The organism is Streptomyces sp. NPDC004788, from assembly GCF_053601115.1.
Genome location: NZ_JBSGBF010000074.1, coordinates 1 through 40416 on the forward strand (window position 1 = coordinate 1; position 40416 = coordinate 40416).

The 40416-nt window shown below is 72.6% G+C and carries 30 protein-coding genes; 13 read left to right on the forward strand and 17 right to left on the reverse strand.

Annotated elements, in window-relative coordinates:
* Positions 1 to 351 precede the first annotated feature (351 nt).
* The gene (locus tag ACWEJX_RS27135) at positions 352 to 1359 is read right to left on the reverse strand and encodes a stage II sporulation protein M (protein WP_451610025.1); all 1008 of its coding nucleotides are present in this window, start codon (positions 1357 to 1359) and stop codon (positions 352 to 354) included.
* A gap of 163 nt (positions 1360 to 1522) precedes the next feature.
* Between ACWEJX_RS27135 and ACWEJX_RS27140 the strand changes: the two genes are divergently transcribed.
* A complete protein-coding gene (locus tag ACWEJX_RS27140) occupies positions 1523 to 2458 on the forward strand; it encodes an RDD family protein (protein WP_451610050.1) in 936 nt (311 codons plus the stop codon).
* Between the two features lie 2 nt (positions 2459 to 2460).
* On the opposite strand, the gene ACWEJX_RS27145 is transcribed toward ACWEJX_RS27140, so the two are convergent.
* Both ACWEJX_RS27145 and ahcY read right to left on the reverse strand, forming a co-directional pair.
* Positions 2461 to 3072, reverse strand: a complete 612-nt coding sequence (locus tag ACWEJX_RS27145) for a hypothetical protein (protein ID WP_451610026.1) — start codon at positions 3070 to 3072, stop codon at positions 2461 to 2463.
* Between the two features lie 235 nt (positions 3073 to 3307).
* Complete coding sequence (ahcY, locus tag ACWEJX_RS27150) at positions 3308 to 4762, reverse strand: adenosylhomocysteinase (RefSeq protein WP_451610027.1); 1455 nt, start codon at positions 4760 to 4762, stop codon at positions 3308 to 3310.
* 526 nt (positions 4763 to 5288) lie between these two features.
* Here ahcY and lepB point away from each other — a divergent pair.
* Entirely contained in the window at positions 5289 to 5948 is a 660-nt protein-coding gene (lepB, locus tag ACWEJX_RS27155; RefSeq protein ID WP_451610028.1) for a signal peptidase I, read from the forward strand.
* 61 nt (positions 5949 to 6009) lie between these two features.
* On the opposite strand, the gene ACWEJX_RS27160 is transcribed toward lepB, so the two are convergent.
* The 6 genes from ACWEJX_RS27160 to ACWEJX_RS27185 form a co-directional block, all read right to left on the reverse strand.
* Positions 6010 to 6945, reverse strand: coding sequence for a cation diffusion facilitator family transporter (locus ACWEJX_RS27160; RefSeq protein ID WP_451610029.1), 936 nt, complete (start codon positions 6943 to 6945; stop codon positions 6010 to 6012).
* Between the two features lie 81 nt (positions 6946 to 7026).
* The gene (gene manA / locus ACWEJX_RS27165) at positions 7027 to 8178 is read right to left on the reverse strand and encodes a mannose-6-phosphate isomerase, class I (protein WP_451610030.1); all 1152 of its coding nucleotides are present in this window, start codon (positions 8176 to 8178) and stop codon (positions 7027 to 7029) included.
* 294 nt (positions 8179 to 8472) lie between these two features.
* Positions 8473 to 9627, reverse strand: coding sequence for an SIS domain-containing protein (locus tag ACWEJX_RS27170; protein ID WP_451610031.1), 1155 nt, complete (start codon positions 9625 to 9627; stop codon positions 8473 to 8475).
* Positions 9628 to 9907: 280 nt separating this feature from the next.
* Complete coding sequence (locus tag ACWEJX_RS27175) at positions 9908 to 10090, reverse strand: Trm112 family protein (RefSeq protein ID WP_356077011.1); 183 nt, start codon at positions 10088 to 10090, stop codon at positions 9908 to 9910.
* A 487-nt stretch (positions 10091 to 10577) separates the two neighbouring features.
* The gene (locus tag ACWEJX_RS27180) at positions 10578 to 11945 is read right to left on the reverse strand and encodes a phosphomannomutase/phosphoglucomutase (RefSeq protein WP_451610032.1); all 1368 of its coding nucleotides are present in this window, start codon (positions 11943 to 11945) and stop codon (positions 10578 to 10580) included.
* 102 nt (positions 11946 to 12047) lie between these two features.
* Positions 12048 to 12485: a DUF3499 domain-containing protein gene (locus ACWEJX_RS27185; protein ID WP_451610051.1), complete on the reverse strand. Its 438-nt coding sequence runs from the start codon at positions 12483 to 12485 to the stop codon at positions 12048 to 12050.
* Between the two features lie 326 nt (positions 12486 to 12811).
* On the opposite strand from ACWEJX_RS27185, the gene ACWEJX_RS27190 reads away from it, so the two are divergent.
* On the forward strand, positions 12812 to 13234 hold the full coding sequence (locus ACWEJX_RS27190) for a metallopeptidase family protein (RefSeq protein ID WP_451610052.1): 423 nt from the start codon (positions 12812 to 12814) through the stop codon (positions 13232 to 13234).
* 174 nt (positions 13235 to 13408) lie between these two features.
* On the opposite strand, the gene ACWEJX_RS27195 is transcribed toward ACWEJX_RS27190, so the two are convergent.
* The 3 genes from ACWEJX_RS27195 to ACWEJX_RS27205 form a co-directional block, all read right to left on the reverse strand.
* Positions 13409 to 14983, reverse strand: a complete 1575-nt coding sequence (locus tag ACWEJX_RS27195) for a DUF5719 family protein (protein ID WP_451610033.1) — start codon at positions 14981 to 14983, stop codon at positions 13409 to 13411.
* The gene (locus tag ACWEJX_RS27200) at positions 14980 to 18750 is read right to left on the reverse strand and encodes a glycosyltransferase family 2 protein (RefSeq protein WP_451610034.1); all 3771 of its coding nucleotides are present in this window, start codon (positions 18748 to 18750) and stop codon (positions 14980 to 14982) included. The genes ACWEJX_RS27195 and ACWEJX_RS27200 overlap by 4 nt, the downstream gene beginning before the upstream one ends.
* 321 nt (positions 18751 to 19071) lie before the next feature.
* Positions 19072 to 19335, reverse strand: coding sequence for a WhiB family transcriptional regulator (locus tag ACWEJX_RS27205; RefSeq protein ID WP_389215982.1), 264 nt, complete (start codon positions 19333 to 19335; stop codon positions 19072 to 19074).
* Positions 19336 to 20033: 698 nt separating this feature from the next.
* Between ACWEJX_RS27205 and ACWEJX_RS27210 the strand changes: the two genes are divergently transcribed.
* The 3 genes from ACWEJX_RS27210 (at position 20034) to ACWEJX_RS27220 (ending at position 23030) form a co-directional block, all read left to right on the forward strand.
* Complete coding sequence (locus ACWEJX_RS27210) at positions 20034 to 20621, forward strand: cysteine dioxygenase (RefSeq protein ID WP_451610035.1); 588 nt, start codon at positions 20034 to 20036, stop codon at positions 20619 to 20621.
* A gap of 13 nt (positions 20622 to 20634) precedes the next feature.
* Positions 20635 to 21600, forward strand: a complete 966-nt coding sequence (gene cofD / locus ACWEJX_RS27215; RefSeq protein WP_451610036.1) for a 2-phospho-L-lactate transferase — start codon at positions 20635 to 20637, stop codon at positions 21598 to 21600.
* A 98-nt stretch (positions 21601 to 21698) separates the two neighbouring features.
* Positions 21699 to 23030, forward strand: coding sequence for a coenzyme F420-0:L-glutamate ligase (locus ACWEJX_RS27220; protein WP_451610037.1), 1332 nt, complete (start codon positions 21699 to 21701; stop codon positions 23028 to 23030).
* Positions 23031 to 23127: 97 nt separating this feature from the next.
* Here the strand turns inward: ACWEJX_RS27220 and ACWEJX_RS27225 are convergent, their stop codons facing one another.
* From ACWEJX_RS27225 to ACWEJX_RS27235, 3 genes are all read right to left on the reverse strand, one after another.
* Positions 23128 to 24099, reverse strand: a complete 972-nt coding sequence (locus ACWEJX_RS27225) for a DNA-3-methyladenine glycosylase family protein (RefSeq protein WP_451610038.1) — start codon at positions 24097 to 24099, stop codon at positions 23128 to 23130.
* A 426-nt stretch (positions 24100 to 24525) separates the two neighbouring features.
* Positions 24526 to 25608: a sugar phosphate nucleotidyltransferase gene (locus tag ACWEJX_RS27230; protein WP_451610039.1), complete on the reverse strand. Its 1083-nt coding sequence runs from the start codon at positions 25606 to 25608 to the stop codon at positions 24526 to 24528.
* Positions 25609 to 25723: 115 nt separating this feature from the next.
* Positions 25724 to 27172, reverse strand: a complete 1449-nt coding sequence (locus ACWEJX_RS27235) for a peptidoglycan recognition protein family protein (RefSeq protein WP_451610040.1) — start codon at positions 27170 to 27172, stop codon at positions 25724 to 25726.
* Between the two features lie 136 nt (positions 27173 to 27308).
* Between ACWEJX_RS27235 and ACWEJX_RS27240 the strand changes: the two genes are divergently transcribed.
* The 4 genes from ACWEJX_RS27240 (at position 27309) to ACWEJX_RS27255 (ending at position 33411) form a co-directional block, all read left to right on the forward strand.
* Positions 27309 to 28064 (forward strand): TIGR03089 family protein, encoded by a 756-nt coding sequence (locus ACWEJX_RS27240; protein WP_451610041.1) that lies wholly within the window; start codon positions 27309 to 27311, stop codon positions 28062 to 28064.
* 371 nt (positions 28065 to 28435) lie between these two features.
* Entirely contained in the window at positions 28436 to 29566 is a 1131-nt protein-coding gene (locus tag ACWEJX_RS27245; protein ID WP_451610042.1) for an LCP family protein, read from the forward strand.
* A gap of 274 nt (positions 29567 to 29840) precedes the next feature.
* Positions 29841 to 31601, forward strand: coding sequence for an LCP family glycopolymer transferase (locus tag ACWEJX_RS27250; RefSeq protein WP_451610043.1), 1761 nt, complete (start codon positions 29841 to 29843; stop codon positions 31599 to 31601).
* A 70-nt stretch (positions 31602 to 31671) separates the two neighbouring features.
* On the forward strand, positions 31672 to 33411 hold the full coding sequence (locus tag ACWEJX_RS27255; protein WP_451610044.1) for an LCP family protein: 1740 nt from the start codon (positions 31672 to 31674) through the stop codon (positions 33409 to 33411).
* Between the two features lie 78 nt (positions 33412 to 33489).
* On the opposite strand, the gene ACWEJX_RS27260 is transcribed toward ACWEJX_RS27255, so the two are convergent.
* A complete protein-coding gene (locus ACWEJX_RS27260; protein WP_451610045.1) occupies positions 33490 to 34515 on the reverse strand; it encodes a glycosyltransferase family 2 protein in 1026 nt (341 codons plus the stop codon).
* A 72-nt stretch (positions 34516 to 34587) separates the two neighbouring features.
* Between ACWEJX_RS27260 and ACWEJX_RS27265 the strand changes: the two genes are divergently transcribed.
* Positions 34588 to 36135: an LCP family protein gene (locus ACWEJX_RS27265; RefSeq protein ID WP_451610046.1), complete on the forward strand. Its 1548-nt coding sequence runs from the start codon at positions 34588 to 34590 to the stop codon at positions 36133 to 36135.
* A 109-nt stretch (positions 36136 to 36244) separates the two neighbouring features.
* Here ACWEJX_RS27265 and ACWEJX_RS27270 read toward each other — a convergent pair whose 3' ends face one another.
* Positions 36245 to 36778, reverse strand: a complete 534-nt coding sequence (locus tag ACWEJX_RS27270; protein ID WP_451610047.1) for an acyl-CoA thioesterase — start codon at positions 36776 to 36778, stop codon at positions 36245 to 36247.
* Positions 36779 to 36908: 130 nt separating this feature from the next.
* Here ACWEJX_RS27270 and ACWEJX_RS27275 point away from each other — a divergent pair, with 130 nt between their 5' ends.
* Entirely contained in the window at positions 36909 to 38192 is a 1284-nt protein-coding gene (locus ACWEJX_RS27275; protein WP_451610048.1) for an LCP family protein, read from the forward strand.
* 190 nt (positions 38193 to 38382) lie between these two features.
* Positions 38383 to 40272: an Ig-like domain-containing protein gene (locus ACWEJX_RS27280; RefSeq protein ID WP_451610049.1), complete on the forward strand. Its 1890-nt coding sequence runs from the start codon at positions 38383 to 38385 to the stop codon at positions 40270 to 40272.
* Positions 40273 to 40416: the final 144 nt, after the last annotated feature.

The window sequence follows — 40416 nt, forward strand, 5'->3', positions numbered from 1 at the left end:
ACTCACCCTCGCGGGCTTTCCTCCGGGCGCTTCCTTCGTTTCCGACTCTATCAGATCTTTCCGATCCGATTTCCTCGGTGCTTTCCGGTCCCTTTTCGACTTTCGTCTTTCCGGGCCCTTCCGGCGCTTTCCGACTTTATCAGATTCATTTCCGTCGACCTAATCGGCGACTTCGTGATTCGGATAAGGAATCGGGATGGCTCCGACTGGAGCGAGAGAGATTCTATCTCCGCCGCCAGGAGCTTGTCCAGCTCCCCGGGCAACCGTTTGAATCTACCTCCCCACGCGACCCGTGTCAACAGGTTTTGTGGGCGAAGAGGAGACTAGCAGGTCAGCGGTGTGCTCCGCACATCAGGCGGCGGTGGGCAGCTCGGCCGCGCGGTCGGGCTCATCGACGTCGCCCGTGTCGCCGGCGCGTGCCGCGCGGCCGCCGAGGACATAGACGTACGCGAGAAATGCCAGCTCAGCGGCGATGCCGATGCCGATGCGCGCCCAGGTGGGCAGGTCGGAGGGGGTGACGAAGCCTTCGATCAGGCCGGAGACGAAGAGGACCAGGGCGAGGCCGATGGCCATGCCGATGGCGGCGCGGCCCTGCTGGGCGAGGGCGGCGCGGCGGGTGGTGGGGCCCGGGTCGATGAGGGTCCAGCCGAGGCGGAGGCCGGTGCCGGCGGCGACGAAGACCGCGGTGAGTTCGAGGAGGCCGTGCGGCAGGACGAGGCCGAGGAAGACGTCGAGGCGGCCGGCGGAGGTCATCAGTCCTATGCCGATGCCCAGGTTCAGCATGTTGGCGAAGAGGATCATCAGCACCGGGATGCCGAGGAAGGCGCCGAGGACCAGGCAGGTGGCGGCGGCCCGGGCGTTGTTCGTCCAGACCTGGGCGGAGAAGGACGCCGCCGGGTGGCTGGAGTAGTAGGTCTCGTACTGGCCGCCGGGACGGGTCATCTCGCGCAACGAGGCGGAGGCGCCGAGGGCGGACTGGACCTCCGGGTGGGTGCCGATCCACCAGCCGATCAGGGCCGCGAGGAGCGTGGAGAGGACGGCGGTCGGGATCCACCAGTGGCGCGAGCGGTAGACGGCGGCCGGGAAACCGGCGGTCAGGAAGGTGACCGCGTCCCGCCAGGAGGCGCGGCGGGTGCCGGTGACCGTGGCACGGGCACGGGCGACGAGCTGGGTGAGCCGGGCCGTGAGCATCGGGTCGGGCGCGCTGGACTGGATGAGGGAGAGGTGGGTGGCGGTGCGCTGGTAGAGGGCGACGAGCTCGTCGGCCTCGGCGCCGGTGAGCCGGCGGCCGCGGCGGAGCAGGTGGTCGAGGCGGTCCCACTCGGCTCGGTGGGCGGTGACGAAGACGTCCAGGTCCATGATCGGCTGCTGCTCCAGGCACGGGTGCGTACGGGTCGTACGGGGCGTACGGATGCGTGGTACGGGTTCTGAGTACTGCGGCGCGCTGCGGGTCAGCTTGGCAGACTGGCGTTCGGACGGGGTTCGGCTGGGTGACGAAGGGTGGGGCGCCGTGAGCGGGGTGGTGACGGGGGATGCCGTCTATCTGGGGCTGCAGCCGGCACGGCTGCCGAGCCGGGCGCTGGCGCTGCTGATCGATCTGGTCGTGGTGTGGGCCGCGTATCTGCTGATCGGTCTCGGGCTCGCGGTCGCCACGGCGTCGCTCGACGAGGCGGCGGCGATGGCCCTGTCGATCGTGTCGTTCCTGCTGGTCCTGGTCGGGGCGCCGATCGCGGTGGAGACGCTGTCGCACGGGCGGTCTCTGGGGAAGCTGGCGTGCGGGCTGCGGGTGGTGCGGGACGACGGCGGGCCGATCCGGTTCCGGCACGCGCTGATGCGCGGGGCGATGGGGGTCGTGGAGATCCTGATGACCTTCGGGGCGGTCGCGTGCATCGCGTCGCTGGTGTCGGAGCGTGGGCGACGGCTCGGTGACGTGTTCGCGGGAACGCTGGTGGTCCGCGAGCGGGTGGCGCCGGCGGCGGGCCTGGTGGTGCCGCCTCCGCCGGCGTGGCTGGTGGGGCGGTTCGCGGGGCTCGACCTGTCGGCGGTGCCGGATGCGCTGTGGCTGGAGATACGTCAGTACCTGATGCGGATGCGGCAGCTCGACCCGGCGGTCGGGCAGCGGTTGGCGGAACGACTCGCGGACGAGCTGGTGGCCCGGACGGGGACGCCTCCGCCGCCGGGGGTGCCGGCCGCCGCGTATCTGGCGGGCGTGGTGGCCGAGCGGCAGGCGCGGGACGCGCGCCGGGTGTTCGCGCCGCCGGCGGGCCGGCCGGCGGGGGTGGGAGGGGCTCCCGCCCCGGCGCCCGACCCCCTGGCTCCTGCGCCCGCGTCTCCCGCCCCTCTGTCTCCGGTGCCTGTCTCGCCGCCTGTCGTTCAGGCGCCAGTCGTCGAGGCGCCCGTCGTCGAGGCGCCCGTCGCTCCCGAGCGGCCCGCGACCGGGTTCGCGCCGCCCGCCTGAGCTCAGAGGACGTTCGGCGGGGTGTCGAGCTCTTCGAGTTCGATGCCGGGGGCCGCGAGGACCACGTCGCCGGCGATGTGAATGGTGTGCTGCTCCCCCGTGTCCAGGGCGCTGACCTGGTACTCGTCCACGATCAGGGGGCCGTTGTCAGTGGCGTGCGCTTCACTGTTCACCAGGGCCCAGGACTGGTCGACCGTCAGGGGGGCGAGGACGGGATCCGTGAAGGCGACGAGCCGGACGCGGGTCTCCGGGGAATCGGGGGTGAGGCGCAGGAGTCGGGAGATCGCGACGAGGAATGCCGGGGACGTGCCGGTGAAGGCGTGGGCGCGCACATTGCCTTCGGTGGCATGGGTTCCGGTGGGGTCGGTACGGACCCATGTGACGCCGTCGAGGGCGGCGCCGCGGACTTGCCAGTTCGCGGCGTGGAGTTCGAGGCGGATGGGGCGGCCGAGTTCGTCGATGGCCAGGTCGACGGAGCCGGTGGGCTCGCCGGAGGGGTTGGTGAGCTGTGAGACGTAGCGCCAGCCGGAGGGCCCGGGCGCGCAGTTGAAGTGCTCTTCACCGAGGGGGGTGTGATCGTGCGGATCATGGAGCGAATAGCGGCCGCGGGGCATGGGTCCTCGGGGTGCTTCCTGGAGCGGTAGTCGCGAGCGGTTGTCGCGACAGGTACTGCGAGCTGCTGCTGCGAGCTGCTGCTGCGCGCGGGTTCTGCGAGCGGCTGTCGCGGTCATGAGACGAGGCAGGCCCCCGGCACGGGGGTGCGGGGGCCTGCCTTTTCCGTCACGGAGTCCTGCGACGGGTGGGTGTCAGTGGGCTTTCGCCCGGGGCTGTCACCCGCCGGTCGTGGGATCAGTAGCGGTAGTGGTCCGGCTTGTACGGGCCCTCGACCGAGACGCCGATGTACGCGGCCTGCTCGGGGCGGAGGGTCGTCAGCTTGACGCCGAGGGCGTCGAGGTGGAGGCGGGCGACCTTCTCGTCGAGGTGCTTCGGCAGCGTGTAGACGCCGACCGGGTACTCGGCGGTCTTGGCGAAGAGCTCGATCTGGGCCAGGGTCTGGTCCGCGAAGGAGTTCGACATCACGAACGACGGGTGGCCGGTCGCGTTGCCGAGGTTCAGCAGACGGCCCTCGGACAGGACGATGACGACCTTGCCGTCGGGGAAGGTCCAGGTGTGGACCTGCGGCTTGACCTCGTCCTTGACGATGCCCGGGATCGCGGCCAGGCCGGCCATGTCGATCTCGTTGTCGAAGTGGCCGATGTTGCCGACGATCGCCTGGTGCTTCATGCGGGCGATGTCGGACGCCATGATGATGTCCTTGTTGCCCGTGGTGGTGATGAAGATGTCGGCGGTCTCGACGACGTCCTCGAGCGTCGTCACCTGGTAGCCGTCCATCGCGGCCTGGAGGGCGCAGATGGGGTCGATCTCGGTGACGATGACGCGGGCGCCCTGGCCGCGGAGGGACTCGGCGCAGCCCTTGCCGACGTCGCCGTAGCCGCAGACGACGGCGGTCTTGCCGCCGATGAGGACGTCGGTGGCGCGGTTGATGCCGTCGATGAGGGAGTGGCGGCAGCCGTACTTGTTGTCGAACTTCGACTTGGTGACGGCGTCGTTCACGTTGATCGCCGGGAAGAGCAGGGAGCCGGCCTGCTGCATCTCGTAGAGGCGGTGGACACCGGTGGTGGTCTCCTCCGTCACGCCACGGATCTCGGACGCCAGCTGGGTCCACTTCTGCGGGTTCTCGGCCAGGGTGCGGTTGAGGAGACGGAGGATGTAGCCGTACTCCTCGCTGTCCGCGGTGGACGGGTCCGGGGCGGAGCCGGCCTTCTCGAACTCGACGCCCTTGTGGACGAGGAGGGTGGCGTCACCACCGTCGTCGAGGATCATGTTCGGGCCGCCGGTGGGCGTGTTCGGCCAGGTGAGGGCCTGCTCGGTGCACCACCAGTACTCCTCCAGGGTCTCGCCCTTCCAGGCGAAGACCGGGACACCCTGCGGGTTGTCCGCGGTGCCGTTCGGGCCGACGGCGATGGCCGCGGCGGCGTGGTCCTGGGTGGAGAAGATGTTGCAGGAGGCCCAGCGGACCTCGGCGCCGAGGGCGACCAGGGTCTCGATGAGGACGGCGGTCTGCACGGTCATGTGCAGCGAGCCGGTGATGCGGGCGCCGGCCAGCGGCTGCTGGTCCGCGTACTCGCGACGGATGGACATCAGGCCGGGCATCTCGTGCTCGGCGAGGGTGATCTCCTTGCGGCCGAACTCGGCCAGCGACAGGTCGGCGACCTTGAAGTCCTGCGTGGTGGCAGTCGTCATGACTGGAGCTGCTCCTCGTGAAATCGGGTTTCGAGGGTCGACTGGGCGCCTGGCACCGCGGCTGTCAGGCGACGACGCGGGCATACGAATGCCCGGTGCTCCCGCGGTGCAGTCGTCGGAGGCCCTCTCTCCCTCGGCCGGCCCGTGTGCGGACCGCCCGACCGCCATCAGCAGCGACGTCTGGCTGGTCACGAATCTACACCGATCGGCGCAGCGGCCCACAGTCCGCCCCGGCTCGAAGACCGGCCACAGACGGGCCGCAGGCGGGCCGGAGACGGGCTGGGAAGCGGGTTGGTGACGGGTTGGTGACGGGCGGCCGACGGGAGGGAGGCTGGCGGCCGACCGGCCGGGGACTGGCGGCCGACCGGCCGGGGACTGGCGGGCGGCCGGCCGGGGACTGGCCGGAGCGGGGCTCGACAGAGGGTGCGCGGCCCTCCGCCCCTCCTGGGCGCGGGGCGCGGGGCGCGGGGCCTCGTGGATAGGGTGCGGGCCGGATTCGTGCGGGTGCGACGGGAGGGGTCGAGTGATGAGACCGGGACGAGGGCTGCGGGTCGCGGGGTGGGTGCTGGTGCCGCTGGGCGCGCTGCTGGTCGCCGGGGGCCTGTGGCTGCGGAGCGCGTATCCCGGCCACACGGTGCCGAGCGACTCGATGCGGCCGACGTACGGGCCCGGGGACCGGCTCTTCGCCGAGCGGATCGAGCCGTCGGAGGTGCGGCGCGGGGACGTCGTCCTCGTCTCGGTGCCCGAGTGGGGCATCCGTGAGGGGCTGTCGGTGAAGCGGGTGATCGGGGTCGGCGGGGACCGGGTGACGTCCGACGAGAGGGCCGTGTACGTCAACGGGAAGCCGCTCGCGGAGCCGTACGTCCTCCACGGCGACCCGATCGGTGGCGCGCCGGGCTTCGACGTGAAGGTGCCGGAGGGACGGCTGTTCCTGCTCGGCGACAACCGGGGCAACTCGCTGGACTCGCGCCACCACCAGGACACGTCGCCGGGCGGGACGGTCCCCGTCTCGGCCGTGAAGGAGCGGGTGGCGGACAGTCCGCTGGGCGCGGTCGGCGCCATCGCCGGGGCCTTCGGCGGCGGCGTGGTGCTGGTCGTCGGGGCCGGGCTCGGGCTCGGTGGGTGGCTGGCCGGGCGGGCGCGGCGCACGGCGGTGCCGCCGGCCTCTCCGTACGTACCCGCCTGACGGACGACCGAACATGACGAGAGGCCCCGGACCAGTTGGTCCGGGGCCTCTCGTCGGGCGGTCAGGCGCTCTTCGACCGGGCCGCCTTCTCGCTGTAGATGTCCGGCTCCAGGTAGATGACCCGGGCGATCGGGACGGCCGCGCGGATGCGGACCTCGGCCGCGTCGATGGCGCGGGCGACCTCGGCGGCGGTGTCGTCGTGGCGGACGGCGATCTTGGCCGCGACGAGCAGCTCCTCCGGGCCGAGGTGGAGGGTGCGCATGTGGATGAGGCGGGTGACCGTCTCGCCGTCGACGATCGCGTCCTCGATCTTCTTCACCTCTTCGGTGCCCGCGGCCTCGCCGAGCAGCAGCGACTTGGTCTCGGCGGCGAGGACGATCGCGATGAGGACGAGGAGGACACCGATGCAGACGGTGCCGATGCCGTCCCAGACGCCGTTGTCGGTGGCCAGCGCCAGGCCGACGCCGCCGAGGGCGAGCACGAGACCGATGAGGGCGCCGAAGTCCTCCAGGAGGACGACGGGGAGCTCGGGGGCCTTCGCCCGGCGGATGAAGTCCGTCCAGGACTGGTCGCCGCGCAGTTCGTTCGACTCCTTGATCGCGGTGCGGAAGGAGAAGGACTCCGCGATGATCGCGAAGACGAGGACGCCGACCGGCCAGTACCAGGCCTCGATCGGATGCGGGTGCTTGATCTTCTCGTAGCCCTCGTAGATGGCGAACATGCCACCGACCGAGAACAGCACGATGGAGACGAGGAAGGCGTAGATGTAGCGCTCGCGGCCGTAGCCGAACGGGTGCTGCGGGGTGGCCTCGCGCTGGGCGCGCTTGCCGCCGAGGAGGAGCAGGCCCTGGTTGCCGGAGTCGGCCAGCGAGTGGACGGCCTCGGCGAGCATCGAGGACGAGCCGCTGAACACGAACGCCACGAACTTCGCTGCGGCGATCGCGAGATTGGCGGCGAGTGCCGCCACGATCGCCTTGGTTCCGCCTGACGCGCTCATGGGTCCTCGTCTTCCCTTCGTCGATGCTCCGGCCGTACCGCGCACGGTGTGACCACGGTGGTACGGCCGGTCATTGTTGCATCAGGCCACCACAGTGGCACGGAAAACCGTTCCCGTACCGGACAGTTCGGTCTTTTCGCCCGCCGGGACGAAGACCGATTCGCCCGGACCGAGGGTCAGGTCACCGACGGAGGGCCGGCCCGCGGTCGCGAGCAGGATCTGGGGAGTGGGGGTGGTGAGGTCGGTCGGGGCGGCGCCCTCGGCCCGTACGTAGCGGGAGAGGCGGAACTCGTCGACCGGGGTGTCGTACAGCTCCTCGCCCGTCACCGACGCCTCCGGCCGCAGGATGCCCGGCTCGCGCGGCTCGAAGTGGACGACCCGCAGCAGTTCGGGGACGTCGACGTGCTTGGGGGTGAGGCCGCAGCGCAGCACGTTGTCGGAGTTGGCCATGATCTCGACGGCGAGGCCGTCGAGGTAGGCGTGCGGCACGCCCGCGCCGAGGTAGAGCGCCTCGCCCGGCTGGAGCGTGACCAGGTTGAGCAGCATGGCGGCGAGGACGCCGGGGTCGCTCGGGTAGTGGTGGGCGATCTGGGCGTACGGGGCGTGGGCGCCGCCGAGGCGGGCGGCGGCGTGCGCGGCCTCGGCGACGGTGTGGGCGATCTCGGCGGGGTCGGCCGTGAGCAGCGCGGTGAGGACCTCGCGGAGGGCCGCCTCCTCGGGGTGGGCGTGCAGCACGTCGACGTACGGCTTGAGCGCGTCCACGCCGAGCGCGGCCATCGTGTCGGCGGCCTCGACGGGGTCGCGGAAGCCGCACAGGCCGTGGAACTCGGTGAGCGCGCAGATGAGTTCGGGCTTGTGGTTGGCGTCCCTGTAGTTGCGCCGCGGGTCGTCGACCGGCAGCCCCGTGGCCTCCTCGGCGGCGAACCCGGCGCGCGCCTGGGCGAGGTCGGGGTGGACCTGGAGGGAGAGCGGGGCGCCGGCGGCGAGGATCTTGAAGAGGAACGGGAGGTGCGGGCCGAACTTCTCGACGGTGGCCGGGCCGAGTTCGCGTACCGGGTCGGCGTCGATGAGCTCGTTGAGCGGACCGCGGTCGGTGCGGGAGGGGGCGCCGGGGTGGGCTCCCATCCACATCTCGGCCTGGGGCTCGCCGGTGGGGGCGACGCCGAGCAGTTCCGGGATGGCCGTCGTGGAACCCCAGGCGTAGGGGCGCACGGTGTTGACGAGGCGGTCCATGGGGCTTCCAGCTCTTTTCAGTGCGGTGGGTGCGGTGATGGACGTGGGGGCGGGGTGAGTGGGGGCGGTGAGGGGCCGGAGGGGCGGCTCAGGACGTGCGGGGGCGGCGCGCGGTCGTGGTGCGGGGTGGGGTGGGGTGGCTTCGCGCGTCGGGTGTCATGCGTGCGGTGCGGTTGTTCGGTTGTTCGGACTCGGGAGTCCGGGCTTGCTTGGTTGTTCGGACTCGGGCGTCCGGGCTTTGCCTGGTTGTTCGGTTGTTCCGCTGTTCGGTCACTCGGCGGAGGGCTTGCTCGGTTACTCGGCGGAGAGGCCCGAGGAGGCGAGGGACAGGTACACGGCGGCGAAGTCGGTGACGGCGAGCAGCTCGGCCAGCGTCTCCAGCGCGCTGCCCTCCTCCGGCTCCACCTCGCTGATGGCCGTGTCGTGGCCGAGGGCGAGCTCGCGGGCGGCGGGCGCGGCGCTGAGCGGGTTGCCCTCGGCGGGCCGGTCGCGCAGCAGTACGACCCTGGTGTGCAGGGCCTGCGGCTCCTCGACGCGGTCGCGGAAGAAGTCGTCGGGGTCGGCGCCCGCCGCGTAGTCGCCGGTCAGCAGCATGCCGTGGGCGGGCAGCGCCTCCGGCAGCTCCGCGGCGAGCGCGGGCAGGCCGGCCAGCTCGGCGAGGACCGCGGCGAACCGGCGGCCGGCCGGCCCCGCCGCCTCGCCCTCGGTCCAGACGAGCGGCAGGGTGTCGGCGAGCTCGGCGGCGAGGGTCTTCGCCGGGTTGCTGTACGTGGCGATGGCAGGGCCGCAGCGCTCCGCCATCCGGTCCAGGCGTTCGGCGACCTGCTCCAGCGCGTCCGGCGGGGCCTCAAGGAGGCCGACCCGGTCGAGCAGCGCGAGCAGCGGCGTGAACAGCGCCCACAGCGCGCCCGGGCTCGCGGCCAGCGACTCGCCGTACTCGTCCGGCGCCTCGTGCGGGGCCATCGCCAGCGGTACGAACAGACCGCGGGAGCCGCCCATGGACTCGGCGAGCGGTGAGCCCTTCGGGGCGACGGCGACGGCGGTGATGCCGCGGCGGTAAGCCTGCTCGACGAGGAGGGTGAGGCCAGGCTCGGAGCCGTCGGTCGTCGGTACGAGGAGCAGGTCGACCGAGCCCGCCCAGCCGGGCAGCGCCCAGCGCAGCGCACCGGCGGCCGCGGCGACGCCCGTCGGCTGCAGCCGGATCACCGGGGCGGCCGCGCCCGCGAGGGCGCCGACCAGGTCGGCGACACCGGCGGCGGCGGTGCCGGGGCCCGCGACGAGGACCGCGCGGGGGCGGCCGTCCGGGCGGAGCTCCGCGACGCCGGCCTCGGCGGCGTGCCGGGCGGCGGTCCGTACCCGCGCGCCCGCCTCGGCGGCGCCGCGCAGCAGGCCGCGGTGGTCGGCGAGGGCGAGGGCTTCCGGTGCGTCGAGGAGGGTCTCGTCGAGCATGTGGCGGGCCTCCGGTCGTCGGTGGCGGGACCCTCGGCCGGTGGTCGGCCGGGGTGCCGCGTGGTCTGTCCCCCGAGGGTCGCCCCCGGGGAGACGGCCCCCAGAGGTCTCCTCGTCGAGTTCTCTCGTCGAGGTCCCCTCATCAGGGACTTCCCCGTCGTACGGGTCGCGTGCGGGTCGCCTACGCGTCGCGTACGGGTCGCCTATGGCGTGCGCGTCGCGTACGTCGTACGAGTCGCGTACGACGTACGGGCGTAGGGGCCGTGCACGGGCATACGGGCTACTCGGGGCGGCGCGCCTCGTCGACGAGCAGGACCGGGATGCCGTCGCGGACCGGGTACGCGAGACCGCAGTCGGCGGAGGTGCAGACGAGCTCCGGGGTCTCCTCCGCGGAACGGTCGTTCAGCGGGGCGTGGCAGGCCGGGCAGGCCAGGATCTCCAGGAGGCCGGCTTCGAGCGGCATGGGCGGTCCCTTCGGGGAGCGGTACGGACGGTCTTCGGGCCAGGTCAGCCTACCGCCGGGCCGCGGGCAGCGCCCTTGATGCGGGGCGGGGCGCCGCTGGTTACGTTGCGGGGCTTTTGTGGCGGAGAGAGGGCGAGACGTGGGCGGAGCGGGAAACGGGGGGCGACGTGTTGTGTGTCGTCGGCGTGGCCGGCCCGAGGAGCGCGGCGCCCGCCGGTGACGTCCACCGGGCGGGCGGCGCGGTGAGTGCGGCGTGCGCGGGGGCGGCGCGGTGACCTCCACCCCGGCGGGCGGCGCGGTGAGCGCCGCGTGCGCGGGGGCGGCGTAGGCCCAGAGGCCCAGGAGCGGAACGCGCCCGCAAGGGCGCCGTCCCGTGTGCCCACCCGTCCCGCCCCAGCGGGACGATTGCCCGCACGGGGGGCCGGGGGGGCGGAGTGGGCGACATCCCAGCGCGCCCGGGCCGGCCCCGCCCCACGGCTCCTTCGGCTCAGGCTCGGATCAGGGCCAGGGCCTCGTCGCGTACCCGCTCCATCGTCGCCTCGTCGCGGGCCTCCACGTTCAGGCGGAGGAGGGGTTCCGTGTTGGAGGCGCGGAGGTTGAACCACCAGTCGGTGGCGGTGACCGTGAGGCCGTCGAGGTCGTCGAGGGTGACGCCGTCGCGGGAGGCGAAGGCGGTGCGCACGGCGGTGAGGCTGGCGGCCTGGTCGGCGACGGTGGAGTTGATCTCGCCGGAGGAGGCGTAGCGGTCGTAGGAGGAGACCAGGGCGGAGAGCGGCCCGTCCTGGCCGCCGAGGGCCGCGAGGACGTGGAGCGCGGCGAGCATGCCGGTGTCCGCGTTCCAGAAGTCCTTGAAGTAGTAGTGGGCGGAGTGCTCGCCGCCGAAGATGGCGCCGGTCTTCGCCATCTCCTCCTTGATGAAGGAGTGGCCGACGCGCGTCCGCACCGGCGTGCCGCCGTGCTCGCGGACGACCTCCGGGACGGACCAGGAGGTGATCAGGTTGTGGATGATCGTGCCGCTGCCGCCGTGCTTGGCGAGTTCGCGCGCCGCGACGAGCGCGGTGATCGCGGACGGGGAGACCGGGTCGCCGTTCTCGTCGACGACGAAGCAGCGGTCGGCGTCGCCGTCGAAGGCGAGACCGAGGTCGGCGCCCTCGGCGCGGACGCGGGCCTGGAGGTCGACGATGTTCTTCGGGTCGAGCGGGTTGGCCTCGTGGTTCGGGAAGGTGCCGTCGAGCTCGAAGTACATCGGGACGACGTCGAGCGGCAGGCCCGCGAAGACGGTGGGCACGGTGTGGCCGCCCATGCCGTTGCCGGCGTCGACGACGACCTTGAGCGGGCGGATGGAGGCGAGGTCCACGAGGGAGAGCAGGTGGGCCGCGTAGTCCTTGAGCGTGTCGCGCTCGCTGACGGTGCCCGGCCTCTCGGCCGGCTCGGGCGCGCCCTGCTCCGTCCACTGCTCGGCGAGCGCGCGGATGTCGGAGAGGCCGGTGTCCTGGCCGACCGGGGCGGCGCCGGCGCGGCACATCTTGATGCCGTTGTACTGGGCCGGGTTGTGCGAGGCGGTGAACATCGCGCCCGGCAGGCCGAGCTGCCCGGAGGCGAAGTACAGCTGGTCGGTGGAGCAGAGCCCGATCATGGTGACGTCGGCGCCGAGGCGGGCCGCGCCACGCGCGAAGGCGGCGGCGAGACCGGGCGACGAGGGGCGCATGTCGTGGCCGATGACGACGGCCTCGGCGTCCACGACCCGTACGAACGCGGCGCCGAAGAGCTCCGCCAGGGTCTCGTCCCACTGATCCGGCACCACCCCGCGGACGTCGTACGCCTTCACGATCTGCGACAGATCAGCAGCAGCCACGGACCAACCCTCCTGAGGTCTCGGTATGTCTCGGCTCGCGCGACCCGCGACGTGGAGGACGCGGAATGCGCGGGGCCCAAACTACCCGGAAGGGGGCCTTGATCAGTTTTCGGGGGAACGGAGCACCCGAAGGTGTCCCCGGCGGCCGACCTCCATCGGGTCGCCGCTCCGGCCGCCCGGGACGCCCTTGCCGCCGGCCTCCGCCGCGCGTTCCTGGGGGCGGGCCGCCTCCCGTACCGCGTTGGCGAGGGCTTCGAGGTCGTCGCCGCTCGGGCGGGTAGGGGCGTTGCCGTCGGAGAGCCGCACGACCTCCCAGCCGCGCGGGGCGGTCAGGCGCTCGCTGTGCTCGGCGCACAGGTCGTAGCAGTGGGGCTCGGCGTAGGTGGCGAGCGGGCCGAGGACCGCAGTCGAGTCGGCATAGACGTACGTCAGTGTCGCGACGGCAGGGCGGCCGCACGCGGTGCGCGAACAGCGACGTACAGGGCTCACGACGTTGGACGGTACCGCACTCTTGAGCGGGCCGCGACGACTCTCCCCCAGGTCACTCCACCGTGTCGCGGTGTGACGTCCGCCACGAGGCCGTTCGGGAGGGCCCTTCTGACCTGCGGGAGCGCCGGGATACGGCGGGGATACGAGGGCCGGGGCGGGTCGGGATCCGGACAGGCAGGGGGAGAAATCCGGTCATGGACGGCCAGATGGCCGATCCGACCGGGGCGGTGAATCGGCCCGTTGTCCGGCCGGAACGATCGCCTTCCGACAGCTTCCGACAGCCGTGACGGACGCACGCCACCGTTCCGGCCGCTTTGCACCGGTCCCGAACCACCGGAGAGAGTTACGCTGCGTCAGTGACGGACACCACCGAGAGCATGGACAGCACCGGTCCCGTACCGCGCGTGCGGCGCCGTGACCGCCACGGCCGGGGCATGCGGGGGCCGGTCGCCCCGCCGCAGGTCCCGCTGTCCGCGAGCCGCGCGGACACCTTCCGCGATCTGGTCCTGGACTCGGTGGAGCGTCTGGAGCGGCGCTGGCCGCAGCTCGCGGACGTGGAGTTCCTGGTGATGGAGGTCCCTCCGGCGGTGCCGGGCGAGCCGGTCGTGCCGCTGGGCGGCTCGACCCCCGCGGAGAAGAACGAGCCGGCCCGCGTGGTCGTCTACCGCAGGCCGGTCGAGATCCGCTCGAAGGGCCGCGACGAGCGGGCCCTGCTCGTCCACGAGGTCGTCGTCGAGCAGGTGGCCGATCTGCTCGGCCTCTCCCCCGAGTCGGTCGACCCGCGGTACGGCCAGGACTGACCGTCTCCGACGAGTCGGGTACAGAGGCCGGGCACGGACGCCGGGCTCAGACGCCGAGCTCAGAGGCCAGGCTCAGACGCCGGGCTCAGACGCCAGGCACAGAGGCCAGGCACAGACGCCGAGCTCAGAGGCTAGGCTCAGACGCCCGGCCCAGACGCCGGGCTCAGGGCCGGCTCAGTCGTCGAGCACCGTCAGGTCCTGGCGCGCCTTCGGCACCCGCACCGTGCCTCGGTCGTCGACGAGCGGCTGGACCGTGAACATCGGGATGTCGTCCTGCGGCAGCGCCAGCGTGCGCGAGGCGTGCACCGGGCCGCCCGAGAGGCGTTCGACGGTGATCGCGTAGGAGCCCTTGAGACCGTCGGGGACGGGCGCGTCCATGGAGAGCGTGGTGCCTCCCTTGACCGTGACCGTCTTGGTGACCGGGGTGCCGCCGCCGGAGCCGGCCGAGGCGGTGATCCGGACCTCGGCGCTCGCGGCGGGGGCGGTCAGGACGAGAGTGGCGCCCTTGGCGCGGTTGTCGGCGACGGACGCGCGGCCCTCGATGGCGGCGGTGGCCGGGATGAAGGCGACCTCCTGCTTGTCGCCCTTGCCGCGTGCGACCCTGACGGCGGCCACGACCGGCGTGGGCTTCTTCGGGTCGGTCGGGGTCAGCAGCAGCGAGCCGGGCTCGCCGCGCGTGAGGTCGGGCAGGTCGAGGGCGGCGGTCATGCCGGACTTGACGTGCAGGGTGCCCGCGCCGGCCGGGACGATCGTGCCGGTCGGGGTGACCAGCTGGACCTTCAGGTCGGCGTCGTCGTCGCCCGGTGTGTACGCCACGAGCCGGACCGAGGTCGCGTCGGCCGGGATGCCGGGCAGGACGGCGGTGCCGGCCGGGTCGGCGGAGGCCGGGAGCCAGTCGCTGCCCGCCTTCTCGTCGGCGACGCCGACGACGGCGCCGACGCGGCCGCTGCGGGTGGTCACGTGGACGGTGACGTCCTGCTGGGCCGGGTCGGCGGTGAGGGTGGGGAGCAGCACCGGGACGCTGGAGTGCGCGGGGACCGGAATGCCCTCGGTGACCTGGGACTTCAGGACGCCGTCGGGGCCGTACAGCTCGATGTCGGCGACGGCCGCGCCGTCGTCGGGGTTGGTGAGGTGCACGTAGTCCTGGCGGTTCTTGGCCGTGGACGCGGCCGGGAACCAGAAGTCGGTGTCCGGGGCGGTGCAGCTGACGCCGAGCAGGCCACGGGCGCCGCCGGCCGCGACGACGGTGGTCTGCTGGACGGTCCAGCCCGGTGCGAGGGCGCCGCTCGCCGTGCCGATCAGAGCGGGCGCGTCGGGGCCGTCGGCCTCGGCGGTGACCGGGGTGCCGGCCTGGGTGACGGTCGGCGGGGCCTTCGGCGCCTTGGGCTTCTTCGCCTTGGCGTCGGTGGACGCGTCCTCGCCGGGGAGGGCGGCGGCGCTGGCGGGCTTCAACTCGGCCTTGGCCGCCTTCTGCTCGCCCGGCTGCCCGGCCGTCTGTCCCCCCGTCTGTCCGGCCGTCTGTCCCGTGTCCTTGTTCGCGGAGGCGGGTGTGTACGAGGTGTACGCCGTCTCCGCCACCTCCGAGGTGCTCGGCACCGGGCAGAGCAGACCGGCGCGCTCGACGGGCAGCCGCGTCGGCGGCTGGGTCGCGACCGGCGCGGTGCCGTCGGGGGCGGTCAGGGCGGCCACGCCGGTGACGGCGGCCAGGGCGGTGGCGACCGCGATCAGGGAGAGGGTGGTGCGGTTCACTGGTTGCTGCTCCCGTCGGGACGCTGCCCGTAGCCGTACGGGTCGTAGGGGTCGTACGGCTGCTGCTGGTCGTAGCCGTTCGGCTGCTGCTCCTGCTGTTGCTGCTGCTGTTGCTGCTGCTGTTGCTGCTGCTGCTGTGCGTACGGGTCGTACTGCGGCTGCTGCGCGTACTGCTCGGGGTCGTACTGCTGCTGCGCGTACTGTTCCGCGTCGTACTGCGCGTGGTCGTACTGCGCCTGCCCGTAGGGGTCGTACGCGTACTGCTGCCCCTGGTACTGCTCCTGGTAGTAGCCCTGCTGCGAGGCGGCGGCGTACGGGTCGTCCCACTCCGGCTCCTCCGGCACGGGTACGACGGGCACGACGGGTACGGGTACGGGGACGGGCTCCGGGGCGGCCTCCTGCTCGGGCGCCTGTGCCGCCGCGTCCGTCGCTGCCTCCGCCGCTGCCTCTGCCTCCGCCGCGGCGCGCAGGCGGCGGGCGCGGCGGCCGTCGCCCTCGGCGGCCTGGGCGGGGATGGCGATCTCCTCGTCGGGCAGGTCGTCGTCGATGTCGCGGCGACGGCCGGGCAGGGCGAGGACGAGGAGGACGAGCGCGAGGCCGGCCTGGGCCCAGATCCACGCGGTGTGGGTGATCGGGTCGTCGAAGGTGAGGTCGAGGCGGCCGCCCTCGGCGGGCAGTTCGAAGCCCTGGGCCCAGCCGTCGACCGTGACGGGCTTGAGCGCCTTGCCGTCGAGGGTGGCGGTCCAGCCGCTGTCGGCGCGGTCGGCGACGCGCAGGACGCGTCCGGCGGGGCCGGCCGGGAGCTTGGTGTGCGCCTCGACGGGCCCGGCGGCGACGGCCACCGGCTGAACGGCGGCTCCCCCCTCGGCCCCCGCGTCCGCACCGGCACCGGCATCAGCACCGGCACCCGCACCCGCACCCGCACCCGCACCCGCACCGGGCACGATCATGATGCGGGCGACCTCGCGGTCCACGCGCCACAGCGCGCTGCCGTCGAGCTGGCTGAGCCGGCTGAGGCCCGGGGTGGCGTCGAGGACGCGGCTCATCGAGCGCGGCGCCCCGTCCCGTACCAGCACGTAGCGGATCGCGAAGCCGCTCAGCTCCTCGGTCTGGTCGGCTCCGGAGCCGGCCACGAGGTGGGCGACGACCTGGTCGAGGCGCGGGTCGCTGCCGCCGGTGGCGGCGAGTTCGGCGTCGCCGAGACGGCCGCCGGAGCCGCGGACCAGGGTGTACGCGACCTCGCCGGGCGAGCTGCCGCCGAGGACGAGGGTGCGGGCCTGGTCGCGGGTGCCGCTCTCCTCGGCGACGAACGCGGGCACCTGGACCGGGTCGCGGCGGGTGAGCGGGCCGTCGGCGCCGCCGATCATCCAGCCGGCGGCGGACACGACGGGGCCGAGGGCGCAGGCGAGGGCGACGAGCGCGGCGACGGGCTGGCGCCAGCCGAAGCCGTGGGCGGCGACGCGGCTGCGGCCGCCCTCGGCGCCGATCATGGCGGCGGCGAGCAGCGCGGCGCCGTAGACGAGGGTGGCGGGGCCGGCCCAGCCGGTCCCGGCGTCTCCGGCACCGTTGGTGAGGACGGCGAAGAGCAGGCCGGCGAGGGCGGCGGCCCAGGCGGCGCGGACGGCGAGCACCCGCTCGGCGCGCAGCAGGGCGCCGAGCGCGGCGAGCACGAGGCCGAGGAGGACGAACCCGCCGGTGGTGCCGGGGCCGCCGGGGCTGGCGCCGAGCAGGTCGAGCGCGCCGGCCGTGCCCGTACGGATGTCGAGTCCGGCCTCGCGCAGGAAGGCGGCGGGGCTGGTCAGCAGGGAGAGCGACCAGGGGGCCAGGACGAGGACCGGGGTGCCGACGGTGGCGAGGAAGCGCAGTCCGTACGCGGTGATGTCGGCGCGGCGGAGCGCGAGCACGCCGAGGCCGAGGAGGACCGCGAGCGGCCAGACGACCGGCGTGAACGCCATCGCGAAGGTGAGGAGGAAGGTGTACGCCCAGGTGGCGCGCCAGCTGCCCCGCTCGCCGCCGGGCCGGTTCAGCCCGTACGAGGAGACGGCGGCGCGGGCGATGAGCGGGAGCAGGATCGCGAGGACGGCGGTGCCGAGCCGGCCGGCGGCGAGGGCGCCGGTGGCGGCGGGCAGGAAGGCGTAGGCGACGGCGGCCCAGGCGCGCAGGAGCCGTGACTCGACGATGCCGCGGGAGGCGAAGTACGCGGTGAAGCCGGCGAGCGGGACCGAGCAGACGAGCAGCAGGGTCAGCGCGAAGGACGTCGAGCCGAGGAACAGCGCGGAGAGCGCGGCCAGGACGGCGAGGTAGGGCGGGGCGGTCTGAGTGCCGCCGGTGCCGATGGCGTGCCAGCCGTCGGCGTACCGCGACCAGAGCCCGGAGACGGTGTCGGGCGCGGGCAGCAGGGCGCCGCCGGCGAGGGAGCCGCCGCCGAAGAGGTTGCGGCAGGCGACGAGGGAGACGACGAGGAGGAGGGCGAAGAGGACGGGCCCGGGCTTGCGGGCGATCTTCTTCAGCCGGGCGAACTGCTCGATCTCCAGGAAGTCGGCGTCGTCGCCGCCGGGGCCCGACTCGACCACGCCGTGCCGGGAGCCGCCGGAGTCGGCGTCGGAGCCGCCGAAGTGGGAGGCGAACTGCTCGGCGGCGGCGCGGACGGTGGCGCCGGGCGGCGGGAAGAGCGGGCGGAGCTCGCTCGCGGGGACGGCCGGGTTCTTGCGCCGGCGGCGCGCGGCGAGGATCTTCTCGGGGCGCAGCAGCGTGGCGAGCAGGCCCATGACCTCGTCGACGGCCTGGCCGGGGGCCTTGCCGACGAGATAGCCGAGGGTGCGGAGCACGGTGCCGACGACGAGCCTGAGGAAGACGTACGGGAGGGTCGCGCCGCGGGTGTTGGCGAGCAGCGTGTAGACGGCGCCGGCCTTGTCGACGCGGTGCGGGTTGGCGGCGGAGCGGCCGGCGCAGTCGACGGTGCGGCGCTCGCGGGCGGACGCCTCGGCGTGCCGGAGCACGGCGTCGGGGGCGACGAGGACGCGGTGGCCGGCGGCGTGGGCGCGCCAGCACAGGTCGACGTCGTCGCGCATGAGGGGCAGCCGGCGGTCGAAGCCGCCGAGTTCCTCGAAGACGTCGCGCCGGATCAGCATGCCGGCGCTGGAGACGGAGAGGACGGAGCGGATCTGGTCGTGCTGGCCCTGGTCCTGCTCGCGGCGGTCGAGGCCGGTCCAGCGGCGCCCGCTGCGGGCGATGGAGACGCCGGCTTCGAGCAGCTGCTTCCGGTCGTACCAGCCGCGCAGCTTGGGGCCGATGACGGCCGCGTACTCGTCGCTGTCGGCGACGCGCAGCAGTTCGGTGAGGGCGCCGGGTTCGGGCGCGCAGTCGTCGTGGAGCAGCCAGAGCCACTGGACGGGCTCGCCGTGCGGGAGTTCGGGCAGGTCGTAGTTCTCGTCCCGCCAGGTCCTGGTGACCGGGTCCCAACTGCTGGGCCGCTTCAGGTAGGTGAGCTCCTCGGGCCCGAGGACGGGCGCGGTGCGCACGGCCTCCTCGACGGCGGCGCCGAAGCCGGTGCGGCGGGCGAGGTGGAGGACGCGGTCGTCGCCGAGCGCCTCGCTGAGCAGCCGTGCGGAGTCGTCGGCGCTGCCGGTGTCGGCGGCGACGGCGTTCTGTACGGGGCGTTCCTGGGCGAGCAGCCCGGCGAGCGCGTCCGGCAGCCAGCGGGCGCCGTCGTGGGCGACGAGCACGGCGGTGACGACGTGTCGCGGAAACTCAGGAGTTGAGGACATCGAGCTACGGGCCCTCCGGCCGGGGGTCGCCCGCGGGGGGCGTGGGTGCGTGCGTCTCGGACGGAGGCCCACACTAACGGCTGCCACGCGGACGCCGGGCACGAGAACGGTCCGCCGCCTGTGGAGCACAGGCTGCGGACCGTTGGGTGGGTACGGCTGCGGACCGTTGGGTGGGTACGGCTGCGAACCGTCGAGTGGGTACGGCTGCGGACCGTCGGGTGGGTACGGCTGCCGGGGGCGTGATGGCCGGATTCAGACGGCGGCCTTCCTCAAGGGGGCGGCCTTCCTCGGACGGCGGCCTTCCTCAGGGCGCGGCCTTCTTCAGACGGCGGCCTTCTTCAGGCGGCGACGCTCACGCTCGGACAGGCCGCCCCAGATGCCGAAGCGCTCGTCGTTCTGCAGCGCGTATTCGAGGCACTCGGAGCGGACCTCACAGGCGAGGCAGACCTTCTTGGCCTCCCGGGTCGAGCCGCCCTTCTCGGGGAAGAAGGACTCGGGGTCGGTCTGGGCGCACAGTGCGCGCTCCTGCCAGCCGAGTTCCTCGCCCGCGTCCTCGACCAGCAGTTCCTGGAACGTCTCGGTCATGTGCGCCCCTCGTCCGTCTGTGCGTCCCCGTGATGTCGCCGTGGTCGATTCCGGATGGATCGATCCGGGCCGAACGACACGAGTGAAATTACAAGTTCGTGCTCTGTGCGAGTCAAGCCGAGATCTGCTATTGGGCCCCGTATTCACTCTGCGGAACCAAGCGTATACGGAAAGTGTTCAAATCACCAAAAAACGTGACACATGCCGCCGGTCTGATCGTCACCGCCCGTCCATAGATAAGGACGGCCGAAACATGGATCTTGTTGCGATCCAGCCACGGAAGCGATCCGGATCACAGTCTGATCACAGGACCTCCACCGTGTTTACGGCGGCGGATGCTGCGCCATGTCTCCTGGTCGCCGGCTGCACAAACCTTTCTCCGGGCACAGTAACCGGATGAGGTGAAACATAACCCCCAAATCGGTCATTGAGTTGACAGTCGGGTGTCCCTCCGTTCACTTTGGTGGCATGCCAGCGAACGCAGCGCCCTCCGCGACCCACGCCCGTGGGTTCCGCCGCGCTGTCCAGACGCGTTCCTGTCGCTGTTGCTGTCCCAGCTGTTGATGCGCCTCTTCGCCTAGCGCTCCAGCGTCTTCCCGCGGCCGTCCCGCCGCTTCTGCCGCACCCCTCGCACGACCCCTCGCACCATCCCTTGCTCTGCGACACCCCGCACTTCTGCCGAGGAACCACCGCATCCCATGAACATGGACAGCGACCTTCAGATCGCCGGCGACATCCTTGAGGTCCCGCACCTCCTCCAGCCCGAGCGCGAGCACCCGGTCACCGTGGCCGAGTTCGCCGGGCTCGCCCGCGAGATCGCCGGCGACCGGGCCCTGTGGGCCCCGTACGTCGAGTACGACGCGACCACCCGCTGGTACCACCGGCTGCGCACCGGCCCCGGATACGAGGTCTGGCTGCTCTCCTGGCTGCCCGGCCAGGGCAGCGGCCGGCACGACCACGGCCCGTCGTCCGGCGTGCTCACCCTCCTGTCCGGCGAGCTGACGGAGCGTACGGAGCGGGGCGCGCGGAAGCTCTCGGGCGGCGCGCAGCGCGTGTTCGCACCCGGGTACGTGCACGAGATGGTCAACGAGTCCCTCGAACCGGCCGTGAGCCTGCACGTCTACTACCCGGGCCTGACCGACATGCCGATGCACGAGTCGGCGTACCAGTCGACGTACGGCTCGACGCACGGGTCGACGTACGGCTCGACGCACGAGTCGATGCACGAGTCGCTGACCTCACAGTGCGGCTCCGCCCCGGCGGCCCCGGGAGTCGTCACCGCCTGACAAACTGCACTGCATGCGCATTGTGGTTCTGGCCGGTGGCATCGGTGGTGCCCGCTTCCTTCGCGGCCTCAAGAAGGCCGCGCCCGACGCGGAGATCACGGTCGTCGGCAACACCGGTGACGACATCCATCTCTTCGGTCTCAAGGTCTGCCCCGACCTCGACACCGTGATGTACACCCTCGGCGGTGGCATCAACGAGGAACAGGGCTGGGGCCGCGAGGACGAGTCCTTCACCGTCAAGGAGGAGCTCGCGGCGTACGGGGTCGGGCCCGAGTGGTTCGGCCTCGGCGACCGCGACTTCGCCACCCACATCGTCCGCACCCAGATGCTGGGCGCCGGCTATCCGCTGAGCGCCGTCACCGAGGCGCTGTGCGCCCGCTGGCAGCCTGGCGTCCGGCTGCTCCCGATGTCCGACGACCGGATCGAGACGCACGTCGCCGTCGAGGTCGACGGCGAGCAGCGGGCCGTGCACTTCCAGGAGTACTGGGTGAAGCTGCGCGCCTCGGTCGACGCGCAGGCGGTCGTGCCGGTCGGCGCCGAGCAGGCGAAGCCCGCTCCGGGCGTCCTGGAGGCGATCGCCGAGGCGGACGTCATCCTCTTCCCGCCGTCCAATCCCGTCGTCTCCGTCGGCACCATCCTGGCCGTCCCCGGCATCCGCGAGGCCGTCGTCTCCGCCGCCGCGCCGGTCGTCGGCCTCTCCCCCATCGTCGGCGACGCACCCGTGCGCGGCATGGCCGACAAGGTCCTCGCCGCGGTCGGCGTGGAGTCCACGGCCGCGGCCGTCGCCCGGCACTACGGCTCCGACCTGATCGACGGCTGGCTCGTCGACACCGTCGACGCGGGCGCGGTCGCGGACGTCGAGGCGGCGGGCATCCGCTGCCGCGCGGTGCCGCTGATGATGACCGACCTGGACGCGACGGCGGCGATGGCGCGCGAGGCGCTGACGCTGGCGGCGGAGGCCGGCGGAGCCGGCGCGTGAGGGGCGGAGCGGGGGCTCTGGGACCGGACGCGGCGGGCGCGACGGGGACGGACGCTGTCGGCGCGACGGAGACAGGCGCTGTCGGCGCGACGGAGACGGTGGGTACGGCCGTCGCCCGGGATTCCGGCCGTGGATCCGCGCGGTACGAGGTGTGGGCGCTCGACGGGCTGCCCGAGGTGGCGCCCGGCGACGACGTCGCCAAACTGATCGCTTCCGTGTCCCCCGGGCTCGTCGACGGTGACGTCCTGCTCGTCACCTCGAAGATCGTGAGCAAGGCGGAGGGACGGGTGATCGCCGCCGCCGACCGGGAGGAGGCGATCGACGCCGAGACGGTACGGGTGGTGGCGCGGCGCGGCGCCCTCCGTATCGTAGAGAACCGGCAGGGCCTCGTCATGGCCGCCGCCGGGGTCGACGCCTCCAACACCGCCGCCGGCACGGTGCTGTTGCTGCCCGAGGACCCGGACGCCTCGGCCGCGCGGATCCGCGCCGGGCTGCGCGAGGCGCTCGGCGTGGACGTCGGCGTGGTCGTCACCGACACCTTCGGACGCCCCTGGCGCAGCGGACTCACCGACGTCGCCATCGGCGCGGCCGGGGTACGGGTCCTCGACGACCTGCGGGGCGTGGCCGACTCCCACGGCAACGAGCTGAACGTGACCGTCGTCGCCACCGCCGACGAGCTGGCCGCGGCCGGCGACCTGGTGAAGGGGAAGGCGACGGGGCGGCCGGTGGCCGTCGTACGCGGCCTCGGACACGTGGTGGGCGGCGACGAGGAGCCGGGCGCGCGGGCGCTGGTGCGGGACGCCGCCGACGACATGTTCCGGCTCGGGACCTCGGAGGCCGTACGGGAGGCGGTGACCCTGCGCCGTACCGTACGGGAGTTCACCGACGACCCCGTCGACCCGGGCGCGGTCCGGCGGGCCGTCGCCGCCGCCGTCACGGCGCCCGCCCCGCACCACACCACCCCGTGGCGCTTCGTGCTCCTGGAGTCCGAGGCCGCGCGGGTGCGACTGCTCGACGCCATGCGGGACGCGTGGATCGCGGACCTGCGCGCCGACGGCAGGTCGGAGGAGTCCATCGCGCGCCGGATCCGGCGCGGGGACGTGCTGCGCAACGCGCCGTACCTGATCGTGCCCTGCCTGGTCACGGACGGCGCCCACCACTACGGCGACCCGCGCCGGGACGCCGCCGAGCGCGAGATGTTCGTGGTCGCGGCGGGCGCGGGTGTGCAGAACCTGCTGGTCGCACTGGCCGGCGAGCGGCTGGGCTCGGCGTGGGTCTCCTCGACGATGTTCTGCCGGGACGTCGTACGGGACGTGCTCGGGCTGCCGGACGACTGGGACCCGATGGGCGCGGTCGCGGTCGGCAGGCCGGCGGCGCCGCCGAAGGAACGGACGGCGCGGCAGGCGGCGGCGTTCATCGAGGTGCGCTGATCAGCGGCGCGTGAGGTTGCCGGGCGTCATCCGCGGCGCCCGGCGCGGCGGCACGAGCCCGCGACACAGCCCGTGCCACCCCTGGCACCCGCCACGGTCACCAACGCGTGATGTCGCCCGGCGTCATCCGCGGCGCCCGGCGCGGCGGCACACGGCCGCTCAGCAGGATCAGCCGGGCGGCCCGGTGCCGCTGGCCCGCGTACGGCGCGAGTAGCTCCAGCATGGCGGCGTCGTCGGCCGTCCGGTCGCCGGCCAGGGCCCAGCCGACGATGCCCGGCAGGTGCAGGTCGCCCGTGGTGACCTCGTCGGGTGCGCCGTTGCTCCGCTGGATCGTCTCGGCGGAGGTCCAGGGGCCGATGCCGGGGATCAGTTCGAGGCGCTTGCGGGCCTCGGCGGGCGGCATCTGCGCGGCCTCCTCCAGGCGGGCGGCCACGCGGGCGGCCCGGACGACGGTGGCGGAGCGCTTCCCGTCCACGTTCGCCAGGTGCCACTCCCAGGACGGGATCCGCGCCCAGTCGCGCGCGTCCGGCATCACGTACATGCCCTCCGGCGCCGGCCCGGGCGCGGCCTCCCCGTACTTCCGTACGAGCACCCGCCACGAGCGGTACGCCTCGTCCGTCGTCACCTTCTGCTCCAGGATCGACGGGATCAGCGACTCCATCACGAGCCCGGTACGGGTCAGCCGCAGGCCGCGACGGGCGCGGTGGGTGACGGCGAGCAGCTTGTGGCGCGGGACGAAGGCGCCGGGGTCGTCATCGGCGCCCAGTAGCGCGGGCGTCCGCCGCATGAGCCAGGCGCCTCCCGGGCCCCACGCCTCGGCGCGCCCGTCCGGCCGGACCCGGAGCGTGCCGGCTCCGTCGGGCGTGCGGCTGGCCCGCCAGACGGAGCCGTCGGCGGTCGTACGGAAGGTGGGGTCGGCGGGGCCGCGGCGCAGCGGCCCGAGCGTGAGCCCGAGGTCCAGCTCCGGGCCCGGCTGCGGCTGCTGCTCGTCGGGCCTGGGTACGGGGACGTGGCCGCCGCGCGCGGTGGTGCGGGTGGTGGGGGGTTGGGGGGTGAAGCGGCCGGCCATGCGTATGAGCGTAGCGGTGTCGCGGGCTGCGCCGGGGGCCCGGCGCCCCGTCCCCGTTGTCGGCTGCGCCCGCTGCGACGACGCCCTCACCCGCCCCCCGTTGTGGGCAATCGTCCCGCAGGGCGGGACGGGTGGGCACAACGGGACGGCGCCCTCGGCGGCGCGTTCGCCCCTTGTGCCTGCGTTCACCGCGAGCGCGGCGCCCTCGTGGTGCGGGCCAACGCGCGAGGAGCCTCGGCCCGGCAAGGGGCGACGTCCCCGTGTGCCCACCCGTCCCGCCCCAGCGGGACGATTGCCCACACGGGGGCGGAGTGGGCGGCGCGGAGGCCCACACGGCGGGCCGGCGGGGCGGAGGCCCGTGCGCGGGCCGGGTGGGGCCGAGGCCGGGGCAGGGCCGGGCAGGGGCCGGGCCCGGTGGTGGAGGGGTTACTGGTCCGAGCTGAAGCGGACCGCTCCCGCCGCGAGTTTCGCGTCGCACCAGACGCGTACGCCGTCGCGGAGTTCGTTGTCCGGGCCGATCTCCGCCGCGTCGCCGATCACCGCGCCCGTGAGGACCGTGCGGGCGCCGATGCGGGCGCGGGTGCCGATCAGGGAGTCGGTGATGACGGCGCCGTCCTCGACGACGGCGCCGGCGAGGACGGTGGAGCCGTTGATGCGGGCGCCGGAGCCGATGACGGCACCGGGGCCGATGACCGTGCCGCCGGTCAGCTTGGCGTCGGGGGCGACCCGGGCGGTGTCGAGGACGAGCCGGTCGCCGCAGCGGCCGGGCACGGCCGGGGACGGGGCGCGGCCGAGGACGAGGTCGGCGGAGCCGCGGACGAACGCCTGCGGGGTGCCGAGGTCGAGCCAGTACGTGGAGTCGACCATGCCCTGGAGGTGGGCCCCGTCGGCCAGCAGCTCGGGGAAGGTCTCGCGTTCGACGGAGACGGGGCGCCCCGCCGGGATGGTGTCGATGACGGAGCGCCGGAACACGTACGCGCCCGCGTTGATCTGGTCGGTGACGATCTCTTCGGGCGTCTGCGGCTTCTCCAGGAACGCCGTGACGCGCCCGGTCCCGTCCGTCGGCACGAGACCGTACGCGCGCGGGTCGTCGACCCGGGTCAGGTGCAGGGACACGTCCGCGCCGGAGGACCGGTGGGTGGCGACGAGGGCGCGGATGTCGAGGCCGGTCAGGATGTCGCCGTTGAAGATGAGGACGGGGTCCTCGGGCCCGGAGCGCAGCCGGGAGGCGACGTTGCGGATGGCGCCGCCGGTGCCGAGCGGCTCCTCCTCGGTCACGTACTCGATGCTGAGCCCGAGCGCCGAGCCGTCGCCGAAGTACGGCTCGAAGACCTCCGCCAGGTAGGAGGTGGCGAGGACGATGTGCTCGACCCCGGCCGCCCGGGCCCGTGCCAGCTGGTGGGTCAGGAAGGGGACGCCCGCCGCCGGGACCATCGGCTTGGGGGTGTTGACCGTCAGGGGACGCAGCCGGGTGCCTTTGCCACCGACCAGGAGAATCGCTTCGGTCACCTGTTCGTCTCTGCTTCCTGTTCGGGTCCGGTCTCGCTGCCGGGGTCGGCGTTCGTTCGGCCGTCCGTACGATATGACCGGTCAGTTTATGCAGATGGTTGAGTCCATGACCCCATCAGCGCCTTCCCTGGTACTTCGCCGATGCCGACCGGGCGGTGCCGAGCTTGTTGTAGAGCCGCCCGCCCGGGCACTCGGTCGCGAAGCCGTCGCGGTGCCCTGCGATCACATGGAACTTGACCTTCTTGCCTTTCTTGTAGAGGTTTCCGCCGCCCGAGGTGAGATACGTCGTTCCGTTCGGATTCACCCCGTACAGCCCCAACTTCCACGCGGTCAGCCGCGCGATGGCGGACACGGCTGCGGCCGGTGGAGTGGTGCTGCCGTAGGTGCCGAGGACGGCGATGCCCATGCTGTTGGTGTTGAAGCCGAGGGTGTGCGCGCCCATCACCGCCTTGCCGACGCCGCCGGCGCGGCCCTCGTAGATGTTTCCGCACTTGTCGACGGCGAAGTTGTAGCCGAAGTCACGCCAGCCGAGGCTCTTCACGTGGTAGCGGTAGATGCTGCGCAGCACGGCGGGGGCCTGGCGGCAGCTGTAGTTGTTGCCGGTGGCGCTGTGGTGGACGAACGCCGCTTTGATCGTCTTGGTGTAGACGAAGCCGCGCTCGCGCATCCGCTCGTCGGCGCCCCAGCCCTTGCGGGTGATGATCTTCGGCCGCGGGCCGATGTACGGCGCCTTCGCGAGCGCGCGGGTTCTGCCTGCGCCCGTGACGCCCCTTGCGCCCGTGACGCCCGTGACGCCCGGGAGGGTGGCGAGGGTCTGGGCGCGGGTGAGGGCGGGGAGGACTGTGCCGTCGCCGGGGGCGAGGGCGGGGGCGGGGGCTTCGTCCGCAAGAGCCTCCGCGACGGCGGCGGAGCGGGTCGCCGTGGACCCGGCGGCCGCCGCCGTCACGTCCGCGGACTCCATCGCGTCGTACGCACCGGCCGACCGCTCCGTGTCCGGGCCCGGGTCCACCAGTTCGAGGCGCAGGCCCGCCGGAAGGGTGCGCGTCGCCCGGTACTCCGGGTGTACGCGGATCTCGACGCCGTTCGAGTCGCCGACCCACAGCGGGGCGGTCGAGCCGTGCCGGGCGCCCGAACGGCCCTCGGCGGTGTTCGGGTCGGCGCCGTGCTCTTCGTTGTGGGTCTCCACGTCCTGCCACTGCGACCAGGCGCCGTCCGCGGCGGCCCGGGTGCGGACCTGCACACTGCCGTGCAGCGGGACCCGGGCGTCGTCCCACACCACGCCCACGAGCGAGAACGGCCGGACCTCACGCCGGGTCAGCCCCCGCTCGGCCGGCGCGGCGAAGACGGAGCCGCGGCCGCGCGGGGCGCCGTCGGGGGCGAGGGGTTCGAGCGGGAGCGACTGGGTGGAGCCGGCGAGCTCGGGGCTCGCGGGTTGGGCGCTTGCGGGCGAGGACGTGGCTGCCGCCGGCCTGGCGCCGGCCGGGTTCGCGGTCGCCAGGGAGAGCGGCAGGGCGAGGGCCGCCGCGCAGGTGACGGCGATCGAGGAGGCGAGGTAGGCACGCATGGAGCGATCGTCCGTACCGCGCCGGGGTTCCGCCCGTCGGGAATCCGCACGGAAACTGACGGTCCGTCGGGCCGACCGGTGGACGGGGTCACCGTTACGGGGGACCCGCCGCGCCCCCACGCGTAATCTTGCCCGCGTGAACGCCAGCGACCGAACCCCCGCCGACCTGCTGCGATCCGCGCTCGCCGCGGACCCGGCCCGCCCCTTGGTCACTTTCTACGACGACGCCACCGGTGAACGCGTGGAATTGTCGGTGGCCACCTTCGCCAATTGGGTGGCCAAGACCGCCAACCTCCTCCAGGGCGAACTGTCCGCCTCCCCCGGCGACCGGCTCGCGCTGCTGCTGCCCGCGCACTGGCAGACCGCGGTGTGGCTGCTCGCCTGCGCGTCCGTCGGCGTGACGGCGGAGCTGGGCGGGGATCCGGCGGACGCGGACTACGTGATCGCCGGGCCCGACTCCCTGGAGGCGGGCCTCGCCTGTTCGGGAGACCGCGTCGCGCTCTCCCTCGCGCCACTGGGCCGCCGCTTCCCGACCCCGCCCGCGGGCTACGCCGACTACGCCGTCGAAGTGCCCGGCCAGGGCGACCGCTTCGCCCCCTTCGTCCCGGTCGACCCGGACGCCCCTGCCCTCGTCGTCGACGGTACGGAACTGACGGCGTCCCAGCTCGTCGACCGCGCGCGCCGCGACGCGGCCGAGCTGGGCCTCGGGCCGGCCTCCCGGGTTCTGTCGGGCCAGTCGTACGACAGCTGGGCGGGCGTCTCGGCCGGGCTGTACGCGCCGCTGGTGGCGGGCGGGTCGGTGGTGCTGTGCCGGCACGTGGAGCAGCTGGGGGCGGAGGGGCTGGCGAAGCGGGTGGAAAGCGAACGGGTGACGCTGACGCTGGCGCACTGAGCGGCGACGGCAGGGCGGGCGACGGGACGCCGGCGCGGCACGGCGCAGCCCGCGATCGGGCGGGGCCCGGCCCACACGGCGCAGCCCGCGATCGGGCGGGACGGCCCCACACGGCGCAGCCCGCAATCAGGCGGGACGCCGGCGCGGCCACGGCGCGGCCACAGCGCAGCCCGCAATCACGCGGGGCCCCGGCCCACACGGCGCAGCCCGCCATCAGGCGGGGCCCGGCCCCGCGCGGCGCGGCGACAGGCTTGTGGCGTCGCTCGCGTCACCCGTCCGGGTCATCGGCCCGCGCCCCCGCGGCCTCGGCGGGTCATGATCGGCCAAGGGGTCATGACGCCTTCCGAGATGCCATCGAGGACGGACCAGACGTGACGGACAGCCCAGAGACGCCCGGTGGAGCCAAGCGCAAGCGGCACTGGTTGCGCTGGGCGGCGCTGGCGGCCGCGGTCGTGGTTCTCGTGGCGGCCGGGGTCGGGTGGTGGGCGTACCGGAAGCTGGACGCGAACATCACCACGGACACGACGGCGGAAGCGGAGCTGCGGAAGTACGAGAGTGAGCGGCCGTCGCCGGCGGTGAGCTCGGCGCGGAACATCCTGATGATCGGCTCGGACACCCGTACCGGCCCGGGGAACAGCGCGTACGGCCGGAGCTCGGGCACACAGCGCTCCGACACCACGATCCTGCTGCACATCTCCGCGAACGGGGCCGGCGCGACGGCCGTGTCGATCCCGCGCGACCTCATGGTGCGCATCCCCAGCTGCACCAAGCCGGACAAGACCATGACGACGGAGCAGTTCGCGCAGTTCAACTGGGCCTTCGAGTTCGGCGGCGCCGCCTGCACCATCCGCACCCTGGAGAAGTTGACCGGCATCCGGATCGACCACCACATGGTGATCGACTTCCGCGGTTTCAAGAAGATGGTGGACGCGGTCGACGGGGTGGAGATCTGCCTCAAGGAGCCGATCGACGACAAGGACGCCCATCTGAAGCTGCCGGCCGGCCGCCAGACGCTCCACGGCGAGCAGGCGCTCGGCTTCGTACGGGCCCGCAAGTCGCTCGGGAACGGCAGCGACACCGAGCGCATGGACCGCCAGCAGCAGTTCCTCGGCGCCCTGGTCAACAAGGTCCAGAGCGACGGCGTGCTGCTCAATCCGACCAAGCTCTATCCGGTCCTGGACGCGGCCACGAAGTCGATCACCACCGACCCGGGGCTCGCCTCGCTCCGCGATCTGTACGACCTGGCGCGTTCCATGCGGGCCGTCCCGACCGACAAGGTGCAGTTCCTGACGGTGCCGCGACGGCCGTACACATACGACCCGAACCGGGACGAACTGGTGCAGCCCGCAGCCGACCAGCTCTTCGCCCGGCTGCGCGCCGACCAGCCCGTGACCGTGCACTCGGGCGACAAGGGGGAGCCGGACGGGAGCGGCGACGGGCCCGACGCCTCGGCGACGCCGTCCTTCGCGGGGCGGAACGCGGCCGAGGGCTCCTGCCACTGAGGCTCGCTCACCAGGGCCCGTTCCCCGCGGGCCGTTTCTGTGCGTTTCGTAAAGCCGGACCCAAGGCGAGGGCGACCCTCGATGAGGTTTGAGCGAATTGCCCAGTTGTAAGGGGCGTGGAATTTGTCACGGGCGTCGCCCCACGCTGAACTGGGCGGATAGTGTGACGCGATCCGGTGCTGCCGACCGCGTGGTCGCGCACTCGAAGGACCGAACGACCGAGCGCTTGAGGGGGAGGCGCCTCGGGCGGTACCGACGGAGGACTCAAGGAACCGTGGACGCGCACAGCCGTGGACGGGCGGACGAGATCGACCCCGCCGACCAGTGGGTCTTCAACCCGCAGACCGGTAACTACGAACTGCGACTGGACCGCTCCGCAGCGCAGCGGCCGCAGCAGCCCGCCACCCCGTCCCAGCCGCGGCCCCGCGCCCCGCGGGACGCCGCCACCCCGCCGGGACAGAGATCGCGTTCGCACGACCGCGCCCCCGAGGCCGCCCCGCCCGTGCCCGGGCAGCGCCGTCGCCGTGCCCCGGAGCCCGCCGACCGGCAGCCGCCCGTCGCGGGCCGCCGCAAGCGCCGGCCGGAGAAGTCGCGCAAGAAGAAGGTCCTGATGTGGACCGGCGGCACCATGGCCTTCGTCGTCGTGGCGGGCGCCGCCGGCGCGTACGCGCTCTACAAGCACTTCGACGGCAACATCAACACCATCGAGGTGGCCGGCGGCACCGAGGGCTTCCAGGAGGGCCAGCCCTTCAACATCCTGATCATCGGCACCGACAAGCGCACCGGCGCGGGCAACGAGGGTTACGGGGACAAGGGCAGCGTCGGCCACGCCGACACCAACATCCTCTTCCACGTCTCCAAGGACCGGACGAACGCCACCGCGGTGTCCATCCCCCGCGACCTGGTCACCGACATCCCCGAGTGCGAGACCAAGCAGCCCGACGGGACCGTCAGGAAGATCCCGGGCACGAACAGGGTGCGCTTCAACACGAGCCTCGGCCAGGACGGCCGCGACCCGGGCTGCACCATGCGCACGGTCAAGGAGCTCACCGGCCTGACCGTCGACCACTTCATGATGGCCGACTTCAACGCCGTCAAGGAGATGACGACCGCCGTCGGCGGCGTGAAGGTCTGCCTGGCCCATCCGGTGAACGACCCCAAGTCGCACCTCAAGCTGCCGGCCGGCGAGTCGACCATCGCGGGCGAGCAGGCCCTCGCCTTCGTACGGACCCGGCACAGCTTCGGCGACGAGAGCGACCTGTCCCGGATCAAGACCCAGCAGCAGTTCCTCAGCTCGATGATCCGTCAGATGAAGTCGGACGACACGCTCACGTCGCCGACCAAGCTGTACGACCTCGCCGACGCCGCCACCAAGGCGCTCACCGTCGACACCGGGATAGGGAGCATCTCCAAGCTCAAGGCCCTCGCGGGCGAGCTGACGGACATCGACGCCAAGAACATCACCTTCACCACGCTGCCGGTCATCGACAACCCGGACGAGCCGCCGAACCGGAGGGCGACGGTCGTCCCCGACCCGGTGAAGGCGCCGCGGCTCTTCGAGATGCTGCAGTCCGACACCTCGCTCAGCGAGGTGAAGAAGAAGGAACAGGACGCCAAGAACGCCCAGGCGCAGGCCCAGGCGAAGCTCCTGGAGGGCAAGCGCTCCACCGCCCATGACGTCCGCGTCGACGTCTACAACGGCAGCGGCAAGACCGGCGCGGCCCAGAAGACGATCGACTGGCTGCAGAACGAGCACGGCGTGACGCGGTCGACCAACAAGAGCAACGCCCCCGAGAAGGCGGCGACGACCACGCTCACGTACGCACCGAACCAGGCCGACCAGGCCCGCGAGCTCGCGGATCTGATGGGCCTGCCCGCCTCGGCTCTCAAGCCGGGCACGCAGGACGCCGGGGAGCGCGAGCCCATGACGCTCGTCCTCGGCGCCGACTTCAAGGGCGCGGGGGTGCCCCTCACCGGTCCGGCGAAGGCGCCGGAGGGTGCGCAGACGGCAGACAAGCAGGTGTGCGCGAAGTGACCCGGAACCGACCGGCCCGCTCCGGTCGTCCGGTGCCTTGGGCCGCACCTGAGTGACGAGGAGACCTGGGGTGGGACAGAGCAGTGTGCGTCGGGAGGGGGCGCGGGAACGCGTTCCGCGCACCCGCGAATTGGGCTGGGACGACAGTCTCTACGAGGACGGGGCGGGCGACGCCGGTCCGGGCCAGGGCCCGGGCGGCGGCGTGCCCCACGCCCGGCGCGCCGGGCGCGGTTCCGGGGACGGCGGCAGCGGGGGCGGCGGCCGGTCGGGCCACCGCCGCGGCGGCTCGCGCGGGCGCGGCGGGAAGAGGTCCGGCAAGCGCCGGATACTCCGCTGGGTGTCCATCACGCTGGCGGTGCTGATACTCGGCACGGCCGGCGCCGGATACCTGTACTACCAGCACCTCAACAGCAACATCCGCAGCGGTGGGCGCGCGGGCGGCGAGAGCGGTGTGACGAAGCCGACCGCGCTCGGCGACACCCCGCTGAACATCCTGCTGATCGGCTCCGACGACCGCAGCGACCCGAGGAACGTGGCGCTCGGCGGCGGCAAGAACGACCGGGACCGGCCGCCGCTCGCCGACGTGCAGATGCTGCTGCACGTCTCCGCCGACCGTCAGAACGCCTCGCTCATCTCCATCCCGCGCGACACGGTCGTGAGGATCCCCGAGTGCAAGGGCCCGGACGGCAAGCGGTACCCCGAAACCACGAATCGGCCCATCAACGAGACGCTGATGCGCGGCGGCCCCGGCTGCACCCTGACCACCTGGGAGTCCCTCACCGGGGTCTACATCGACCACTGGATGATGATCGACTTCGCGGGCGTGGTCGACATGGCCGACAAGGTCGGCGGCGTCCCGGTCTGCGTGAAGACCGGCGTGTACGACAAGCCGACCGCGGCGGCGCCCGGCGGCTCCCACCTCAAGCTCCCCCAGGGCACCCACGAGATCCAGGGCGAGCAGGCCCTCCAGTGGCTGCGCACCCGGCACGCCTGGGGCAACGACCAGGGCCGTGCCAAGGCGCAGCACATGTACATGAACGGCCTGATGAAGAAGCTCCAGGAGCAGGACGCCTGGACCGACACGCCCCGCCTCATGGGTCTCATGGAGACCGCCATCAAGGCGTTCCAGGTGTCCGACGAGATCGGCTCGGTGAAGAAGCTCTTCGACCTGTCGATGCAGCTGAAGAACGTGAAGCTGAACCGGCTCACCACGGCGACGGTGCCGACGGTCGACTACCCGCCGAACCCGAAGGCCTGGCTCCAGCTCGTTCCGTCGGCCGCCAACAAGATGTGGGCGATGCTCCGCGACGACGTCGCCTTCGACAAGAACGGCAACCCGAAGAGCGCGAAGCCGACGGCGTCCGCCTCGGCGACGCCGGCGGCCACCGCCGAGGCGCCCGGCTCCTTCGGGGTCACGGTCGTCAACGGCACCGGCAGCGACAGCCAGGCCCCGGTCCCGGGCCGGGCCCGCACGATCGCCACCGAGCTGACCGGCAAGGGCTTCACCCGGGCCGAGTCCTCGCGCGAGGCCCAGCCCCGCGGTGACAGCGTGGTCCTCTACCCGAAGAGCGCGGGCGACCAGGCCAAGGCGAACGCCCTGTCCGTGGCCCAGTCGCTGGGCCTGCCCGACACGGCGGTCCGCCCGGACGCCAAGGTCGAACGCATCACGCTCGTGGTCGGCGCGGACTGGCGCGAGGGCACCGCGTACAAGAAGAAGCAGGTGGAGGCCGGCGACCTGCCGGAGGGCGCCAACGACAAGACGGACTGCATGGACGTCTACTCGGTCTACAAGTGGGACGGAAAGAGCTGAGCCCACGGGCTCCGTCACGGCGACGGCCGGGCTCCCTGGACAGGGGGCCCGGCCGTCGCCGTACGTACGGAAGGAGGCTCAGACGGTCTCGCCGGCCGCGGCCTTCACCACCGGGCGCCTGCTCGCGATGACCTTCTTCGCCAGCGCGCGCGGGCTGGTCAGGAAGCCGAAGCCCCACGACATGTGCATGGTCGCCAGCGCCACCGGGATCTGCAGGCGCGCCTTGAGCGAGAGGCCCTTGCCGGCCGGGATCGAGCCCGCGACGATCGCGGCCAGGTAGCCGGCCGGGATCACGAAGCCCAGCGGGGTGAGCGTGGCGCCGACCACGAGGCCCGCGGCGATCGCCAGGACGGCGGCCGGCGGGGCCAGGTAGCGCAGGTTGATGGAGCCCTGGTGGTAGCGGGCGACGACGTGCCGCCAGCGCCCGTAGTCCTTGTACTGCTTGGCGAGGGCCTTCACGGAGGGCCGCGGCCGGTACTGCACGCGCAGCTCCGGCGAGAACCAGATCAGGCCGCCGGCCTCGCGGATGCGGAAGTTCAGCTCCCAGTCCTGGGCGCGGATGAACTCGACGTTGTAGCCGCCCTGCTGTTCGAGCGCCTCGCGCCGGAACACGCCCAGGTAGACGGTCTCCGCCGGCCCCGCCTGGCCGCCGGTGTGGAAGGCCGCGTTGCCGACGCCGATCTTCGAGGTCATCGCGGCGGCGACGGCGTCCTCCCAGGCGTTCTCGCCCTCGGCGTGCATGATGCCGCCGACGTTCATCGCGCCCGTCTCCTCCAGGAGGCGGACGGCTGTCGCGATGTAGTTGGGCGACAGCATGCCGTGGCCGTCGACGCGGACCACGATCGGGTGGCGGGACGCCTTGATCGCCGCGTTGAGGGCGGCCGGGGTACGGCCGGTGGGGTTCGGCACCGTGTGGACGCGGGGGTCCTCGCGTACGAGCTCGGCGGCGATCTCGTCGGTGCGGTCCGTGGACGGGCCGAGCGCGATCACCACCTCCATCTCGCCGTCGTACTCCTGCTCCAGGATGTGACGGACCGAGTTGCGCAGGTGCCGCTCCTCATCGAGGACCGGCATGATCACAGACACAGGGGGATTGGCGTTCATCGCCCGCCACGTTACCGCGAACGGGGGACACGGGCGCGCGCCGTCCGGGTCATGCGGCCTTGCGATCGTCGTATGGGCCTACCGTGCTCACGGTCTTCCCTGTCCCACCCGCGGAGGTGTCCCCCGGTGCCCACACCGCCCCGCCCGCCCCGCACGCCACGTCCCCGGCCCGCCGCCCGCCCCGTACCGGCCGCCGCGCCGGTCCGCCGGCAGCCGCGGCACCGCAGACGGACCCGGTGGGGGATGCGGATGGCGACCACGCTCTCCGTGGTCGTGCTCGCCGCCGGGGGCATCGGGCACGCGGTGGTGACCAGTCTGGACACCGGCATCACCCGCATCGACCCGTTCAAGGACATGAAGAACCGCCCGCAGGCCGGGCACGGGATGAACGTGCTGCTCGTCGGCACGGACGGGCGCGACAGGATCACCGAGGAGGAGCGGCGGAAGTACCGGCTCGGCGGCGCGCCCTGCCACTGCACGGACACCATCATGCTCGTCCACATCTCCGAGGACCGGGAGCGCGCCAGCGTCGTCTCGCTGCCCCGCGACTCGTACGCCGAGATGCCCGAGCACACCGACCTCAACTCCGGGGAGCACCACCGGGCGCACCCGGTGAAGCTGAACGCGGCGTACGCGGAGGGCGGGCCGGGGCTGACCGTGCGGACGGTCGAGTCGATGACCGGGGTGAAGATCGACCACTATCTGGAGGTCGACTTCACCAGCTTCATGCGGACCGTCGACGCGGTCGGCGGCGTGCAGATCTGCACCACCAAGCCGCTCAAGGACTCCTACACCGGCCTCGACCTGCCCGCCGGGCCGCACGAGCTGGACGGCGGGCAGGCGCTGCAGTACGTGCGCTCCCGCCATGTCGACGGCGCCGCCGACATCGGGCGCATGCAACGGCAGCAGAAGTTCCTGGCGGCGCTGATCGACCGGGTCACGAGCGGCGGGGTGCTGCTCAACCCGGTGCGGTTCCGGGAGGTCGCGACGAGCATGCTGAGCTCGGTGCGGGCGGACCAGGGCTTCGGTACGGAGCAGATGCTGGCGCTCGCGAAGGCGATGCACGGGTTCTCGCCGGCGTCCTCGGAGTTCGTGTCGGTGCCGATCGGCGAGATGAGCTTCCCGGTGAAGGGCATCGGCTCGACGGTGAAGTGGGACGCGGCGAAGGCGCAGAAGCTCTTCCAGTCGCTGCGCGACGACCGGCCCCTCTCCCCGGCGCGGCCCGCCGCGCCGAAGGGGCCGCGGCCGGCCGACGTCGACGTCGCGCCGAAGACGGTCCGCGTCCAGGTCTACAACGGGACGCGGACGGACGGGCTCGGCGGGCGCGTCGACTCGGCGCTGCGCGGCACGGGCTTCGACACGACCCGGGCGCCGCGGACCGGCGCGGGCGGCCGGGAGCAGGCCCGGACGGTGATCGAGTACGACCCCGGCTGGGACCGCTCGGCGAAGTCCCTGGCGGCGGCGCTGCCGGGCGCCGAGCTGCGGCCGGTGCGGGGGCAGGGCGGCACGCTGAAGGTGACGGTGGGCGCGGACTACAAGGGCGTGACGCCGGTGCGGGCGCGGGAGGCGGAGACGGGGCAGTTCGAGGCGGTCAGGGGCGACCAGGTGGTGTGCCCGTAGCGCACCGCTGGTCAGCCGGACAGGCCCTGGCTAGTTTTCGTAGCGCGCCACTGATCCGCCGGACAGGCCCTGGTCCTCGTAGCGCACCGCTGATCCGCCGGACAGGCCCCTAGTCCTCGTAGCCCTCTGCCTTCCTCTGCTCGCGGAGTTCCTTGATCGCGCGGCGGCGGGCCAGGCGGTGGGTGCGGCGGATCTGGGCTTCCTGGTAGCGGCGCTTGTCGCGTTCCGTCTCCGGGATGACCGGGGGGACCGGGCGGGGCTTGCCGTCGGCGTCGACGGCGGCGAAGACGAGGTAGGCGGAGCCGACCTGGGTGGCGGGCGTGGACTCGTTCCAGCGCTCGGCCATGACCCGGACGCCGACCTCCATGGAGGACCGGCCGGTCCAGTTGACCTGCGCCTTCACATGCAGCAGGTCGCCGACCCGGACCGGCTCCAGGAACGCCATCTCGTCCATGGAGGCGGTGACGGCCGGGCCGCCCGAGTGCCGGCCGGCGACAGCGCCCGCCGCGTCGTCCACCAGCTTCATGATCACGCCGCCGTGCACCGTACCGAGGAGGTTGGTGTCGTGGCTGGTCATGATGTGGCTGAGCGTGGTGCGCGAGGCCGATGTGGGCTTGCCCGGGATGTCGCCCTGATCTGTCATGCCCTCTACCTTATGCCCGGCCTGGGCGGCGGTCCCGGTGCGGTCCGCTTTGCATCAGCTTGGCAACGGCGCCGCCCCGATTCCCCACCCGCCCTGTCGGCCCGGCCCGGCCGGACGGCACACTGTCCGCATGAATGACTGGCCCGACGCCCAGCCCGAGGGACCTCGCCGGATGCGCCACGTGCAGCGCCCGCAGGTCCCCCCGCAGCCGCAGCAGCCCCACCAGCAGCAGTACGGCCGGCGCCAGGGGTACGAGCAGGGTTACGACGAGGGCTACAACCCGAGCTTCACGCAGGCACAGGGCACCGGCTACGACTCCGGTTACAACGACGGCCAGGTCTACGGCGCCCCGCAGGGCCCCGGTCGGGGAGGTCCCGGCGGAGGCACCGTACCGCCGCAGTACTCGCCCCGCCCCGCGCCCGGCCGGCCCGCGCCGAACTGGGGCCGCCGGATCAAGATCGGCTCGATCGTGCTGGTCGTCGCCGTCGTCGGCTGGAGCGTCGGCACGTACGCCTGGGCCAGCTCGCGGATGCGCAACGAGGTCGACCTCTCGAAGGTCATCGAGCGCCCGTCGGAGGGCGACTGCACCACGTATCTGATCGTCGGTTCCGACAGCCGTGAGGGCATGACGGACGAGCAGAAGAAGAAGCTGCACACCGGCTCCGCCGAGGGCAAGCGGACCGACTCGATGATCATCCTCGCGGCCTGCTCCAGCGGGAACACGATGGTCTCGCTGCCGCGTGACTCCTGGGTGACGATCCCGTCGTTCGTCGGCTCGGAGTCCGGCAAGAAGTACGCCGAGCGCGGCGGCTCCAAGCTGAACGCGGCCTACGCGATGGACGGCCCGGAGCTGCTGGTCCGCACCGTCGAGTTCAACACCGGCCTGCGCATCGACCACTACGCGGAGATCGGCTTCGCCGGCTTCGCGAACATCGTGGACGCGCTCGGCGGTGTGGAGCTGAACATCGAGAAGGGCTTCAAGGACAAGAAGTCCGGCGCCGACTTCCAGGCCGGCACCCAGACCCTCAACGGCGAGCAGGCCCTGGCCTTCGTCCGTACCCGCTACGCGTTCGCCGAGTCGGACCTGCAGCGCACGAAGAACCAGCAGAAGTTCCTGTCGGCGCTGGCCAGCCAGGCGGCGACGCCGGGCACGATCCTCAACCCGTTCAAGCTGTACCCGACGCTGGGCGCGGGCCTGGACACGCTGATCGTGGACAAGGACATGTCGCTGTACGACCTGGCGGAGATGTTCTTCGCGATGAAGGGCATCAGCAGCGGCGAGGGCAAGTCGATGAACATGCCGATCAACGGCACCGCCCCGCAGAACTCGCTGCGCTGGGACCAGCCGAAGGTGAAGCAGCTCGTCGAGCAGATCCGGAACGACGAGCCGGTCACGGTCACCTCGAACCGCTGACGCGCCCCTCCGGGTTACGCCGCACGGCCCCCGTCGCCACCCTTCTGCCACGCGCACGAGGGGTGGTGACGGCGCGTCGCGGCTTTTTTCCGTCATGTCCGAAAAGCGCTGCTACGTTCCTGGTTCGCGCGCCACCCCCTCACCTCGGCGTGGGCGCATACCTACCTCTCAGCAATGAGGAGCGTTCGTAGTGACCAGACCCGTACTGCTGAGGCGCCCCCTGGGGGCGGCGTTCTTGGCCGTATCCCTCGCCGGCGCGTTCAGCGTGCCGGCGTCGCTGGCTCAGGCGATGGCTGCGGCGGCGCAGCCGCTGTGTTCGACAGCGCACGTGCTGGACGGCAGCCACTTCGAGATCGACACCAACGCCAACCTGAAGGTCGACGGCTCGGCGGCCACCTGTATCGACTGGCTCCAGGGCGGCACCAACACCTCCCTGCGCATCACGCCGAAGGCGGACAAGCCGAGCGGAAGCGGCGACGACTCGTTCGGGCAGGGCACGGCGGAGAACGACGCGAACCCGACGATCGTGACGGGCTCCATCCCGCCGAACAAGAGCGACCTGCTGAACTTCGGCGCCTACACGGAGACGAACACGACACCGAAGTTCCTGGAGCTGTTCTGGCAGCGGGTGCAGAACCCGTCGGGCACCACGAACATGGACTTCGAGCTCAACCAGAAGTTCTGCGACACGACGGCCACGCCGACGAACTGTGCGAGCAACGGGCCCATCGAGACCGCGACCCCGATCCGCACCCCGGGCGACAAGCTGATCACTTACGACCTGTCCAAGGGCGGCACCGTTCCCACCATCTCCATCCGCAACTGGGGCGGCTCGTCGTGGGGCTCCCCGACCGTCATCAGCGGCGGCGCGAACCCGAACGCGCTGGGCTCGGTCAACACCAGCACGATCAACGCCGCGGACGCCGGCGGCCTCGGCAAGATGGACCCGTACACCTTCGGTGAAGCGGCGATCTCCTTCAACGCGATCTTCCCGCCCGGGACCTCGTGCCGGACGTTCGGCTCGGCCTATGTGAAGAGCCGCTCCTCGGACTCGTTCACCGCCGAGCTGAAGGACTTCATCGCCCCCGAGCGGGTCAACATCACCAACTGCACGTCGCTGACCACCACCGCGACGCCGAGCGTGACGATCGGCAGCTCGATCAGCGACACCGCCCACCTCGCCGGCGGCGACAACCCGACCGGATCGATCACCTTCACCGCCTTCGACAACGACCAGTGCAGCGGCACGCCGGTCTTCACCAACACGGTCACCGGCGTGAGCGGCAACGGCGACTACACCTCGCAGCCGTTCACTCCGACCCAGGTCGGCACGTACTACTGGATGGCCTCCTACAGCGGTGACGCGAACAACACCGGCTCCACCACCCCCTGCCGTGCGGCCAACGAGTCGTCGGTGGTCGCCAAGATCCGGCCGACGATCGCCACGACCCTCTCCGCGTCCCAGGTCGTGATCGGGGGCCAGGTGCACGACTCGGCGACGCTCTCCAACCACACCGCCACCGCGGGCGGCACGGCCACGTACACCGTGTACTCCGACAACGCCTGCACGCAGGACGCCCGTGACGCCGGCACGGTGTCGGTCACGGACGGAGTGGTCCCCGACTCGAACTCGCTGACGTTCCCCACGATCGGCACCTTCTACTGGCAGGTCCGCTACTCCGGCGACGCCAACAACGAGTCCGCCATGAGCGCCTGCACGAGCGAGCAGCTTCAGGTGGTCAAGGCCGCCTCGGAGATCCACACCGCGCCGTACATGTACCCGCAGGACAGCACCACGGTCAGCGCGACGTCCGGTGGTGTGCCGACCGGCAACGTCACGTTCCAGCTGTACGCCCCCACCGACACCACCTGCTCCAGCGACCCGGTCTTCGAGCAGACGGTGCCGCTGAACGCCGCCGGAAAGGCGTCGACCAACAACACCACCTTCTGGGTGGACTCCAGCAAGGACGGCCCCAACCCGTACCTGTGGAAGGCCACGTACTCGGGTGACGACACCCACAACGGCGCCACCACCCAGTGCGGCGACGAGCGCGCCACCATCCAGGTGACGGACAGCTAGTCCCCGCCGGCCTCACGGCACACGACGACGGCGCCCTCGCACGATGCGAGGGCGCCGTCCCATGTGCGGAGGGCCGATCGGCCGGTCACCCCACCACCCGGTAGAGCGACTGGGTGTTCGGCCCCATCGTCACGAATCGCAGCG

Coding starts and splice junctions, on each gene's coding strand:
- ACWEJX_RS27270 (WP_451610047.1), bottom strand. CDS start 36,778: ATGACAGATCAGGGCGACATCCCGGGCAAGCCCACATCGGCCTCGCGC.
- ACWEJX_RS27175 (WP_356077011.1), bottom strand. CDS start 10,090: ATGCCGCTCGAAGCCGGCCTCCTGGAGATCCTGGCCTGCCCGGCCTGC.
- ACWEJX_RS27170 (WP_451610031.1), bottom strand. CDS start 9,627: ATGCTCGACGAGACCCTCCTCGACGCACCGGAAGCCCTCGCCCTCGCC.
- ACWEJX_RS27190 (WP_451610052.1), top strand. CDS start 12,812: ATGGACAGCACCGGTCCCGTACCGCGCGTGCGGCGCCGTGACCGCCAC.
- ACWEJX_RS27275 (WP_451610048.1), top strand. CDS start 36,909: ATGAATGACTGGCCCGACGCCCAGCCCGAGGGACCTCGCCGGATGCGC.
- ACWEJX_RS27135 (WP_451610025.1), bottom strand. CDS start 1,359: ATGGACCTGGACGTCTTCGTCACCGCCCACCGAGCCGAGTGGGACCGC.
- lepB (WP_451610028.1), top strand. CDS start 5,289: ATGAGACCGGGACGAGGGCTGCGGGTCGCGGGGTGGGTGCTGGTGCCG.
- ACWEJX_RS27225 (WP_451610038.1), bottom strand. CDS start 24,099: ATGGCCGGCCGCTTCACCCCCCAACCCCCCACCACCCGCACCACCGCG.
- ACWEJX_RS27260 (WP_451610045.1), bottom strand. CDS start 34,515: ATGAACGCCAATCCCCCTGTGTCTGTGATCATGCCGGTCCTCGATGAG.
- ACWEJX_RS27205 (WP_389215982.1), bottom strand. CDS start 19,335: ATGACCGAGACGTTCCAGGAACTGCTGGTCGAGGACGCGGGCGAGGAA.
- cofD (WP_451610036.1), top strand. CDS start 20,635: ATGCGCATTGTGGTTCTGGCCGGTGGCATCGGTGGTGCCCGCTTCCTT.
- ACWEJX_RS27210 (WP_451610035.1), top strand. CDS start 20,034: ATGAACATGGACAGCGACCTTCAGATCGCCGGCGACATCCTTGAGGTC.
- ACWEJX_RS27200 (WP_451610034.1), bottom strand. CDS start 18,750: ATGTCCTCAACTCCTGAGTTTCCGCGACACGTCGTCACCGCCGTGCTC.
- ACWEJX_RS27235 (WP_451610040.1), bottom strand. CDS start 27,172: ATGCGTGCCTACCTCGCCTCCTCGATCGCCGTCACCTGCGCGGCGGCC.
- ACWEJX_RS27160 (WP_451610029.1), bottom strand. CDS start 6,945: ATGAGCGCGTCAGGCGGAACCAAGGCGATCGTGGCGGCACTCGCCGCC.
- manA (WP_451610030.1), bottom strand. CDS start 8,178: ATGGACCGCCTCGTCAACACCGTGCGCCCCTACGCCTGGGGTTCCACG.
- ACWEJX_RS27145 (WP_451610026.1), bottom strand. CDS start 3,072: ATGCCCCGCGGCCGCTATTCGCTCCATGATCCGCACGATCACACCCCC.
- ACWEJX_RS27265 (WP_451610046.1), top strand. CDS start 34,588: ATGGGCCTACCGTGCTCACGGTCTTCCCTGTCCCACCCGCGGAGGTGT.
- ahcY (WP_451610027.1), bottom strand. CDS start 4,762: ATGACGACTGCCACCACGCAGGACTTCAAGGTCGCCGACCTGTCGCTG.